Origin of the sequence: Pseudoalteromonas sp. c7(2019) (assembly GCF_011378625.1) — a bacterium.
Classification (GTDB): domain Bacteria; phylum Pseudomonadota; class Gammaproteobacteria; order Enterobacterales; family Alteromonadaceae; genus Pseudoalteromonas; species Pseudoalteromonas arctica.
Genome location: NZ_WTKS01000021.1, coordinates 1 through 55,540 on the forward strand (window position 1 = coordinate 1; position 55,540 = coordinate 55,540).

Sequence of the window (55,540 nt, forward strand, 5' to 3'; positions counted from 1 at the left end):
AGGCTACGATTTAGCAAAATCTCTTGAGTCAGACTTGTGATCAAGAGACAGCTTTATAGCGGCTTTTTATTTTCTGTATTTTCATGCAGTTCGAGTTTTGGTGCACTCATACCTTTGAGTAACCGACCAAATATATCAGCGCCGGTAATAATGCGCTTCACATCACTCCACACTAACACCACGTCGTGATCAATGGCCCCATCAAACGATTTATCTAAAGAATGACTAGCCCGTATTTTTAAAATAACTTCACTCAGGCGCATCGCTTCATCAGCAACAATAATAGGTCTGTGGCAATAATGATAAGGGTCGAACGTCTCTGGTTCAAACAAGGCTGAACGTAAAAAGCCGTCAGCATCTACCACTAATAAAGGCCAACCGTCTTCATTGGTAATGATCACCCAGTTATAACCTGACTTATGTAGTTTTCGTAAAAACTCATTATCAGTCGTTAATGTAAGGTCTGGGAAAATAGGCAAATCAAGCTTAGTAGGCAAAGCAATAATAGAGTCTGGATCAATTACCTCACCCTCTTTGGTTACGCTTATTTCATCTAAGCTAAAAAAGTTAAGCGCGCCTATTCCCTCAACGTGCTGAACATCAGCCTCTTCTGCTTCTATGTGTTTGCGAATAATACCTCTGAGCTCACTTTCAGCAAAGTACGTAATCCCCTCTTTACCTAACCATGCATCGAGAATTAAAGCTGTTGGCTTAGCAACTATATAAAACAGAATCTGATAAAACTTAATTAACGGCGAAAGTAGGCTCGCCATTTTTAGCGCATTACGCGAAAAATAAGCCTGCGGTGTTATTTCACCAATAATAGTAATTGCGATAGTTGAGAATAAAAACGAACTTGCGCCCATTAATACCGAATCAGAAAGTAGTGTAAGTAGTACGTTAATACCTACGTTGCCCCACAAAATAGTCGATAATAAAAAGTTAGAGTCGTTTCGAAGGGCCATCACCTTTATGGCCGCCTCGTTCCCTTTTGCACTTTCCATTTCGAGCTGAAGCCTACTTAGTGAAAAAAACGCTAAGTTTAAGCCCGAAAATATTGCTGACTGTGAAATACACAAAGCAATTGCACACCAAATCATGACTTCAAAGGTCATTGTATTTTCCTGTTAGTAATACCAATCCGCAATAATACTTAATCAATTTGAGGGGTTAAATCTGACGCTAACTACGTTAAAAATTTCTGATATAGAACAACTAAATAACGAAATTTTTGCCTTGTTATCGACACGATTTTCTTCCCTCAAGATAGATCACTTAATTAAGCGAATTGGCATAAGGCTTATAAAAGCAATAAACTGCCTAAACCTAAAAAGGTAACAAACCCAACAATATCGGTAACGGTAGTTAAAATTACCGAACCAGATAACGCAGGATCAATTTTCATTTTGTCTAAAATAGACGGAATAACAACACCTGCTAGTGACGCAGCGACTAAATTCAATAATATGGCTACCGTAATCGTAATACTGAGCATTAAATCGTTAAACCATAAAAAGGTAAGTAGGCCTATTACAAACGCCCATACCAAGCCATTTACAGCGCCAACACGTAGCTCTTTTTTAAGTAACGCATTGCGGTTTGAATCTGTAACCTGTCCAAGCGCTAAACCACGCACAATAACGGTTAATGTTTGACTACCTGCGATCCCGCCCATAGAAGCAACCACTGGCATTAATACAGCTAGTGCTACAACCTGTTCTATAGTTGCGCCAAATAAACCGATGAACCAAGACGCTAAAAAGGCAGTAGCTAAGTTAATACCTAACCATATACCACGGTTTTTAGCACTTTTTCGCACACTTGCGAACAGGTCTTCGTCTTCACGTAAACCACCGGCTTTAGCGGCTGCTTCATCAGCAATTTCTTGTCGTAATTCATAAGCAGAGGCAATGGTTAATCGCCCAAGTAATTTGTTATCAGCATTAACCACTGGCAGTGCCATTTTTTCACTGTGGATCACCACTTCTGCCGCTTCATATAAATCATCATCAGCATGGAGCGATGAAAAGTCATGATTTGCCAATGTCATTAAGTTATCGGTGTCGCTGGCTTTTATTAAATCATTTACCGCAACCTCACCTATTAAACTACCCTTGCGGCTTACTAAATAAATAACTTCACTGTATTGCGGTAAACCTTTATGTAGCAATTTTTTAGCACCACCGGCTGTTAGCTTCTCCGATACTTTTAAAAAGTCAAAACCTAACCAGTGACCAAGTTGTTCTGGCGGGTATTGCTGCGCTAAATCATATTGTTTGGTTTGCGCTTCATCGAGTTGCTTTTTTGCATACTCAACAAATCGCTCTGGTATAACTTCTTCAAGTTCCAGTAGCTCTTCTACATTAACTTCATCAAGAAGCTTAAAAGCCTCAGTGTCTTCTAGTGTTTGCAGCAACCACAAGCAACTATCTTCACTTAAATTAACAAAAATTTCGTGTTGCGTGTCTTCGTCAAGCAACTGCCAAATTTCAAGTCGTTGTTCTTTTGGTATCGCCTCAAAAAGTAATGACAGGTGCTCTGTTGAAAGCGTTAACTGCGCATCTGCTAATAATTTATTTTTGCGTTCTGTTGTATCGCATTGCAATAAATCATTTATGAGCTGTGGAAGTTGGTCTACCGGATACTCAATCATCTTAAAACCTTAAAATTTAAAAGCGCACATTATTTATAGTCTACTTGAACAATAAAAAATTGCAGAAAAAACGTGAACTTATTAAGCATGCGCAAGCTATTTTTGCGCATTGTATGGGCAAACTAAATGCAGTACTAATATTTATTTTAAAAAATTAAAAAAACAGTAAAAGGAATTGTTTTTGAGGGATTAAACAACAAGTAAGCAAACCAAAGGGATTACTTATAATAAAAAAAATCCCATATTAGCTAGGCTAATATGGGCAAAATCACACAATGAATTAGGTGTTTTTTAAATTACGGTTTGTGCTTTAAATTAAAGTCTATCAGTAATATTTCGTACTAAGTCTGAATCTACAAATTGAGTAATAAGTGCAGCGCCCCACGCATAGCCACGCTGTATTGGGTAACCTTTAAAAATCCAGCGTTTACGCACGTGATTAAAGCGCTCTAAATAGTCTTGCTTTTTTTGTGGTAGAGGTTGCTCACCCAATTTATTCCATGCTTTATATACACCTGACATATCAGACCCTCGCATAAAGCGTTGCAACCAGCGCGGAAAACGTGAAAAGCTAATAGTGGACTGAAAATCAATAAAATAAGGTTTACCGTCTGCGCCGCATAAAATATTACCCATATTACGCAAGTCTAAATGCACGATGCCTTTGCGATGCATTTTTGCTACTTGACGCTCAAGCTCACTAAAAAAGTTAACAGGTAGTGTTTTGTCTTCATGAATTAAAGCGCGCAGTGGCGTGCCTTCAATATAGTTATAAGCAACCGCTATCGGCGACAATCTACAAAAGCGGTTAGCAACTGCATCAAGCTCTGCTAAACGGCTCAACCCTTTATACTCTTGATTTACCGATAGTCGCGCAAATGTTTTGCGGATAAACCAGGGGCTTTGGCTAAAATCTTTAACAATTAAATCAAATTCATTATCTTTATATCGATACACAATCGCGTTAGCAAAACGTCCCTTATGGACAACACTTAAGTGATGTTGCATAAAAGTATGTTCTGGATGTTGCTGCTGTAATTGTACTAACAAATTATTTTCAATCATAACAAACCTAACAAGATGATAACTTTAATTGCCTAGGCAACTATATTATCAAAGTTAGATTCTACGCACAATCAGATCAACTAATTAGCACGCTAACTTTCTGTTGAAACAGTATCGCTATTTTATTGATAATCTATTTGTGGGGGGAATTTCGGGTAATGTATCTAGATTATTTATAGCTTTAAATAATAAGTCTATTATTTGATTTTTTTCTGGCTCTGAAAAACCATTTAATGCTTGAGCATAGACTTCGTTTACTACAGGCATTATTTCTGGACAAAGAGCTTTACCTTTTTCACTTAAACACAAAATAGTTGAGCGCTTATCAAGCTCACATTGCGTTTTAATAATGAGTCCTTTTTCTTCAAGTCGGTTTAGTAAGCGGCTCATAGCGCCACGATCATAAACCATATACTCACAAAGTCCTGCAAGCGTATTAACCGACTCTCTCGCAAGTAGTACAACCACAATATATTGCGCAGAAGTTAAGTCCATAGGAAGTAACTTGGCATCAACATGAATGGCTAATCTCGAGCGTAAAAAAGACACTAAACGCCCCAAGTCTTGCTCTGGCGCTAACTCTTCTCGAGTACAACGTTTAATTGATGGCATGTTTTGCATGGTTATTCCACTGTATAGGTATATTTGCATGCTGATAGACCTTAACACATACAAAAAATTCAATAATTTTTATAAAAACTAAGCAGCTAAAACTAAGCCACAAAAATAAAGCCGCTATTAGCGGCTTTTACTGTAAAGCTTTAAACTTTGTTAAATTTTAAACTGGCCAACAAGCTGGCCTAAGTTTTCACCACGCGCAGCTAAATGCTGGCCTACCGAAGAGGTAGTTTTGCTTGAAATAGTTAGTTCATTAACGATTTCTTGAATGGCAAATACATTACGGTTTATTTCTTCTGTAACGCTACTTTGCTCCAGCGCCGCTGTCGCAATTTGCGTACTCATGTCGTTAATTGATCTAACTGAGGTTGTTACCGCACCTAAACTTTCTGAAATAGCACGAGACGATTCTACTGAGCGATTACAACTATTCTGACTCGCTTGCATTGCGGCTACAGCATCCGATACTAAATTATGTAACTCACTCAACATTTCACTAATCTCTAATGTGCTAACTTGAGTACGACTTGCTAAGCTTCTTACCTCATCAGCAACAACAGCAAACCCTCGCCCTTGCTCACCTGCTCGTGCAGCTTCTATTGCAGCATTAAGTGCAAGTAAATTTGTTTGCTCGGCAATTCCACCAATTACGCTTAGTACACTATTAATCTTTTTAGATTGATCACTGAGTGAATCAACTTGTTCTGCGGCTAGGTTTATCTCGCCCATTAGGTTAGACACCTCACTGAGTGAAATATCAACACACTCTTGAGCTTTAGCAACTTCTTGCGTTGCCGCTTGGGTTGACTCTGCCACTTGATTCGTATTTTGAGCCACCTCATGAGAAGTAGCCGACATTTCGGTAATAGCCGTCGCAACAAGGTCTGTTTCATGATTGTGATTAAGTAGTTTGTCTTCAATTAATCGTGTTTGTGTATTTATATCACTAGAGGCTGTTTTTACATCGTGTGTTACATCAACCACATTGGCAATAATGCCATGTAGCTTACTTACAAACATATTAAATGCTTCGCCAAGTTGGCCTATTTCATCGTTAGTATCAATGTCTAAACGTTTGGTTAAATCGCCCTCACCTTTAGCAATGTCGTCAAGGCTTTGCGCCATACGCTGTATTGGTTTTACCATTGTATTTGCGGCAACTAACGCACATATAATAGTTAACACAACCCAAAATAAAGCAATTAGCAATAAGGTCACTACCTTATCATTCATGTGCTCTTGCATTGCTGTTTGATATTTAAGTAGTTCTGCGTCTATATCATCCATATATGCGCCAGTACCAATCATCCAGTTTGTACCTGGGATCATTGCTGCATAGCCCATTTTTTCAACTAAGCCTGTGGTATTTGGTTTTTGAAAATGATAGTTAAAAGCGCCACCGCCTTTTCTAGCTTGATCTAATAAACCCACTATTATTTTTTTACCGTTAGGGTCAGTCATCCCTATTTTGTTTTGCCCTTCAATAGCATCACCTAATAATGCATGAAAAACACTAACGCCATTTGTGTCGTATATAAAAAAGTAACCACCTTGACCAAATGTTAAATCTCTTAAAGCGTTTTTAGCATCTTGCTCAGAGCCATTTGCTATTTGATAGCGCACAATTTTACTGGCAATTTCCACCTCGGTGCTTAGCAACGTTTGTTTGTCACTTATTAGTTTAGTTTGAAATGCTTCAAAATTTTGTTGCTGATTTTTATTCTCTAAATAATAAGAACTCAGCATCAAGCTAATCAAAAGTAGCATTAAGGGCAATATAGCTAATAACAACAGTTTGTTTTTCAAGCTTAAATTACTCATTATTTCTCCGGGGTATATAAATGCATATATAGCGACAATAGCCAAAAATTAAATTACGGCTGTTTACATTGTTTTATTGGGTTTAAAAGCATAGTAAATAAAAACAAATTGGTGGGAGTAAACTCATACTATGCTCAATTAGCAGATATTATAGTCACAAGGAAGGTATTTGGACACTAAAAACACTGAGACCTTCGTATTAATTAATATATAATTTGCCACTCTTTCATTAGAGATTTAAAGTTCTAGCAGCTGCATTGATCTAAACTTAATTTTATAGCGTACTAAGACGACTAATCACCAGCTATGTAATGAGTTAACGCAGGACTCATGTTAGTATTGATTTTAGGTTCATATAAATAATGAACATATAGATATTAAACTTCCATTAACATATAATAACCCTATATTACTAATACCAAACAACTAGAAAATCGGAACGCATCACTTTGAGCCACAGTTATAATCTAATAAAAATGAATTATTAATGAAATATATTTTATACCTTGCACTTTTAGTGTCTGCTCATGCATTCTCAGCACCTGTAAATAATAGTATCGCTTTTTACTACTCAGCGCCGATGCCATTAGCCGAAATGACCTTTTATTCTCGCGTTGTAGTCCAGCCTGATCTTGTGACTGAGCACGAACTTAATTGGTTTAAACAGCGTAATATTGCTGTTTATGCTTATTTAAGTGTTGGTGAGTCGTTTAATCAAAGTGAGTCATCACTTAGCATAAACCCCAACTGGAATAGCCACATTGCGGATTTAACATCAGCACATTGGCAACAATATATTGCAAATAGCGCTGCGGCATTAAAAGCACGTGGCTTTAGCGGCTTATTTTTAGATACCCTTGATAGCTATCAGCTATTAGATGCTACACACAGTAAACCCGATCAACAAGCTGGGTTAGTCACCATAATAAGCTCACTATCTGAGACTTTTGACAAGCACCTTATCCTCAACCGGGGCTTTGAGTTATTGCCTAAACTCGCTAATTTAGCCAAAGACTTAGTTGCTGAGGGTTTGTATAGCCACTTTAATCCGACCGACAATAGCTATAAACTGACCAACAAAAACGACCAAGATTGGCTAAGCGCACAATTAAAAACAGCACAAGACTTAGGCCTCAACGTCCAAGTTATTGATTATGCAAAGCCCGATAATCGCCTCGCTATGGCACAAAATATTATAGACGCCGGTTTTAATCCATGGGTAACCGATGGTCACCTGCAAACATGGGGAACATCATCAATTACACCAGTGCCTAGGCGCATCCTAATTCCGTACAACAGTAACGTAAAGCCACTCATTTACACTACCGTACATTTAAAGCTTGCGACCATGATTGAGTATTTGGGGTATATACCTAATTACATAGATATGGCAAAGCGCGATTTACCTTTAGTTGATCCTAGCTTACATGCTGGTATTATTTCGTGGACCTCAAGTGACGCATTTTACACACAAACACTTAATAATTGGCTTGAAGCTAATTTAGGTGTGGTGCCAGAGCTTATTTTAGGCGAGTTACCACAATCAACTAAATTATTATTAAGCTTAGGTATTGAGTCGTTAAACACACTACCTGAAGGTCCATATCAACAAGATAGCTTTGCACCTTGGCTCAAAGGGGAATCCACAACACCTCCCCCTATTGTTAAACCATACTTACTCAAATTAGCAACTGATGCGACTCCTTTAATTACAATAAAATCATCGGATGACACAATAGTTGTACAAGCTGCTAAAACTAAATATGGTGCAGTAGTAGTTGCTCCTTGGCTAATTGATACATTTCCGATGGAAGGCAGCAAATGGGTTATTGATCCGCGTACACTACTAACTCAGGCTATGGGACTACCACCTATATTAGTGCCAGATACAACCACCGAAAGTGGCAGGCGAATGCTTACGCTGCATATCGATGGAGATGGATTTACAAGTGTTGCCCACTACGCAGGTAAGCCTTATTCAGCAGAAGTAATTCGAGATGAAATAATTAAACACTACAAACTACCATTAACGTCATCAGTGATCCAAGCTGACATTGAAGAAGGCGGTATTCATTCTAAACAAAGTGCCAAACTCGAAGGTATTGCGCGTAGTATTTTTAATCTGCCTTACGTAGAAGTTGCTTCACACACTTATAGTCACCCCTATTTCTGGACTGCACTATCTGGGCGAAAAAAAATAGATGAAGACGACACCGATTACGGTTTTCATCTAGATGTACCTGGCTACAACACAATTAGCCTTAAAAAAGAAATTACAGATTCGATAAAATATATTGATGAAAAGCTCACACCTAAAAATAAAAAAACAGTGATGATACTTTGGTCTGGTGATGCAACTCCTGGCCCTAAAGCGCTTGAACTGGCCCGTGACGCTGGTGTGTTAAATGTCAATGGCGGTAATACTGATGTAAATGCTGATAACCCTAGCCTTACACATATATCACCTATTGGCCGACCTGAGCGTGATTTGCTGTATCAAATTTATGCCCCCATATTAAATGAAAATGTTTACACAAACTTATGGCATGGCCCTTATTACGGCTTTAGACGCTTAACTGAAACATTCGAAATAACAGAAAAACCATATAGGTTAAAGCCTTACACTATTTATTATCACTTTTACTCAGGCGAAGTTCTTGCGGGTTTAGACGCTCTTAAACACAACATAGATTATGTTTTAGCAAGACCAAATACGCCTGTGCATTTAAGCCATTATGCAAAAGTAGCAAAAGATTTTTACTTTTCTGCACTTGCAAAAAACAGTAATAATGAATGGTTATTTAGCTCAAAGTACATTCGTACTCTACGAATACCTACCGATTTTGATGTGCCAAACATAGCTCAAAGTGAAGGTGTATCTGGTGTAACTGAAAAAGGTGACTACATACACGTTATAAATAACATAGCTCGCCTTAGCTTTGATCACAGCCAAAATAGTAAAAAACCTTATTTAGCGTCTGCAAATGTTGTTATTAATAACTGGCAAGTTAACGGGCCTGTTAGTTTTAAAGCGTGGGTACCCGCTTCACTCGATTTAATGAATGCACGCTCTTGCGAATTTGTATCTGGTTTGGGTGAGCGCTTTAAAGGTATTAATCGAGGTAAATTAACACATTTTGAAATACCTACAGGTGACTTTTATGGTTACCTTAACTGCAACGGAGCCGCACTATAATGAATACTAAAAAGCGCCCTCAGTTAATTTCTATAAAAACAATATTAGCGATACTAGCTGTAAGTTGTTTTGCACTTTATGCATTATTTCCTCACACCTTATTTTTTGAAGATGATGCACTTTCGCAAGATTATACCTTTGAAAAATCGTACCTTAATGCAGCGCTCAACACAGAGCCCGACAACGAAAAGCTTCGCGCAAAGTTGGTTGAGCTACATATAGGGCTTAGTGAGTATTCACAAGCCACTAACGAGCTTGAAAAGCTACCTAGAGGTGAGCGCAAAGCGACGCTTGAAATAAAGCTGCTTTACTCATTATGGCTAGCAAGCGGGGCTAGTATTGACGACCGCTTTGAAGAGCTATCTTTAAAAATAGGTGCTCATAAAAATTGGAACGAACAAATACTAACTATTGCAAAAGCAGTTGGGTTAAACGCAAAAGTTGCTCAGTACTATCAAAAAAATAAACAGCCACTCCTTGCAGCCGATTACTGGTTAAGCGCAGGGGAACCTGACAAAGCACTCGCAATTTATAAAATAAATATAAATGCTGACATTGCAGCTAAAGCGATTGAAACTGCACTGGGCGCAAATAACCCGATTCAAGCTTATTCATGGTGGAAAACCTATGGCGACCAAGCCGATGTTAAACGCACCCTTTATTTAGCTAACCTAGCTGGCAACACAGAAGATGCAGCTCAAGCCATTGAAAGCTTATTAAAAGCTGAGCCAAATAACACCGACTACTTAACAAAAGCAATGCACCTGCGTTTAGCAAATGGAAATGCAAAAGGGGCAGAACAATTACTCGCAAAGTTATTACTACAGAGCCCAGATGACAAAGAGCTACATTTATTAAATTGGAAGATAAAGCGCTGGCAAAACAAGCCTAAAGAAGCTCTTCGAGAATTTAAATGGCTAATGTCTAACAAAGCAGTAACTCCTGCGATGCTTACCGACAGTATTAACGATGCCACCGCTTTATATTTATACCAAGATGCTAATGATATATACGAATACAAGGCGCAAAACAGAAGTCTGAAAGGCAATGGTTTTGCTAATTGGATGCAAGCTAACGAATTTATTGGTAACACAAAGCAAGAGTTAAACAATATTGAACGCTTTGAGCAAATAAATGGTAAAAGTGTATTATCACAATACTGGAAAGCAAAAGTGCTTCACGATACTGGTAATTTAAAAGCCTTAAGAGTCTTGTGGCCTACATATAAAGGGCCTAAAAATGAAGAAGATTTACTTTGGATTGCCCGCGCATTTTGGCTAGAAGATGACTTTGCTACAGCTCTGCAAGTGCTAAAAAGTAAACAACAAAGTTCTGATGATGAGTTTTGGAGCGCCAATGTAGACATGGCAATGCGAGTCCAAGACAAAGCTCATGAGCTATATGCATTAGAACAGTTACAAAAAATAAGCCCTTTAAGCGTAGGCGACATGCTGCACTACCAACAATTACGCTTTGAAGGTCGGCCTCAGGAGCTTCTTGATTATTTATGGAAAAGCGAGTCGCAAACTGACCGTCAATTGATTCAAATTGCATTATTAAGTACACAAGTAAATGATGCTAAATCAGTTGCACGTATTCATGCTGAACTTGATAAGCAGCGCTACAATAAAGCCCTCTACCCTGCTTGGTTAATTCTATCAAATTGGTATCAAAACCAAAGTGATTTAAATTCAGCTTATACAACTTTAAACCGCGCCGCTAAATTAAGTGAATATGACTCTGATGTTGTGCTTGCACAAGGTTGGTTAGCGCTGCAAATGCACGACACCGTGATGATTAGCCGCATTTTAGCTCGCTATTCTGAAAGTGATCCTTCCTATGCGTGGACCCAGCTATTAGCAAGCTTATCTATTCACGAGAAGTCATATAACAGTGCTTACTTTTATTTGCGTAAATTGGCCATTGCAGATCCAAGTGACTTAACAACACTGGTTAACTTAGCCGATGTAATGAAACAACTTGGCTACTATGCAAATGCTGCTGAACTTAATCACTATTTACTGCAACACTTACCTAAAGATAAATATGCATACAGAGGCCTAATGTTCCGCTGGGCGGGCGCGATGGCTGTTCCTCATTTAATGCAATTAAACACAATGGAAGAACTTGCCCCCGACACTATTGGTGAACCTCAAACAAACTGGTGGTTAGCGCGCAGGGCTGCACAAAAATTAGAGCCATGGCAAAAGCTACAACTTTATATGACCAACGGCGAATTTAATAAAGCGAAACAGCTTATAGCTGAAGGTTCACTAAGCAAATTAGATGAGCTAAACGCCCTACTCTATTTAAAACAACCCTATGCCACCATGCAACGTTGGTACGAAGAACTCACTGGCGAACCAAATGAATCGCAATTGAGTTTACTCAGAAATGCACGTGCATCCTACTTTAGGGCGCTTGAAATAAACCTATCACCAGAGGCTGGATTAAACAGTAGCCAGTACGATGTAAACGTTTATTTTCCTTATGCTAATGGGCAATGGAAATTAAGTTTAAGTAATCAGCAAAATCTTGATAACAACGGATTACTGTTTGCGATAGAAGATAAGATGACATTTGGTCGTTGGTATTTTGATGCAAAAATAGATTCTCACCAAGGTAGCTTAGTTAGCCGTCAAGGTTTTAGCTTAGACTCTCGTTATCAATGGGATTCGCGTACACAGGTAGGTTTAAAGCTTGAATATAATGTTGAAAACCGCCAATCAGAAGCGCTACTTAGTTATGCTCAGCTAGATAAAGCCACGGCCTATGTTAACTACAATATTGATGGTAGACAAAACGTACAGCTATCAGCAGCAGCGATGTCTTTTTCTCGAAGAAGCGATGGCAGCTCACTAATAAACGGCCAAGAATACAATGCACGTTACCAATACAGCATTTTAAAAGACCGTCCAATTTGGAACGCTTATTTTAGTGCGCAATGGCAAGACTTTGAACGTGTAAATGCATTAATAAATACAGAATCAAGACCTCTAAGAGTTGACCTTCAACCATTTAGACGTTTTGCACTAGGGACCTCATTTGCTTCAACGGGTTCTTTAGAACCTCCTTATTTAGGTGCAAGCCCTTCATGGTTATTTGATATAAGTACTGGCTATCAAACACTTAACGATACAGTAGATGTATCAGTTTCAAGTGGCGCTGGTTGGTCTGTACTGGGCGATGATTTATTTAAATTACAGCTGGGTTACCAAAGTAGTAATAAAGTGGGTAACTCAGATACACAATTACAATTAGGTTATTACGTACATTTTTAATGTTAGGAGAGAGTATGTTTCGTTTAATTATACCGTGTTTGGTATTACTATTATCAGCATGTACCACCAGCAGAGTTGCTGATGATGTAGAGCTTAGCCCTTCAAAAATTGTGGCATTAATGCCACTTGTTAATCATGCTCAAACACCGCTTGCAGGTGAGCGTGCTGAAGATATTTTAGCCAGTATTTGGCAACAAAATAAATTACCAACTCTTATACGCGCACCTCGCGTAAACACCAAAGAGCTTCCACCGCTGGATGATCAATACCGTTTAGACAATGCTATGCAATGGTTAAGCACTCAACAAGCTGACTATGTACTAACAGGCAGCATTGAAGAGTGGCGCTACAAAGCTGGGCTTGACGGCGAACCCGTTGTTGCACTTACATTATCACTCACTGAAAATGGACAAACAACACCGATTTGGACGGGTACTATTGCTAAAAGTGGTTGGGGCCGCGATAGCATTGCAGCAACAGCACAAGATGTGATTGCCGATTTAATTTCTTATATAGAGGTTAGTGAGTGAAAACACATTTCCTTAGACCAAGAGACGTTCCTGAGCTACAAATATGGGCTGAGGTATTTATATTTACCGCGCTTGCTTTAGGGCTGCCTGTATTATTTAACGCAGAGGACCCATTTTGGACTGAGGGAGGGTTTTCGTGGCCTGTACTTGGCCCACTTTTAGTTTCTCTACGTTATGGCTTTTCAAAAGGCTTTATTAGTATTTTATGTTTGCTTGTTGGTCAACTTTTTTTACTTCAAGCAAATATTTTATCACCACAAAGCGACTTCAATATTAACGCCATGATTGGCTACATTATTGTAATTATGATCACTGGCGAATTCAGGGATGTGTGGGAACGTACTAATCAACAACAAAGTATTCAGCTTGAGTACGTAACAGATCGCCTTGAAACATTTACTCGTCAGTATCACTTAATTAATTCATCTCACGATAGAATAGAGCAAATGCTTGCTGGCCATACGTTAAGTTTGCGTGAATCGCTACAAGCAGTAAGAACCTCTATCGGGCTATTAAAAGAAAGAAGGCTTGATAGCGCAGCGCAAAAAATAATCGACCTATTCGTTGAATATGGTTTATTAGAAAGAGCGGGTTTATATAAAGTTGAAAACGACACTGTTTTAGAGCCTCCACTTGCCTCTATTGGCCAAATGGGTCAAATAGCTGAAAATGATCCTCTTATATTAGCGATGATTGAAGAAAAAGAATTAGTATCAGTAAAAGACGCAAAAACTGCGTTAGGTATAAGTAAATACCATATGGCAATCCCACTTATCGACGTAAATAATACAATTTATGGCGCTATTTTAGTTGAAAGAGTACAATTTTTTGCACTTAAAAATACCACTCTTACACTACTTGCTGTTATGGCTGGGCATATTGGCGACCTACTGCGCCATGAAATAACAAACCCAGTAATGACGTATGAAGAGTCTCCATACTTTATTCGCCAAGTTAAACGCGCGAATAAAGAAGCAAAACGATACAACATTCCATCGCAGCTGCTAAAAATAAAAGCCAATAATATTACTGATAAATCGACTCAACTTATGAGTTATTTAAGTGAAGCACGCCGTGGTTTAGACATTTATTTGTATGATAATCAAAATCAGGTATTACTGCTATTAATGCCATTAGCTGATGAACTTGAAAAAGCAGGCTTTATTGCCCGAATGAACACCTGGTGTAAAGAGCGCACGGGTAACACTTTAGCTGAGCTTGATATTGTTATTGAGCAACAACTTGCACTACCAATAAGCTCAGATGATATAAAGAGATTGGTTTCACTTTCATGATTATAATTATTGTAGCGGCTATTTTAGGGTGTATTTGCCAGTACTTTGCACTAATAGAAGTACTGGAAACACCTAATTGGTTTTTAGCTATATTATTGCATGCTATTGCTAGCATCCTTTTTGCTATTGTTAGTTATGTTTTTATACCTAAAAAATACAAAACGACTCCTTATAGCTCTTTGTTACTCATGTTTTTATTATTGTTTACATTACCCGTACTTGGAATTATAGGTGTTGTAGTAGCGCTTACGTTTGCTCTTTGTAAACCTCTCAAAAACGACGAGATAGAAATAGAAGAGCATAAAATACCTGAGCTTCCTTTTGAAGCCAGAGCAATATCAGCAAACCCGACCTATTCTATTGGCGGACTTAAAGCAATTTTGAAGCACGCTAATGAGCCAAATAAACGTTTAAATGCTGTAATGGCAGCTCGTCACATGAGTGACTCACAAGCAATTCCTATTTTAAAGCTAGCACTTAAAGATTTAGAAGATGATATTCGGCTACTCGCCTACTCAACCCTTGATGGTAAAGAAACCAAACTCAACGAAAAAATCAGTTTGTATCAGCAAGAAATAGCCGTTACGACTAAGCAGCCTAAATTGAGCCATTTACAAAAACAGCTAGCCGAACTGTATTGGGAACTTAGCTATTTGGGTTTAGCCCAAGGTGCACTGCGTAAATATGTTTTAGAAAAAGCAGAAGCACTTGCAGAGCAAAGTATTGAGCACGTAAAAACACCTGCAACCTTTATATTTTTAGGCCGTATATCTTTAGCCTTAGACAAATACGAAATAGCCCATGAGTACTTACTTAAAGCAACTGAGTTTGGTATGGCAAGGCGTCATGTTCTCCCTTATAAAGCCGAAGTTGCCTTTTGTATGAACAAGTTTGACGACTGTAAACGCTACTTAAAAGAACTCCCAGAACAACCTAAGGGCAGTGAATTACGTCATTTGCAGGAGTATTGGCATGAGTAATAAAAATGCAGACATTTTACTGCTTTTGGAAGGTACCTACCCTTACGTACGTGGTGGTGTATCTAGTTGGGTTCATCAAATAATTGAAGGGTTACCTCATTATAACTTTGAGCTTGTTTTTATAGGTGGAGCACCAGAGCATTATGGCGAGATTCAATATACTTTACCTGAAAACGTTACCAAGCTGCATGTTCATTATTTAGTGGAAAATGACACTTCTGAAATAAAAGCTAAGCATGGCGTTAAATATAAAAAAGAGCTCTTTGATTTCTGGCAACAACTACAAAATTATTTTAGAGATTGTAACGAGCCTATCCCGACTGAATTGTTAAAATTTGCATTTGAAACTTTGGCTAAAAAAGACGGTATTAACGAAGCCGACTTTTTATATAGTGAATCATCGTGGCAAGTGCTCACCAATTACTATTCAACTTTTTGTGATGAATCCTCTTTTATTGACTTTTTTTGGTCATATCGCAATTTATATAAACCGCTATTTAAAATAGCCGAAATTGCACGTGGACTTCCAAAAGTTAAACTTATTCACTCAATATCTACCGGGTATGCTGGTATTTTAGGATCTGGTGCCAGTGTAATAAGCGATACTCCCTTTTTGTTGACCGAACATGGTATTTACACCAAAGAGAGAAAAATAGATCTTATTCAAGCCAGTTGGATCAAAGAGTCTGAACAAAGCCTAGGTAAAAACTTAAATACCGAGATGGGCTTTATTCGCCGAATGTGGATCAGCTTTTTTGAGCAAATAGGCCGAACAACATATCAAGAAGCAGATAAGATCATTTCGCTATACGACGGTAACAGACAGCGCCAAATAAAAGATGGTGCAGCGCCAGAAAAAGCATTTGTTGTACCTAATGGCATTAAAACAGTGCGCTTTATTGAAGCGCTTGATCAGCGTCCAAAACAGATACCACCGGTTGTTGGGTTAATTGGACGTGTAGTGCCTATAAAAGATATTAAAACCTTTATACGTGCGATTAAAGAAGCGCAATCGATATTACCAGAGGTCGAAGGCTGGATCATCGGCCCTTATGAAGAAGATCCGCAATATTACAAAGAGTGTGAACTACTTGTAGGCAGCCTTGATTTACAAAACAGTGTTAAGTTTTTAGGTATGCAAGATATTACCAAAATTTTGCCTAAGCTCGGAATTGTTGCTTTAACCTCGATTTCCGAAGCGCAGCCTTTAGTACTTTTAGAAGCAATGGCGGCCGGTGTGCCTGTACTTGCTAGTGATGTTGGCTCGTGCCGCGAAATAATCGAAGGCGGAACCGATGAAGATAAAGCATTAGGTAAAGCCGGTGAAGTTGTCTCAATTGCTTCACCTAGCGAAACAGCACAACAAATATCAAACATGCTAACAAATGAGCAAGCTTGGCTTGAGTATCAAAAAAGTGGTTTAGACCGCGTACAAAAATTTTATGACGAGAGCCACATGTTTGCCCGTTACGATAAACTTTATAAGGATACAATGGCATGGCCGGAATAGGTTTTGAGATACGAAAAATTCTCAAAAAAAATACCCTGCTCTCAGTTTTTGAAGCATACGGCTACGCAGGTTTAATAGGCTCAGGCCCCTGGCTGCTCTCTATAGTAGCGTTAATGCTAATTGGTATTTTAAGTTTAGGAATTGTATTACCTAAAGTACTTATTATTCAATTTTTAACGCTTGTTACCTACATGATGGCAGCCTCACTTATTTTAACGGGTGGCTTGCAGTTATTACTAACTCGTTTTATTGCCGATTTGTTTTTTCAAAAAGAAGAGGCAAAAGTACTCCCTAATTTACTTGGTGCGCAACTTTTAACAACAATAGCTGCGTTATTGGTGGGCTTAGCTGTATGGCCTATGCTCCCTATACCCGTTGTTACTAAGATTATAATTTTAGGTGCCTTCGTAAGCTTATGTAATCAGTGGCTTGGCGCTATTTTTCTATCAGGTATGAAAGAATACCGGTTAATTTTAATTACCATGCTAAGTGGTTACGCCTTTATGGTATTGCTTGCATATTTATTAAGAGACTGGCAGTTAGACGGCTTATTTTTTGCGTTTTTTGCTGGCGAAGCACTGCTCTTTTTTAGCTTTTTATTTATGATTATTCGCCGCTACCCAGGTGAAAAACTTATAAGCTTTGACTTTTTAAGCAATAAAAAAGTGTATTACAGCCTATTCTTTTGTGGTCTGTTTTATAACATTGGTGTATGGGCTGATAAAATCATTTTTTGGTATTCTCCAAGCACATCAATTCAAATTATTGGCACATTAAGAGCAAGCCCAATTTATGACTTACCTATATTTTTGGCTTATTTGTCTATTATTCCCGGTATGGCAGTATTTTTAGTAAAAATGGAAACCGACTTTGTAGAAGAGTACGACCGTTTTTACACCGCTATTCGTGGTGGCTCATCTCTTGAAGAGATCTACATATTAAAAGACAGTATGATCCAAACAGCGCGTGCCGGTTTATACGATATATTTAAAATTCAGGGTATTACCGTTGCCTGCTTGTTATTATGGGGTGAGCAAATACTTACCTTTATCGGCATTGATCCAAACTATAAAACGCTTTTATTTATTGATGTAGTCGGTGTAGGGGTACAAGTTATATTTTTATCTATTTTAAATATTTTGTTTTATTTAGATAAACGCTCAACAGTGCTATTTTTAGCGGGGTTATTTTTAGTAATCAATGTTGTTCTAACTTTGTTATCAATTGCTTTTGGGCCGCAGTTTTATGGTTACGGCTTTGCACTCTCAACTATTATTACCTCTGTTGTTGGCTTATTTTGGCTTTCAAAACAATTTGAAGATTTAGAATACGAAACGTTTATGCTGCAATAGCAGGTTACAAAAACTTAACATGAAGGCTGTAAGCTACAGCCTTTATCGTTACGTTAAAAACTCTAATAAACCGCGCTCAAAGCGACTAAGATACTTTGTTTTACGGGGTAATTTAAAATTGTCGCGCCAATGAGTTTGTTCTGATTCATTTTTCTTACAAAGCTCAATAACATCAGGGTGAATATAAGAATTACGCGCTATTGTTGGCGTATTCCCAAGCTTTGAAGACACTTCATCAAGCATTGTTTTTAATGTAATAGCGCCTTTTGCTTCGTACACTTCTTTAAAAGCAATCACACTTGCTCGCCATGTTCTAAAGTGTTTTGCGCTAAATTCTTCACCCATTATATTTTGAATATACTGATTGATTTCAGTAGAGGTAACGTTAGAGCGCTCCCCCTCTTCTATATATTGAAACAAGTGTTGCCCGGGTAAGTCCTGAAGTTCCTTAATAACACTACTCAATGCTTTATCCGTTATATTTACTTCCCTTTCTTTACCTGACTTTGCACGGTATTTTAATCTAATATTTTTACCTGTTAATTCTGCATGCCTTGATCTTAGGGTTGTCGCACCAAAACTTTTATTTTGTTTTACATTACGTTCATTCCCCACCCGTAGAGCACCTAAATCCATTAATCTAACAATGGCTGCTAAAGTACGTTCATAATCGAGCTCATCACCTTGCAATGCTTCCTTTAATTGAGCCCTAAGTAACGGTAGCTTATGTCCAAACACACTACAAGCTTGATACTTTTTAGCATCTTGTTGTTGTGTAAATAATGGATGATACCGGTACTGTTTTCGTCCTTTACTGTCGTAACCTGTTGCTAAAATATGCCCATTTTCTTCAGGGCAAAACCATACACTTTTATAAGCAGGCGGGAACGCGAGTGAATTTAAGCGCTCAATAACGGCCTTCTCTTTAATTATTTTTCCTATTGGGTCAAAATACTGCCAATGTTTGTTTTTTTGCTTTCGGGTAATTCCGGGCAAACTATCATCAACGTAAATCAATTCCATCATTCCTCCTCAAGCATTTAAAAGAGATATTGTTAACTCGCTTAAGCTTATATTTCAAAGCATAGAATGTACCACTTTAAAATAACCTTAAACTGAACGACTTTATTGATATATAATCAAAAATTGAGCAAAAACAAAAATACGATATATATAATGGTTATTATAACTACGCTTATATTCTCCCTTAATTGGGCATGCTGTTTAAAAGGAGCATTCAATGGCTTTTGATTATGGATCGATTGATCTTGGACTAAAAAACCCCTTCAAACTTGAAGGTAAAGTAACAGCTGTAAGAGGACTCATCGAGTCTATAGCGGGTATTAGTTTACTTGTTATTGCTGCGGGCTCAGTAAAAGAAGATACAACCGCTGGATGGATTTTAATGGTGTTTGGCATGCTTATTTTAGCATTCGGCATTCGCTCACTTTCAAGTGGTATTTATGCAACTCTTAAGTATTTTGTAGGCAGAAACCACCCTACTTCACTTGCTTATAACTACAGTAAATCACAAGCATCAACCGCCAAAGAAGAAGAAAAAGAAGTAGCCTACACCGCGCAATCACTCGAAGAAATGCTGGTTGGTCGTAAAAACAGTACGTTTAAAGAGCCTAATGGTTTTTTATCACGTTTACTTCACAGCTTAATCCCTAAGTTATTATTCCTACCTTATCCTATTCGTAATGTTGCTCAGCGCTTATTTGGCTCATGGGTAAGTACCCTTGTTGCACTTATTGCTTATGGCCTTGTGGCATTTGTATCTTTATCGGGTTTTACCGGTGAAGCAGGCGAATTAGCATTTCCTGTTTATAGTGCCATATTAATGTTCTACGTGCTTTTTTCGTGGCGCTCTACGGGTAAACCTATTTCTAGAAACGCTGAAAAAAATATTGAAGCACTTGGTACCGGTGCACTCGCTAAAATTATTTCTTTATCTTTTATCCTACCAATCGCTATTGGCCTTTCTATGTCATGGCTGATGAAAGAACAACACATTAGCAAACAAGAAATAGATGGCTGGATTGAGCAACTACCTAGTCTTCATGCTGGCATGTACTTAATTGCGATTATTGTATTAGCCACTCTGAGCTGCGCAATTGCTTTTATTATGATTAAAGCGCGTTTAAATGCAGTTACCCCTTCTGCTGAAGTATCAGAACTACGTGAAAACTGGCAAGAGTCTGTTCATCCTGACGAAATTTTTATAAACCTTGATAACTTAGTAATGGCTAACCGTCGTTATAAAGAAGTACCTAACAGAGTTTATCGCGAATTAGATCCTAAGCTTCAAGAACAAATTGAAGGTAAAGGCGGTTTTAAAGGTGAAATGATCCAAGAGATTCAACCTAAACTGCACTCAATAGACTTAGGTAAAAACTTTACGCTAGCACGGTTACTTGCTTTAGTAAGTGGTAACTTGCTTTATATTATAGCCTTAGCGTTTACTGTGTTTTTAGCGTATTCGTTTATTAATATTTATCATTACGTTGACGCTGCAAATATTAGTAGCTTTAAACAAGCATTTAATAACCAACATGTTATTCAATTTAGTGAGCTATTAATGACAAGCTTTCACTTATTGCTAATAGGTATACTTATTAAAGCATTTGCGCAATTGCTTACAAATACAGCTCATCTATTTTTTGCTGAAATGCAATTTGAATCACTACTAGTGTACTTTAAATGCGAAGGCACATTTACTGAGTCTAAAATATCAACAGGTACTGGTATTCACGATAGTACTCGCTCAGAAAATACTTTAGTACGCAGTAGCATAACGCCTTGGATTATTGTTTCTCGTGTTGTTTCTACTACGTTTGCAGCAACAGGTATGAAAAATCTTGAACATCCTCGCCATATTATGGAAATGCATAAAGACGAAGGACAATTACAAGCAATCAAAAAAGACGTTATCGCGTTCTTGAAAGACCGTGAATCTATCGCCTCAATCACCAGTGAGCGTGATTTAGGTAATGCGTCACAAATACATCAATTAAACCAGCAAACGCGTGCTATACCTACTCAGCAAGCGATAGCTAAAGATGACGAAGAAGCTGCCGGGTATTTAAGACAAGAAGAAAACTTATCTCCCGAGCCAAAGGGTTAATTAACTTAAACTCTGGATTATTAGTATTAATGCCACCTTGTAAATTAGGTGGCATTTTTTTATCCTTTATTAACCTCTATTCAATACCTTTTAACTTTACTACCTTTTTTATACTCAACAACATGATTAATATTGGATTAGTCCACAAAGCCCTTGCTTTATGTGCCAAAACACAAATAATGAAGTATTAATCACAGGGTAAGAATGAGGACAATGAGCTATATACTAACCACCCAATGTGCTGACGACGTAGGCTTAATAGCTAAAATCACAGGGCTTTGTCATAAAAATAATTTAAATATTACGCGTAACAACGAGTTTGTAGATAAAGACGCACAGCGATTTTTTATGCGCACAGAGCTTACAGGCGAGCCACAAAGCGACTTTTTAGATCAACTACGCGCACTGTTGCCACAAGGCGCTAAACTTGCCCTACATTGCGGTGCAAAAACTAAAGTAGTTTTACTTGCAACTAAAGAAGCCCATTGTTTAGGTGGTATGTTGCTAAAGCAATTTGAACAAACTCTTAATATTGAAGTATTAGCCGTTATTGCTAACTACGCTGATTTAGAGCCTTTAGCAAAAGGGTTTGATGTGCCGTTTCATGTTGTATCGCACGAAGGACTAACTCGTAGCGAGCACGATCAAAAAGTAGGTGATTTAATTGCCAGCTACAACCCTGACATTATTGGCCTTGCCAAATACATGCGTATTTTAAGTCCTGAATTTGTGGGTCGCTTTGAAGGCAAAATAATTAATATTCATCATTCATTTTTACCCGCATTTATTGGTGCTAAACCTTATCATCAAGCATTTGAGCGCGGCGTAAAAATTATTGGTGCTACCGCTCATTTTGTGAATAATGAGCTTGATGAAGGCCCTATTATTTTGCAGGATGTAACAAGCGTTACACATGCTAATACCGCCGGAATGATGGCTAAAATGGGTAAAGATGTAGAGAAAACAGTGTTTTGTAAAGCACTCCAACTTGCATCAGAGCATAAGCTATTTATTAATGGTAATAAAACTGTAGTGTTTTCTTAGCATTGTACCAATTCGCTTAATTAAGTAGTTTATTTTGAGGTAATAAAACAGTGTTGATAACAAGGTATGCATTTTGTTATTAACCTGAATTCTGATTAACTATTCTACACATAAAAATATGCCAGCATTGTTGCTGGCATTTTTTTGCTCATAAAAAAGCAAGTGACTTTTTAAATGTAAATTATGCCTGCTCTATTGGCTCGAGTTTTAATTTAGCGGCAATTAAAACGGCTTGGGTACGATTGTACACGCCGAGTTTTCTAAATATGGCTGTAATGTGTGCTTTTACTGTTGCTTCTGATATGTGCAGTTCATAAGCAATTTGCTTATTAAGTAAACCTTCGTGCAGATATTGCAGCACTCGGTATTGTTGAGGTGTTAATGAGGCAACTTGCGCTGCTATTTCTCTATCTTCACCTTCAATTTCAGCTACTTTGTTTTTTAGCTCTTTTGGTAGCCATGTATCGCCTTCAAGTATTTGGTTAATTGCACTGGCAATATCATCAGACGATGACGATTTAGGAATAAAACCCATAGCGCCGTAACCCATTACTTTAGAAACTATATTAGCGTCTTCACTACCCGAAACAACGGCAATAGGTAAGCTTGGGTATTCTTCTCTAATACGAATAAGACCATATAAATCACCATTACCTGGCATGTGAAGGTCTAGCAGTAATATATCAAGATCCTCTTGCTCGCTTAACACTTGCAGTGTGCTGTCAAAATCGGATGATTCAAAAACCTCTAAACCTTCAAATTTTGCGCTCAATGCGCCCTTTAGTGCTTCACGAAATAACGGATGGTCGTCCGCTATTAAAAACTGACTCATGGTTCACTCCTAATAAATTCGGCTGCCAGTTAGGTATAAAACCATTACTGACAGCCGATATACTACGTTTAGAATCAACTTGTAATCAAGTTTTTAACGCACATTTAACGATTTAATCTGTTCTCGATTAGTTCATCAACTACAGATGGATCTGCAAGCGTTGACGTATCACCGAGTTGTTGGTGCTCATTTGCAGCGATTTTACGTAAAATACGACGCATAATCTTGCCTGAGCGCGTTTTAGGTAAACCCGGTGACCATTGAATCATATCTGGTGATGCTATTGGGCTAAGCTCTTTACGAACCCAGTTACGTACCTCTTTGGTTAACTCATCGCTTACTGTTACACCTTCGTTAGGCGTAATATAAACATAAATACCTTGGCCTTTAATATCATGCGGGTAACCCACTACTGCAGCTTCGGCTACTGCTTCGTGCGCAACTAAAGCACTTTCAATTTCGGCAGTACCTAAGCGATGGCCTGATACGTTAAGTACATCGTCCACACGTCCTGTGATCCAGTAATAACCATCTTCATCACGACGACAACCATCACCTGTAAAGTAAACACCTGGGTAGGCGCTAAAATAAGTTTGTTCAAAACGTTCATGGTCGTTGTAAACAGTTCGCGCTTGTGATGGCCAGCTATCTAAAATAACTAAATTACCGTCCACAGCACCTTCAAGGTTATTCCCCTCAGCATCAAATAATGCTGGCGCAATACCAAAAAATGGATGGGTTGCAGAGCCAGGCTTTGTATCAGTTGCACCCGGTAAAGGCGTAATCATTATGCCACCGGTTTCTGTTTGCCACCACGTATCAACAATCGGACAATTAGATTTACCAATACTCTCGTAATACCACGTCCATGCTTCTGGATTTATTGGCTCACCAACCGAGCCTAAAATACGTAAACTATCGCGATTTGACGAAGCTGTTGGCTCATCACCTTTCGCCATTAGCGCACGAATTGCTGTAGGCGCAGTATATAAAATAGTTACACCGTGTTTATCAACAATTTCGCCCATACGTCCTGCAGTTGGATAAGTTGGTACACCTTCAAATAATACTTGCGTACAACCGTTTACTAATGGCCCGTATGCAATGTAACTGTGACCTGTGATCCAACCTACATCGGCACTACACCAATACACATCGTCTTCTTTTAAATCAAATACGTATTCATGTGTCATTGATGAGTAAACTAAGTAGCCACCAGTAGTATGCACAACCCCCTTCGGCTGACCTGTTGAACCTGATGTATATAAAATAAACAATGGATCTTCAGCGTTCATTGGCTCTGGTTCACACTTTGCTGGTAAATCAGCAACTAGGTCATGCCACCATATATCGTGCTCATTCCAATCAACTTCACCGCCGGTTAATTGGTGCACAATAACGTGCTCAATTGAGGTTACAGATTCTTGCGCTACCGCTTCATCTACATTTGCTTTTAATGGAACACAATTACCTGCTCTGCGCCCTTCATCCGAAGTAATAACAATTTTGGCACCCGAATCTCGAATACGATCTGCAATCGCAGAAGGTGAAAAGCCACCAAATACAACCGAATGAATAGCACCAATACGTGCACAAGCCTGCATTGCATAAACAGCTTGAGGCGTCATAGGCATATAAATCGCTACACGATCACCTTTTTGAACACCTAGCTTTTTTAAACCATTGGCAAACTTAGCCACTTCATCATGCAATTGTTGATAAGTAATATTCTCACTTTGAGATGGGCTGTCACCTTCCCAAATAAGCGCAGTTTTGTCTGCTTTGGTTTTTAAGTGACGATCGATACAATTGTACGAAGCATTAAGGTAGCCATCCTCATACCATTTAATATTTATATGGCCTTTGTCGAATGATGTGTTTTTAACTTTTGTATAAGGGGTAGACCAATCAAGACGTTTGCCATGCTCACGCCAAAAACTTTCTGGGTCATCAATAGATTGCTTGTAAAGCGTATTATATTTATTTTTATCTACAAGAGTCGCATCTTTAATATGCGCAGGAACTGGATAGATACTTTGTGACATCTTAGTCTCCATTTAAATTACTTGCCTTAAGCTTTTATCAAGGATTACTCAGCAGTGCTACATTAAGTATTAGACCTTAGTTGTACACCCCTTCAATTTCCTCATTTGTAGTTTATAATCCTTCTGCTTTCAATTTTTTTACATAAATAATACAACGCGTTAAATGTAAGTAAATACAAACTAATCTGCTCTCAAACCTTAGTCTTATAGACCAATAGGTAATTGAGTAAATATTGCACATATTCAACAGTGTTCTCGTACTCTAATAAAGATATTTTGTTGTACTTACTAAAATGCTTTATTTAACGAATGAAAATAGAAAGTGAATTGAAAGCCAAATTAACAACCCTTTTTATTCGTAAGTAATACTCGTAGCAAGTAATACAAATATCTATGAAAAAAAAGTAATAAATAACAAGTAGCCTATAAAGGACACCACAATGAAATTTACCCCATTAAAAACATTGGCAGCAAGCGCTGTACTATGTGCACTATCAAGTACTGCATACGCGGCAACTGCTGCAAAAATTGGTGATACCGAATTTACTTACGGTGGATACATTAAACTCGACTCTATGTGGAGTGATTATTCAGCGGGTGCGCCTGCAGGCTCAAACGTAGGTCGTGACTTTTACGTACCAAGTACGCTAACAGTTGGCGACGATAACAGCTCAGATGCTGTGTTTGATATGCATGCTCGCGAGTCACGCTTTAACTTTGGCACAGCCACTGTTATGGATAACGGTAAGACCGTTAACACTAAAATTGAGATTGATTTTTTAGCCTCAGCTGCTGGCGGCAATGAACGTGTATCAAACTCTTATGCTCCACGTATTCGCCATGCGTTTGTGACATACGACGGTTGGTTATTTGGTCAAACATGGTCTAACTTTCAAAACGTGGGTGCCCTTGCTGAAACGCTTGATTTTGTAGGCCCAGCTGAAGGCACTATATTTGTTCGCCAATCGCAAATTAAATATACCACTGGCGCATGGTCTTTCTCATTAGAAAACCCAGAAAGTACAATTTCTACTACTAGCGGTATGGTAGTAACTGATGATGCATCATTGCCTGACTTTACAGCTCGTTACACACACAAAGCTGATTGGGGTAACATTGTTGTTGCAGCGCTTGCTCGCCAACTTACCTATAAGGTAGGCAGTGTTGATGCAGATGAAACATCTTTTGGTATTAGTGCGTCGGGTAAAATAAACCTTGGTGAAGACAACCTTAAATTTATGCTTACTCAAGGTAAAGGCTTAGGCCGTTACGTAGGCTTAAACGTTGCTCACGGCGCAGTACTTAATGGCGATGAACTAGATGCCATTGATTCGACTTCTGGTTTTGTTGCTTACCAGCACAAGTGGACAAGCCAATGGCGTTCAACATTCTTATACTCTTTCTTCTCTGCTGATAACAACACTGATTTATTAGCTATTTCTGGTGATCCGACTGAATCAAGCCAAAGCTATAGCGCTAACATTTTATATTCCCCTGTTAAACGCCTAACATTTGGAGCTGAGCTAAAACATGCTGAGCGTGAAACTGAAAGTGGCGTAGATGGCGATTTAGATCGTTTACAATTCTCTGTTAAATACTCTTTTTAATAACTAAAAAGCTAACTACTTTAAAAAAGCGGCCTAGGCCGCTTTTTTATAAGGGATATTAAGTTCTATATAATTCATCAATTCGTACCCATAATCTCTTTATGTGACGCTAAAATCCAACAAAATAGAATAATAATAGGTAAAAACACACAACCTAATTGCAAATCGATATCATTTAGATTAAGTTACGCACTTCTTTTTGAACTAACTGGAAAAACTTATGTCGTCCCCTCAAGTTTTGCGTTTATCTAAATTAAGCTTTGCTACTTCTTTAATTCTATCTGGTTATGCACTTGCTGATGAAGCAACTGTAAAAGATGAACCTCTCGAAAAAATTGCGGTATATGGTCAACATCACAAAAACTACATAACAGAAGAAGCGCAATCAGCTACCAAACTAGGTTTAACAATTAAAGAAACACCACAGTCAATCTCGGTAGTATCACGCGCATTAATGGACGACTTTTCACTAGACGATATAAACTCAGTACTTGAAAGCACCCCCGGCGTAACAGTAGAGCAAATAGAAACAGATCGTACTTACTTTAAAGCTCGTGGCTTTGAAATTACTAACTTTCAAGTTGATGGCTTAGGTATTCCACAAAGCTCTGGATCTATTCAAGGCAGCCTTGATACTTCAATTTATGACCGTGTAGAAATAGTTCGTGGCGCTAATGGCTTAATGACCGGTGCCGGTAATCCTTCTGCAACTGTAAATATGGTTTTAAAGAAACCAACTTACACAACACAAGCAAATGCATCAGCCTCGTATGGCTCATGGAATAAAAAACGTTTAGATTTAGATGTATCTACGCCAATAAATGAAGAACACGCCGTACGTGCTGTATTTACAAAGCAAAAAGCTGATTCATACCTAGATCGCTACGAAACAGATAAAACAATTATTTATTTAGCCTACGAAGGCAAATTAACAGACAGCACATTATTAAGCGTTAACTACGTTAACCAACAAAAAGATGCTGATAGCCCACTTTGGGGGGCACTACCTCTTTATTACACCGACGGCTCACCAACTAACTATGACGAATCAACCAGTACTGCTGCTGATTGGTCTTACTGGGATAACAGTGCAGAGCAAGTATATGTAACGCTTGAACAAAACTTATCAGCAACATGGGTGGCTAGAGCACGCTATGCTCACATCGAAAACAAGCAAAACTCAGAGCTGTTCTACGTATACGGTACCCCTGATAAAGATACTGAACTTGGTTTAACAGGTTATGCTAGCCGTTATGATTACGAAGATAAGCATGACTTATTTGATTTATACGCCAGTGGTAAGTTTGATTTATTTAATCAAGAGCACGACCTATCATTTGGTGTTAGCCAAGCTAAAATGGATTACAACGAGCAGTCTCTTTACGATTACACTACAGGCAATGGTTTTCCAGATATGCCATCACTTAAAACGTGGGATGGTGTAGTACCAAAGGCAACACTTGCTGATGGCGTAAATGGTAGTGATATTACTAACGAGCAAAAATCAGCTTACATATCTACTCGCATTAAATTAAGTGAGCCTTTAAGTGTGCTCGCTGGCGTGCGTTATACCGATTGGGAAACAAAAGGCACAGCCTATGGCGTTGCTCAAACTCGAAGTGACTCTGAGCTAATACCGTACATTGGTACAGTGTACGACTTTAACGAATCTCTATCGGCTTATGCAAGCTATACAGAAACATTTGTACCGCAAAAAGAACTAGACATAAATGCCAATCAACTACCTGCTGTTACTGGCAAAAGTAGCGAAATAGGTGTCAAAGCACAGCTTCTAGACGACCAGTTATTTGTAACGTTTGCTTATTTTGATGCAAAACAAGATGGCCTTGCTGTTGCTATAGCTAACTCATTACCAAGTGATACGCGTTATTATGCAGCTGATGGCATTAGTAGTAATGGTTTTGAAGTAGAGTTAAGTGGTAAATTTACAGATGATTTAAGTGCAAGTATTAGCTTTAGTAATTTAAATATTGATGGTGATGATTTAGTAAAAGATTACACACCAGAAAACCAACTTAAAGTGGCCGCAACCTACCAAGTTCCTTTAGTTGATGGCTTATCATTTGGTGCAAACTATCGCTGGCAGGATTCAACTAGCCGAGTTCAAGTTAAAGATGCTAATGGTATTGCAAGTGTTACTACCAACCAAGATGCATACGGGTTACTTGATTTAATGGCCACTTACAAAATTACAGATAACGTAGGAGTCACTTTCAACGTTAATAACACCACAGGTGAAAAATATTTGCACAGCCTATACTGGGAACAAGGTTACTACGGTGCACCGCGTAACTACGCTCTATCTGTAAATTGGCAGTTATAAATATATTTGATTAATTAAAGGCTGTAGATTTTTGCGGTTAAATTAAAAAACGACACATTTTTAATGTGTCGTTTTTATTTTTATCTAACCTAAACTCTGGTTAAGAGATTTACTAACGTATTGAATCATAGTGGTATTTAAATTTATTTTCTCTAGCCAGAGATTTTCAGTGGAAACAAGGCGAATTTACGCGTCAATAGCTGGCCTATTGTAAGTAAATTCAACGCAGTTAGCGCTGAAAATAGCTGCTCGAGATAGATTTATTATCCAGAGCTCAGGTTATCTACTTTAAGTTTTTAATAACAAAAAAACGCTAATCATTACTGATTAACGCTTTTTAAAGCTCGGGTCAAATCAAGCTTAAAAACTCATTTTGAGGCTGTTAAAGATCAGCGTCATCGCCCAACTTATCTTCACCATCATCTGGTTCAATAGTTGCTTTTAATAAAAGCATTTCGCGTAACTTGCCTTCAATCTCATCTGCAATTTCTGGGTTTTCTTTCAAAAACTTAATTGAGTTAGATTTACCTTGGCCAACCTTGTTGCCACAGTAGCTATACCAAGCACCTGCTTTTTCAACAATTTTATGCTTAACGCCTAGGTCAATTAGCTCGCCTTGCTTAGAAATACCTTCACCATACATGATGATAAATTCAGCTTGTTTAAACGGCGGCGCTACTTTGTTTTTAACAATTTTAACGCGAGTTTCGTTACCAACAACTTCATCGCCTTCTTTAACAGAACCAATACGACGAATATCAATACGTACCGATGCGTAAAACTTAAGTGCATTACCACCCGTTGTTGTTTCTGGGTTACCAAACATAACACCAATTTTCATACGGATTTGGTTAATGAAAATACATAACGTGTTAGAGCGTTTAATGTTACCAGTAAGCTTGCGTAATGCTTGCGACATTAAACGTGCTTGTAAGCCCATGTGCGAGTCGCCCATGTCGCCTTCAATTTCAGCTTTTGGTGTAAGTGCAGCAACCGAGTCAATTACAACAACGTCTACCGCGCTTGAGCGCACTAACATGTCACAAATTTCTAATGCTTGCTCACCGGTATCTGGTTGCGATACAAAAAGCTCATCAATGTTAACACCAAGCTTTTGTGCATAAACTGGATCTAGAGCATGCTCAGCATCAATAAAGGCACATGTTTTGCCTTCTTTTTGTGCTTCTGCGATAACTTGTAAAGTAAGCGTTGTTTTACCAGATGACTCAGGTCCGTATACTTCAACAATACGTCCCATAGGTAAACCACCTATGCCTAAAGCAATATCAATACCTAATGAGCCTGTAGATACAGATTCAATGTTTAACGCTTTGTTATCACCCAATTTCATAATTGAGCCTTTACCAAATTGACGTTCAATTTGTGATAGTGCAGCGTCCAACGCTTTTTGTTTGTTATCGTTCATTTTATTCTCCAAATCCAGCTAATGGAATCAAGTATACTGTATGAAATCACAGTATCAAGCTAATTTTTTTATTTTATCTCATCTATTACACTTTTCAATGCAAATACAATAGCTTGCAGTCTAACTTGAGCCCTATCGCCAGAGAATACTTGTTTAAAGGTCAGTACTTTGTCATTAATTTGTATGCCAAACCACACAAGTCCCACAGGTTTGCCATCAGTTGCCCCGCCAGGTCCTGCAATACCCGATACAGCTATAGATATATTTGCGTTTGTTGCCTTAATTGCACCTAGTGCCATTTCACGTACTGTCTGCTCGCTCACAGCACCAAATTGCGCTAATGTACTGGCACTTACATTTAGTAAGTCTTGCTTTGCTTGGTTGCTGTAAGTCACAAATGCGCGGTCAATATAAGCCGAGCTTCCGGGCGTATCTGTAAGGGCATAACTCACTCCGCCACCAGTACATGACTCAGCACTAGTGATCCATAAGCATTTATCCGTTAAAATAGCGCCTAATTGCGCAGCAAGTGTTTTAATCTCTTGATGTAATTCCATATTCAGCCTTTGGGTAAATACATGTCGTTTGATCTTTATGCACCACACACTATAAAACAACAAACCCCTATGATGCAGCAGTATCTAAAAATAAAATCAGAGCATCGCGATATTTTATTGTTTTATCGTATGGGCGATTTTTACGAACTCTTTTTTGATGACGCTAAACGCGCCGCTCAATTACTCGATATTTCGCAAACACATCGCGGTAAAGCCGGTGGCGATCCTATCCCTATGGCGGGCGTGCCTTATCATGCAGTAGAAAACTACCTAGCACGCTTAGTTCAAATGGGTGAGTCAGTGGCTATCTGCGAACAAGTGGGCGACCCTGCAACTAGTAAAGGTCCTGTCGATCGTAAAGTTGTTCGTATAGTTACACCTGGTACAATTTCTGACGAAGCGCTTTTACAAGAACGACAAGACAACCTTCTTACCAGCGTTTGGCAAAGTAAAAAAGGTCTATACGGTATCGCGTACCTTGATATTAACTCTGGTCGCTTTAACGTTGTAGAGGTTAACACCGACGAAGCCTTTAGCTCAACTATTCAGCGCTTAGCTCCGGCAGAACTTCTGTATAGCGAAAGCTTTGAAAACTTTCATTTAATTGAGCATATAAAAGGTGCCCGCCGCCGCCCAGAGTGGGAGTTCGACTTAGATACGGCCGAGCACTTATTATGCGATCAGTTTGGTACTAAAGATTTAGTAGGTTTTGGTGTTGATAAAGCCCACAGCGCGCTTGTTGCTGCCGGTTGCCTGATGCAATACGTAAAAGATACACAGCGTATTGCACTGCCACATATTCGTGCAATTACACTTGAGCACAACGAACACGCTGTTATTTTAGATGCCGCTACTCGTAAAAATTTAGAACTTACCGTTAATTTATCAGGCGGGTTTGAAAATACACTTGCCCAAGTACTTGATAAAACAGCAACACCTATGGGCTCTCGTTTACTTAAGCGCCGTATTCATACACCTGTACGTAATAAAGACGAGCTAAATTCTCGCTTAAATGCAATTAGCGCTATTTTAGATGTACAACTGTGCGGCGAATTACACGAATCATTAAAAGAGATTGGTGATGTAGAGCGAGTTATTGCACGCCTAGCTTTATGCACAGCTCGCCCGCGCGATTTAACTCGCCTTCGCAGCGCATTACAAGCACTTGCGCCACTACACACTTTGTTAGGTGATGCTAACGATCCTCGTATAGCGGGTATTATCAAGCACTCACCTGAGCTCCCTGATTTACAAGAGTTATTAGAACGTGCAGTGATAGAAAACCCACCGGTACTTATTCGTGACGGTGGCGTTATTGCCCCTGGTTACAACAGCGAACTAGATGAGTGGCGTAACTTAAGTAAAGGTGCAACCGACGTACTTGATCAACTAGAGTTACGTGAACGCGAACGCACGGGTATTAGTACGCTTAAAATTGGCTATAACCGCGTACATGGCTTTTTTATTGAAGTAAGCCGTGCCAATGCTCACTTAGTGCCAGCCGACTACATTCGTCGCCAAACGCTTAAAAATAACGAACGCTATATTATTCCTGAGCTTAAAGAACACGAAGATAAAGTACTTGGTAGCCAATCAAAAGCACTCGCACTTGAAAAGCAACTATACGAAGAGTTGTTTAGATTTATCGCTCCACATATTGAACAGTTGCAAATGATGGCAGCAGCACTGGCCGATTTAGACGTGTTAAATAACTTGGCCGAACGTGCATTTGCACTCAATTATGCAAAACCAGAACTGTGCGATAACGACAATATAAGCATTAAGCAAGGTCGTCACCCTGTTGTTGAACAAGTAATGAAAGAACCGTTTATTGCTAACCCTGTTGAATTAAACAGCCAACGTAAAATGTTGATTATTACGGGTCCAAACATGGGCGGTAAATCAACCTATATGCGCCAAACAGCACTTATTGTACTAATGGCTCACATTGGCAGTTATGTACCTGCAGACAGCGCTAAAATTGGCAATATCGATCGCATATTTACACGTATTGGTGCTAGCGATGATTTAGCATCAGGTCGCTCAACCTTCATGGTAGAAATGACCGAAACAGCCACTATTTTAAATAACGCCACGGCGCAGTCTTTAGTGTTAATGGATGAAATTGGTCGTGGTACAAGTACCTATGATGGGCTCTCGCTTGCGTATGCAACAGCCGATCATTTAGCGTCAAAAATATCAGCTAAAACATTGTTTGCAACGCACTACTTTGAGTTAACAGAACTTGCTGAACAAACAACAGGTCTGGTAAACGTGCACCTTGATGCAATAGAGCATAACGATACAATCGCCTTTATGCATACAGTACTTGATGGCGCAGCAAGTAAGAGCTTTGGCTTACAGGTAGCTGCTCTTGCGGGTGTGCCAAAAGCTGTTATTGCACAAGCAAAGCAAAAACTTAAGTTACTTGAAAATCATCAAAGCGTTACTGCACCAAATACAGAGCAACAAGCCTTTACTTTTAATAATGAAGTTGCACAAAATACACCTTCTGAAGTAGAAGAGCAGTTAAGCGCTATCGACCCTGATAATTTATCGCCACGCCAAGCGCACGATTTATTATATAAACTAAAAGCATTGTTGTAATTTATATCATCTAATTTACAAGCATAAAAAAAGCCGAAGAATAAATTCTTCGGCTTTTTAACACACATAGTCTCTTAAACTATTTAACCAGTTACGAAAACTATTTAACCAGTTACGAAAACTGATTAAACAAGCTATCTGTACTTAAACCTTCTTGTTGCAAAATGTCTTTTAAACGACGTAATGCCTCTACCTGAATTTGTCTTACACGCTCACGTGTTAAGCCTATTTCACGACCTACATCTTCAAGTGTAGATGGCTCGTAGCCAAGTAATCCAAATCGACGTGCTAACACTTCGCGTTGTTTAGGGTTCAATTCACCTAACCAATCTACAATGTGTTTATTAATATCATTATTTTGTACTTCGCCTTCAGGGCCTGCACTTTTTTCATCTGGGATGATATCAAGCAGTACACTGTCGTTTTCACCACCAATCGGCATATCAACCGATGCTATTCTCTCGTTTAAACGTAGCATTTTAGTTACGTCTTCAACGGGTCTGTCTAGGCAAGCTGCAATTTCGTCAGCTGTTGGTTCATGGTCAAGTTTTTGAGTTAATTCACGCGCTGTACGCAGGTAAACATTAAGCTCTTTAACAACATGTATTGGTAGGCGGATGGTGCGAGTTTGATTCATAATGGCACGTTCAATTGTTTGACGTATCCACCATGTAGCGTAAGTAGAAAATCTAAAGCCACGTTCAGGGTCAAATTTTTCAACGGCGCGGATTAAGCCTAAGTTACCTTCTTCAATTAAATCGAGTAGAGCAAGGCCACGGTTATTGTAACGGCGTGCTATTTTAACAACTAAACGTAAGTTACTTTCAATCATACGTTTGCGTGAGGCTTCACAACCTCGAAGTGATTTACGAGAAAAAAACACTTCTTCTTCTGCGCTAAGCAAAGGAGAAAAACCAATTTCGCCTAAATAAAGTTGGGTTGCGTCAAGATTTTTAGTTACTTCTTCTTTTGCAAAGATTTCATCGTCTTCTACTTTTTCTAGCAACGCTGTACTTTCATCAGCATCAATATTATCGAATTTTTCGTCAGTCGTAGTATGTTTGTCAAGTTTTGCTGCGCTAGCCATAAGCCTTCTCCCGAGCAATTATCAATACCTGAAAATTAGGGTAGGTATTTAGCAGGATTGACAGCTTGCCCTCGGTAGCGAATTTCAAAGCGAAGCGCGGTGACCGGAGATTCTGAATTACCAATTTCTGCTATTTTTTGTCCTGCCTTAACCTTCTGCTTTTCTTTAACAAGTAATTTTGAGTTATGTGCATAAGCACTTAGGTAATCATCATTATGTTTCAATATGATTAAACTACCATAACCTCGTAGAGCGTTACCCGCGTACACCACTGTTCCTTGTGCCGCGGCTAAGACTGAAGCCCCTTTGCGATTAGTAATCTGTAAACCTTTATAACCGTTTTCCTTATTAGAAAAGCGTTTGGTAATTTTGCCCTTTGCAGGCCAAAACCACTTAACTTTACTGCTCGACAAACGTTTAGTATTACTAACTTTGTTACTGGCTTGTTTCTGAACATACTCTCGTTGTTTTGGAGGATCAAGCTCTTTCTTTAATATAATGTTATTTTTTTGTGTTTTTTTTGTAGACTTTTTACTCGAATTCGTATATTTTTCATCCCTTTTTATTTTTTTTGGCTTAGGGATTAAGGATATATTTTGTCCAGGAAAAATAGTGTAAGGTGATGGAATTGAATTGTTTTTTGCAAGTAATCTAAAATCTTGACCGGCACTAAAGGCGATAGAATAAAGGGTATCTCCTCTTTGTACTTTATAGTTGCTTCCATTAATGTTAATAGTATGACCTAAATCGTTAACATTATTATTTAGACTGCTAACAGGCGCAGGAACATGGCGAGAAGAGCAACCAGAAAGAAAAACACCAACAAATATAGTCATATACAGTAAAAACTGTTTATTCATTGTATTTTTCTCCCAAATTAGACAATTGATATTTTTAACGCTTAACGCAATAAAAAGTACGCTAGCGCAATTAATACCACTAATCCCCAACCAAGTATTTCAATATATTGACGTAATTTTGCTTCCATTTTAGCCCCGCCCCACTTCATTAAGGCTGAAACTAAAAAGAATCGCGCACCACGTCCAATCGCCGATGCGAGTAAAAATGGCAAAAATGCCATTTGTAAAACACCTGCGCCAATGGTAAATACTTTATATGGTATAGGCGAAAAACCAGCTAAAAACACAACCCAAACACCGTAATCTTTAAACCAATTTAATGCGATATCAAACTTTTCTTGCCAGTGCATTTGTGCAATCAATGGCTCAACAACGGGTTCAAATAGCCAAAACCCAAGCAAGTAACCAACTACTCCACCAACAACCGATGCTATTGTGGCAAAGCTTGCAAAACGCCATGCTTTTTTGGGTTGCGCAAGCGACATAGGTGCAAGCATTACATCGGGCGGTATTGGAAAAAAAACTGACTCTGCAAAGCTCATTGCAGCTAAATAACGTTCCGCATGGCGGTGCTTTGCCCACACTAGGGCCATATCGTATAACTTGGTAAACAACTTCAAAATGAATTCCTATTCAATATCGCCAGGTACTAACGGCACAAATCTAACGGGAGCAATAACATGCTCTTTATAATTATCGCCTTCGCGGATAACCATTACTAATTTTTGATCGCTCTCACCAATGGGCGCTAATAACACGCCTCCATCGGCTAACTGAGCAAGTAAGTCTTGTGGAACTTTAGAGGCCGCAGCAGTCACTATAATACCATCAAAAGGTGCTTGTGATTGCCAGCCTTGCCAACCATCACCATGCTTCATGGTTACATTATATAAATCGAGTTGCTGCAATCGACGCTTTGCCTGCCACTGAAGCGTTTTAATACGCTCTACCGAATAAACTTTTGTAAACGTTTTGGCTAATATTGCAGTTTGATATCCAGAGCCAGTACCAATTTCCAGCACTTTATTGCGCACACCAGCTAAGCGAAGTAGCTCTGTCATGCGCGCTACTATATAAGGCTGGGAAATAGTTTGCCCTTGCCCAATAGGTAGCGCCGTATTTTCATAAGCTTTGTGTTTTAGCACATCGTCTACGAATATGTGTCGCGGAATATCAGCTATAGCACTCAGTACTTGTGTATCTTCAACGCCTTCGCGCTTTAGTAAGTCAGATAGCGCTTTTGCACTGCGGGTATAATTAGCGAGCACGATTAATCTCCAAATCGGCTAACCAGTCTCCTACAGCTTTTAGGCTGTCTTTGGCTGTCATATCAACACTTAATGGCGTAACAGAGGCATAACCGTTATTGATTGCGTAAAAGTCGGTACCCTCACCTGCATCGCTTTCTATGCCCAGCGATCCATACCAATAAATATCTCGACCCCAAGGATCGGTTTGTTTGGTCATGGTTTCTGCTTTATGACGAGCACCTAAACGAGTTACTTGCACCCCTTTTAATTCACTTAATGGAATATCTGGCACATTTATATTTATTATTTGATCTTTTGGAAGCGGATGCGAAGCCAAACCTTTAATAATATTTACGGTAACAGCAGCGGCTGTTTCAAAATGCTCACCTTTATGTGAGCAAAGCGATACCGCAATTGCAGGTAAGCCTAAATGGCGACCTTCAGTTGCAGCTGCAACAGTGCCAGAGTAAAGCGTATCATCGCCTAAATTGGCACCATGGTTAATACCAGCAACAACAAGGTCTGGTTTTTCATCAGCTAACTGATTTACACCTAAATGTACACAATCAGTAGGTGTGCCATTAACCGACATAAAACCATTCTCGAGTGTAGTCGCTCGTAGCGGGTTCATTAGTGTTAAAGAATTACTCGCGCCACTACAGTTGCGATCAGGTGCAACAAGGGTTACCTCTGCAATTTGTATAAGCGCCTGATATAAAACCGCAATGCCTTTAGCATTTACGCCATCATCGTTACTTAACAGTATCTTCATTTATGTCATTATCCTTTTCTTTACGCTCTCGAGGGCTAGCATCTTTATAATCCACCAGCTCACGTAATAATGCAGTTGCAAAACACCCTTTTGGCAAACCAAAACTCAGTTTTAAACTGGTTTCATCTATGGTCTCAACCGTTAAGTTTTGCGGAATTAAACGCAGCATCCTGCGCTCATTTTTAAGACCTAGCTCACCTAAGCCATCGCACCATGTTTGGAAAGGTTCAAGCCATATTTTTTCTTGTTCGGTCAAACCTTTTTCGCTTTTCCCCACCATAGGTGCCGACATCATAATATCGCCAGTGGCTAATCGTTCTATGTTTTCGTCGTTAATTGCATCTTCAAAAAATGCATTACTGCCGCTGAGCATAAATACTTCACGGTGCATTGTTTTAGCTAAACCATGCTCTTTAACACGTAAATTTACTATTTGATTAAACACATGAGAACGCGCTGCTGAAATAATAATGCCGCGCAGTTTTTTATCGCGAATGCGCTCCCCTGCAAACATTTTTTCAGCCATTACTAAGTTATGACCGCCATGCCCAAAGCGCTGTTCGCCAAAATAATTAGGCACACCTGCGCGTACAGCATTAATACGGCATAAAATATCAAGGGGCTTGGTTACATTACGAAGCGTAATAGTAAATCTATTACCTTTGTGGCAGCCCGTGCGTAATTTACGGTCGTGGCGCTGTTGCGACACAATAAAAATACTCTCGCTATTTAAATCGCTAAAATCGATAGGCTTTTTAATCGGTACTTTTACACTAAACCACTGTGAGCACACTCCGTGGCGATCTTTCATGCCGGCGTAACTTACGTCTCGCGGTGAAACACCCGCACGTTGTGCAATTAGCTTTGCAACGTATTGCGTATTTTCGCCTTTTTTAACCACCTGCAAACACACGTGTTCGCCACTGCCGGTAAATTCTATACCTAGGTCTTCATCAACCATAAAGTCTTCAGCAGTGGTTTTAAAATCAGCTTTAGAAAGCGGTGCACCGTATAAATAATTTAAATCGCTCATGCGTTTTTTGTACTCGCAAGCTCTTTACTCATAATAACCACCGCATGGCTAGAAATGCCTTCCCTGCGCCCTTCAAAGCCTAGCTTTTCGGTAGTAGTGGCTTTAACGTTAATTTGGCTAAGGTCACAATTTAAATCGCTGGCTAAATTAGCACGCATAGCTTGAATGTGTGGCAGCATTTTTGGCGCCTGTGCAACAATAGTCACATCGCCATTGCCAATTACATAACCTTGCTCTTTAGCTAAGCTCACCACATGGCGAAGTAAAATACGGCTGTCGATATTTTCATACTCGCTAGCCGTATCGGGAAAGTGCTTACCAATATCACCCATTGCAAGCGAGCCTAAAATAGCATCACATAATGCATGAATAGCGACATCGCCATCTGAGTGCGCTAAAAAGCCTTGTGGATAATCAATTTTTTCACCACAAATAGTTAACGGGCCTTCGCCGCCAAATTTATGTACGTCAAAACCATGGCCAATTCGTATCATAATGCACTCTCGTTTTGTTGTTTATGTAATAAAAACCCAGCCAAGTCTAAATCCTCTGGCGTGGTTATTTTAATATTATCGCTGCGACCTGCTACAAGCTTAACCGGTTTACCCGCCCACTCAATTGCACTGGCTTCATCGGTAATAGTAGCCCCGTTTGCTAATGCGTTTTGCAATGCATTTTTAAGCTCGTCATATTTAAAAAACTGCGGGGTAAGTGCTTGCCATAAATCGTCTCGTGGCACAGTTTGTAGGGCATGAGTGTGGCCGCGTTTTATGGTGTCTTTTACTTTGCTAGCTAAAATACCGCCTTCATCAGCGCGTATACATTCATCAATTAAACGTTCTATATCACTAATATTAACTAGCGGACGCGCAGCATCGTGCACCAACACCCATGTAGGCGGGTTAGGTGCTAAAAAAAGTAAGCTATTAAGTACTGAATCTGCACGCTCTTTACCGCCACTGGCGCGAACAATGCGCTTATCAAGTGTTGGGAGTTCGTCAAAATAGGGGTCGCTGTCGCTAAGGGCAACAACAATAGTGCGTAATTGAGGTAATTGAGAAAGTTTAGCTAAGGTGTGTTCTAAAATGGTTTTACCGGCTAATTGTATATATTGCTTAGGCGCATTGTGCTGCATTCTACTGCCAACGCCCGCAGCAGGTACAATTGCTGCAATAGTCTGTTTATTTGTCATATTGTTTGCCCGGTAAAACACGAATAAATGTTTCGTCCGGTTTAATCATTCCCAATTCGTTGCGTGCACGCTCTTCAATGCCTTCTTGGCCAAGCTTTAAGTCTTCAATATCTGCTTTAAGTACTTTATTACGTTTAATGAGCTTTTCGTTGGTTTCTTGATGCGACGCTACAGCACCTTTTAGCCGTGTGTAGTCTTGTAAACCATTATGACCAAACCATAATCTGTATTGTACAAACAGTGCTAAGCACAGTAAGCCAACTTGAAAAATACGCATTTAACACTCCTTATTTTAAATTCCAAATACCTTAACTTTAATACGCTAAGGGGCGCTTTAAATTGCGCCAATTAATACTACCCGCTAAAAGCATTTCGCGTAGTGATAAAACCCGTGGCATACAACGCTTCGAAAATTGCCACTGATGCCCGCAACATGCAGCGGTTAAACTCACTTTACTTGGCTTTATTAACTGAGCATTTTGCTGCTCTAGCCCATTTCCTAAAAAATCAAACCAACCAAGCTCGTTACAATGCAGCTTATTTTCGCCTAACTGATCGATACTGTCTATTCTAAGACGCACCTGATCGTAGCCATGTAATATAACGGGCACTATAAGCCCCACTTTGGCATACGTTTGATAAAAAAGTTCATTAGCTTGAACATTCACATCGGGTGGGGTCGGTTTTTGCTTTTCAAGCCACGTACCATTTTGCGCGTCCAGCGTAAAAGGCGTGTCACCATTGGCAACTAACGTTGCAGCTCGCTCAATATAATAAGGTAGGCTTTTTAACTGACGGCGCAGTTTATCGGCATTAGGCTCTGCAACTAATCGCTGAACCTCACGCTGATAAAACGCATTGCACAATTGTGCATACAACACTTTTTGTGCATCAGTTTGCCAAATTTCAACTTGCTGCTGAGCACCAAGTAACTGATTTTTAGCGACCAAAAGCTGTACTCAAAAATATTCAGATAAATGTTTTATAACACAGTATTGAATGTTTTTTAAGCGCAGCGCACTAATTAAGCGCTTGGCTTTTCACCTAATTTTGCTTTACCTGATTCTAAAAATTGCACAACCGTATTACGCTTTTTACCAATCAGCAAACTGCCATCAGCTAAAAACATAAAGTTTTGCCAATTGCGTTTAAATACATCAAATGTTGTTTCGATAATATTATCGCGTGCCATACAAAAATAAACAGTGGTGTTAGCTTCCCAATCTAAAAACGTTAAGATTGTTTCTGGTGGTTGCGCATCACCATTTTCCCACGCATCTTGCCAATCTACTTCTTGGCTAAAGCTTTTTTCTTGGCCACACCAATCGGTGTCTTCAAAAAAATCTGGGTGATCAAACTCACGACTTACCATGGTTGTCCAAAGTACGGCTGCGCGCTCATCTCCCATAGGCTTTATTTTTACTGCGTCTTCATCTGATACAGGTAAGTCTTTATGACGAAAAACCCATGCTTTTTTGTAATCATCTAGCGAAATATAGTTCATAGTATTGGCAAATTAGTTAACATTAAAAGTGCAAAGCCAAATTATACAAGAGATCAAAACATGACTACAGCAATAAAACCACTTTCACTCAAACCAGGCATATATCAACACTACAAAGGGCCGCAATACAAAGTTGTTCATGTTGCCACCCACAGCGAAACCGAGGAGCAGCTTGTGATTTATCAAGCACTCTATGGTGAATTTGGTATGTGGGCGCGCCCACTTAGTATGTTTTTAGAAACTGTTGAAAAAGAAGGTGAGGTCATACCGCGTTTTGCCTACCTTGGACCTGCCGTTTAACTATGGCATTATAACAAAATAACTTACTCCTCAGACCAGACAAGGGTACACCGTGCAATTTAATTCAACTGACAATTACATAGCAAGTAGCGCGCTTAAACAAGCTGTAAATGCTGCCATAATGCTCGAAAAACCACTTTTAATTAAAGGCGAACCAGGCACAGGTAAAACCATGCTGGCTGAGGAGTTAGCTAAAAGCCTAGATACCACGCTTATTCAGTGGCATATAAAATCGACCACTAAAGCGCAGCAAGGTTTATACGAGTACGACGCGGTTTCGCGCCTGCGCGACAGCCAATTAGGTGACGAGCGTGTACACAATATTGGCAACTACATCGTTAAAGGTAAGCTTTGGCAGGCATTTACGTATGCAGAGCTTAACGGCAAACGCCCAGTACTATTAATTGATGAAATAGACAAAGCCGACATAGAGTTCCCAAACGACTTACTACTTGAGCTTGATAAAATGGAGTTTCATGTTTACGAAACTAATGAACGCATTGTCGCAAAAGAGCGCCCTATTGTGATCATCACATCAAATAACGAAAAAGAATTACCGGACGCATTTTTACGCCGCTGCTTTTTTCACTATATTGACTTTCCTAGCAGCGACGAAATGCAGCAAATTATTGACGTGCACTACCCTAACGTTAAACAGGATTTAGTACGCCAAGCACTCGAAGTGTTTTTTAATCTGCGTGAAGCTAACGGCCTTAAAAAGAAGCCATCCACCAGCGAATTACTCGACTGGTTAAAGCTTTTAATGGCTGAAGACATAGACGCTAAAACACTGCACGACAAAGCTAAAAAAGGTGGTTTAATGCCAATGTTTGGCGCATTACTTAAAAATGAGCAAGACATAAGCCTAATCGAAAAACTTGCCTTTATGAGCCGCCGTTAAGATGTTGATTGCGTTTTTCTTCAAACTGCGTGAATACCGCTTGCCTGTAAGCCTGCGCGAGCTACTTGATTTAATTAACGCCTTAAAAAAAGGCGTTATATTTGCCGATATAGACGCCTTTTACCATTTAGCACGCACCATAATGGTAAAAGATGAAACGCACTTTGATCGATTCGACAAAGCTTTTAGCGACTACTTTAGCGGTATTGCCGACCTTGATTTACTCGAGAGTTTAAAGCAACAGCACAACTTACCTGAAGATTGGCTACGTAAAGAGTTTGAAAAAAACTTAAGCGATGAAGAAAAAGCTCAGCTAAAAGCTATGGGTGGGCTCGACGAGCTTATGAAAACCCTAAAAGAGCGTTTAGAAGAGCAACAAAAACGCCACGCAGGCGGCAATAAATGGGTGGGCACTGGCGGCACATCACCTTTTGGGGCATACGGCTATAATCCAGAAGGCGTGCGCATAGGTCAAGACAGCAACCGTAATCGCCAAGCGGTAAAAGTGTGGGACAAACGAGAATACAAAAACCTCGACACCGACAGAGAAATTAGTTCGCGCACAGTTAAACTCGCCCTTAAAAAACTACGTAAATTTGCCCGCACTGGCGCAAGCGACACGCTTGATTTAAACGAGACTATTCGCGCTACTGCAAAACAAGGCGGCATGCTTGATGTAAAAATGGCACCCGAACGCCACAATGCCGTAAAAGTACTCATGCTGTTTGATATTGGCGGCTCAATGGATGACTACATTCATACCTGCGAAGAATTATTTAGCGCCGCCCACAGCGAGTTTAAACACCTAGAGTTTTACTACTTTCATAACTGTTTATACGAGCACGTTTGGCAAGACAACGCGCGCCGCCATTCAAACGTGATTGACACCATGACGCTGATTAATAAATTTACCAGCGACTATAAAGTAATATTTGTTGGCGATGCTACTATGGGCCCTTACGAAATAGCTTATGCGGGCGGCTCGGTAGAGCACTACAATGAAGAGCCCGGCAGTGCATGGTTACAACGTGTCACAAACCACTTTGATAAAGTCGCCTGGCTCAACCCACAACCGGTTGAACACTGGCCGTACTATCAATCAATTGGCTTTATAAAAGAGCTAATGAACAATCGCATGTATGCGCTGAGCTTGGATGGAATAAGTAGAGCGATAAAAGAGCTGAGTTAAAATGAGTAATAGGAATATATTAAAACTAGTTTTGTTTGCATCACTTATTATAAATATGGTTTTTGTTACTATCTTTCTAAGTGACTCTAAAAAGGATAAAAGCATTTATTTATTAGCAAGCAATGTTGAAGCTAAATGCTTGAATGACTGGAAATCACAAGACTCTAGGGTGCCTTTTATTAACTCTCATCAAATTTTAGGGCCAGATCCTTTTACTGAATATAACCTTTTAGAGCTGGGAGGTTATGATCAGTCAACATCTTTCACATACGAATTCTCAGCATGTTTTAAAGATAAATTTTCTACAGTAAGAACAATTGCAGAGATGAAATATGCTATTGATTTCATGGGTAAGCAATCAAAAAATGTTGGATTTTATAAATTACCAAATTCTGATGAAATTATTGTTTACTCAAATGAGTAACAATTAGGCTAGATTGGCTAAACTCACAACTCGTCGAGCATTGGCTGCACTATCAATCAATTGGCTTTATAAAAAAGCTAATGAATAATCGCATGTATGCGCTTAGTTTAGATGGGGTCAGTGGAGCGATAAAAGAGCTGAGTTAGATGCGAACTAACGACAGTTCAGTTCCTGCAGCTAACCTTCTAGGCGTGTATCTGAAACTCTGTTGGGTGGCGCCTTCGGCTTAACCAACCTACCTTTTGACGTAGGTCGAATAAGTAGCGAAGCCACGCCATCCGACAAAAATGAAGAATTTACTAGAAACAACCCGACTTACCACGTTAATCGTATGCAAGCTAAACACCTCTCATACTTGTGGTTCTTTAGAAATAGAAGTTTCTTTTATGGTCGTAAATTTAAGTTATCTTTAACTTTTCTAACTCTTCATATATTTTAAAAACTTCTCCTATTATTGAATTACTTTTAGCTCCTAGGAGCTTTGGCATCCTATGAAATAGTGATCCTTTTCGTTTGTAATCTAAGCCAGGATAGTGCGATATAAACTCGTTTTTATTATTAACTACGTAACCACACTTTATTTCTGAGCTCCTCATTTTTGAGACTGCACTGGTATAATAATTAGCTCTCAACTCGTAATTATGAATTGCGTCTTCTAACTCTTCTAAAATACAAAGCAAACGTTTAGTTTTAGTGCCTATTAATATTTCTAAGTATGTACTCATAGAAAAAATATTAGCAGCCTGTGCACTTAGCTGGTGGTATCGGATAGAAACCGCTTCTTCAAGCAGCTTCAACTCATTCTCAAGCTCTTGTATTTCATTAATTATTTCGGGTATTTTTAAATCTTCTTTAGCTTTACGATCCAACTTAGCAAATAGTAAATAAGCCTCATCAGCCATCTCAAGAACAAAATTAGGCAATGATTGTACCTGTTTACTGAGAAACTCTCTAAACTCTTTAACACCTTGATTATGCCTAAATAATATAAATTCTCTTACAGCAACAAGAGCAGCTACAACTGTAGCCATTCCACCAGAAAAGCTTCCAAAGTTTGCTAAAATATTACTAGACACTCCCTTTGCTGATAGAATTATAAATGAGCCATATAAAAGAGTTGCTATTGAAAGCCAAAGAGCGAGCCAAAAGAAGTAATTTATATAAAGTCGACCTACTTTTACTTTTAGATGCTTAAGCATTTAACATTTCCTTTACATAGACATCTAGTAACATAACACAATCTCGGCTTCCCCTTATAAAAGCAAAGTATCAAATCTTGACTTCATACATCATAATTTTTAACTGTCAGCTTCACGCTCTGAGCCGCCATACAAATAATATATACGTCGTCTGACTATAAAACCTTACTTTCTCGTTCATTTTTGTTCAAAGCCCTTTACTCATAAACAAGCTGTACGGATCTAGCTCATAATAACCAAATGGTTCGCATTCTTTAAAACCAAACTGAGTGTAAAGCTTTTGTGCGGGTAAAAATGCTTCAGCAGTGCCGGTCTCTAAACTTAGCTTTTTATAACCTTGCAAGGTCGCTTGCTCAATAATATGCGTGAGTAACTTAGCGGCTATGCCTTGGCGTAAATAGCTGCTTGATGAGCGCATTGATTTAATTTCGCCATGAGTGGCATTGAGCGCTTTTAAAGCGCCAACACCCGCTAAATTATTATCAATCCATAAGCTATAAAAAGTTATGTCGGGCTGAGTGAGTTTGCTCACATCAAGTGCATGCACGCTCTCAACGGGTGAGTGTTTTAGCATATCGTTATGGTGTGCTTGTAGTAGCTTTATAACGTGTGGGTTTGAAAGATCACCTATTCTAATATTCATTTATACCTCATTTAAATTTTAAGCTTTAGGGCTTTAATTAAAACCCTAAAGTAAGTGATTATATTTAGAATGCTAGTTTCCACACTACAAACGCGACAGCAAACCCAACTAAGTACACTAAACCTAACCACGTTAAACTACGTAGTAACACGCTATGCTTAATAGCAGGCTCTGATCGCACAAGGCTAAAGTTGAGCCATGCAAATACAGGCGTTGTAACAAATGAAAGTGTCATAGCAAACGTAAGCATGGGGCCAAGGGCTGATTTAAAAAATAAAATAACGGCCATGCCAGCAAGTGCTTGTAGTATTAACCAAATATTTAGGCTGTGTTTTGATTGCTTAAAGCCAAGTAGTTTATGAGATTCGTTAAGCGTACGGGCGTAGCCATCTAGCACGGTGAGTGTAGTGCCAAACATACATAAAAAGGCGATTGCTGATACAAGCGGCCTTGCCCACTCGCCTATTGTTAATGCGTACATATCAATAAGCTGCTTGGCAAACGCGACACCGCCGAGTTCTATACTACTGGTTTGCCCGTACTGCACTAATACACCTAAGCTAAAAAATACCAAGGCTAAGCCAGCTGTAAGCCAGTAACCTACGTTAAAATCGAACAAGCCTTGGCTTTTAGAAACTGTTTGTTGCGCTTGTTTTTCTTTTAGCCATAAAGAACTTAATGCAGATATTTCGATAGGGGCTGGCATCCAGCCCATTAAAGCCACCATAAAGCTAAGCATGGCAAGTTCATACGGTGAAGGTCCCACATAATCAGCAGGTGCCATTGGGCCGTTACTAAATGCAATGGCAAGGGCAATCAAAGTAGCGAGCGTAAGCAGCCCCATAATGCCTTTGGCAACGTTATCTAGCGCTTTAAAGTGTCCAAGTAGCAATATAACTAAACATACACCCAGCAGCATCCAACAAAGCAAGGTTACTTCAATAACCATGGGTAAGGCGTAATGCAGTAAGCTTGCGGTAAGCAGTAATACGCCGGCGGTATTAACAACAGCGGCAACAATGTTTAAGCCAATAAAACTGTAGAAGTAAAACGGGCCTTTGCTTTTATAGCCCTCCACTAGGCTATTTTTAGTGGCGAGTGTGTATTCCATACCAAAGCGAAAAAACGGGTACTTTAAAACATTAACAACGAGGATAAGCCAAAATAATTGCCAGCCAAATATTGCCCCAGCTTGCGTAGAGGCAACTAGGTGAGATCCGCCAATAGCGGCTGTTGCCATGAGTATTCCAGGCCCAAGCGCACCTAGTCGAGACTTCCATACTGCTTTTGTTGTGTGCATTAATTTCTCAAAATATGTGTGTTGTGTGTTCTTTTTATCAATTTTTATAATTAATAAACTGCAAGAACGCATAACTTACCTAAATTACAGGCAATAAAAAAGAGCCATACGGCTCTTTTTTACAATACTTTGTGACTAAATTTTATTTAAGATCCATCTCTTGGATGATCTCGTGTGCGATTTCAGGTGTAGTGCTAACAGGCTTTTCGTGTAAGTTTGCTTTTATCTGCCCTTTTCGATGTTTTAGTGCTGCATCGAGTTTTTTAGCTGCACTTGCAATGGCAGGGTACATAACTTCGTTTTCCCCTTTTACCGATATGCGCGTGCCTTCATAATTAGTGCTAATTTCAGCTTGGATTTTATGATGTTCTTTAGACAAAATAATTTCGAGTGCAATAAGCGATGGGAAATGGCTCTCGATTTTTGAAAATTTTTCGTTGATGTGCTCTCTAATAGAGTCAGTAACTTCAACATGGTGACCAGAAAGATTAATTTTCATAGGGTATCCTTTTATTTGTTACCTCATAAATAGTATTGGGGGCTATTTAGATTAACACAAGGAAAAAAGAGATATATTTGAGGTTTATTTGCGGTTTTTGGTGATTTAAATCATGCGTTGCGCAAAGTTTATGCAAAGCCCATAGTGCATGGGCTTTCAGACGTCTAGCTGTACTGATTAATCTGTGTACGAACAACAGTAGTCAGCAAAATCAGATACTTTTACTTTAAAGCTTACATTTGCATCAACATTAAACGATTCACCCGCGTTAAATGTTTTCCACTCACTTGCGCCTGGTAATAAAATATCCCATTGGCCAGCTAAAAGCTCCATGCACTCTTTTTGGTTTGTATCAAAAACAAACTCACCTGGTTGCATAAAGCCTAACGTTTTCGCTTCGCCATCACCTAAAATAACGGTACGGCTCGACACTTTTCCGTCAAAATATACATTGGCTTTTTTTACTACACTCACGTTATCGAACTTTGGCATTTTTAGCTCCTGCTATTAATTTAAGATTTTTATTTATAAATTTTATCGCACTACCTTGCCTGATAGCTTACTTTCTTGCAAGGAAAGCTGCATTGATCAAGGTGAAGTTGCTTCATGTAAGGGCATAAAAAAACCCGCAACATGTGCGGGTTTTTCAATTACTTACTTTATTTAATCAAAGCGATTAAAAAAGCTCGTTTGCTTTGCTTACAATGTTTGCCACTGTAAAACCAAAGTGCTCAAACAGCTCGCCTGCAGGTGCTGACTCACCAAAGGTAGTCATACCTACTACTGCGCCGTTTAGGCCTACGTACTTGTACCAGTAGTCAGCAATACCTGCTTCTACTGCTACGCGGCGTGAAACAGATGCCGGTAATACGCTTTCTTTGTATGCTGCGCTTTGATCTTCAAAGGCATCAGTACATGGCATAGATACAACACGTACCTTTTTACCTTGGCTGCGTAGTTCGCTTGCTGAATCTTGTGCTAGTTGCACTTCAGAGCCCGTCGCAATAAAGATAATCTCTGGATTGCCGTCACAGCTAAGGATGTAACCACCCTTTTTAACGTCACTTAATTGCTGTGCGTCACGTGCTTGTTGCTCAAGACCTTGGCGAGTAAAGATAAGCGATGTAGGGCCGTCTTTACGCTCAATAGCTTGTTGCCATGCAATTGCCGACTCAACTTGGTCACATGGACGCCAGTTGTATAAGTTAGGCGTTAAACGCATGCTTGCAATTTGCTCTACTGGTTGGTGAGTTGGACCATCTTCACCTAAACCAATTGAATCGTGCGTGTATACAAAAATGCTTGGTTGCTTCATTAATGCAGCCATACGCACAGCATTTTTTGCATATTCAACAAACATTAAGAACGTAGCACCGTAAGGAATAAAGCCTTTATGAAGGGCAATACCATTCATAATTGCCGACATACCAAACTCACGTACACCGTAATAAATGTAGTTACCGCTTGCATCATCGCGTGTTAAACCTTTAGAGCCATCCCAAATAGTTAAGTTTGAGCCAGCTAAATCGGCTGAGCCACCCATAAATTCTGGTAATAACGGACCAAACGCATTTAATGCATTTTGTGATGCTTTACGAGACGCTGGGTTTGCAGGGTTTGCTTGTAATTGCTCAATGTACGCTTGTGATTTTGCAGCCCAATCGCCAGGCAGTTCGTTATTAATACGACGTTTGTATTCAGTTGCAAGCTCTGGGTATGCTTTTGCGTATGCTGCAAATTTTTCGTCCCAGCTTGATTCAAGCTGCTTGCCTTTTTCTTTGCCATCCCACTGTGCGTAAATATCATCAGGAATTTCGAAAGCATCGCCAGTCCAACCTAAAAATTCGCGAGATGCTTTAATTTCGTCATCACCTAGTGGAGCACCGTGACAATCATGGCTACCTGATTTATTAGGTGAGCCGTAACCAATAATTGTTTTACAACAAATTAGTGAAGGTTTATCGGTAACGCTTTTTGCTTCTGCTATTGCAGCACTTACAGCATCGCTGTCGTGGCCATCAACACCACTAATTACATGCCAACCGTATGCTTTAAAGCGAGCTGGCGTGTCATCTGTAAACCAACCTTCTACTTCGCCATCGATTGAGATGCCGTTGTCATCCCAAAATGCAACAAGTTTACCCAGACCTAATGTGCCTGCAAGTGAACCTGCTTCATGAGAAATACCTTCCATAAGGCAGCCATCGCCCATAAATGCATAGGTAAAGTGATCAACAATATCGTGACCTTCACGGTTAAACTGTGCAGCTAGCGCTTTTTCAGCAATTGCCATACCTACGGCATTTGTGATCCCTTGACCTAATGGACCCGTAGTAGTTTCGATTCCTGGTGCATAGCCATATTCAGGGTGACCTGGTGTTTTAGAATGCATTTGACGGAAGTTTTTAATTTCGTCCAGTGGTAAGTCGTAACCACTTAGGTGCAATAGAGAATAGATAAGCATTGAACCGTGGCCGTTTGAAAGAATAAATCTGTCACGGTCAGCCCACTCTGGATTCGTTGGGTTATGTTTTAGATAATCGCGCCATAATACTTCTGCGATATCAGCCATGCCCATAGGGGCTCCAGGGTGACCAGATTTGGCCTTTTGTACTGCGTCCATTGACAAGACGCGAATAGCATTTGCAAGTTCTTTGCGAGATGGCATGAATTCTCCTACCTTTATGTGTATTTGCGCGGGTATTTATGTGTTTGTTTATGCACCCAAGTAACTTGGGTTCGTTTATACCGACCATTCTTACTTATTGTGGGGGCTGTGTGCAATTAAAAACCCTATAAAAGTGAGGCATTATGAATATTTTTTAAGACCAAAAAGTTATTAGTAATTTTATTTAGACGTCTAGGCGTAAAAACACTATGCAAGGTGTTTTGTTTTCGATAAAATACGCCCCTTAATTTTTTAGCGCTAATACCGACGTTTGTGAAGCGCAATATTTGTGAGCAGAATTACAATGGCAAAACATTTATTTACTTCTGAATCAGTTTCTGAAGGTCATCCGGATAAAATCGCCGATCAAATCTCTGATGCGGTACTTGATGCTATCCTAGAGCAAGACTCTCATGCCCGTGTTGCATGCGAAACTTACGTAAAAACCGGTATGGTTATGGTTGGTGGTGAAATCACTACTAGCGCATGGGTTGATATCGAAGAAATTACACGTAAAACAATTCGTGACATTGGCTACACAAATTCAGACATGGGCTTTGATGCCGATTCATGTGCAATTTTAAACACTATCGGTAAACAGTCTCCAGACATTAACCAAGGTGTTGACCGTACTAGCCCAGAAGAGCAAGGCGCTGGCGACCAAGGCTTAATGTTTGGTTACGCATGTAACGAAACAGAAGTACTAATGCCTGCTCCAATTACTTACTCACACCGTTTAGTACAGCGCCAAGCGCAAGTACGCAAAAGCGGCGAGCTTAACTGGTTACGTCCAGATGCAAAATCTCAAGTTACTTTTGCATACGAAAACGGTAAGCCAGTAGGTATTGATGCTGTTGTACTTTCTACTCAGCACAGCGAAGACATTTCGCAAAAAGATTTAGTAGAAGCTGTGATGGAAACAATCATCAAGCCGGTACTTCCTGCAGAACTTATTACAAGTGCAACTAAGTTTTTCATTAACCCAACAGGTCGCTTTGTAATTGGCGGACCAATGGGTGACTGTGGTTTAACTGGTCGTAAAATTATTGTAGATACATACGGTGGTATGGCTCGTCACGGTGGTGGTGCTTTCTCTGGTAAAGATCCATCAAAAGTTGACCGTTCAGCAGCATACGCTGCACGTTACGTTGCTAAAAACATTGTTGCTGCTGGTCTTGCTGACAAGTGTGAGCTACAAGTTTCTTACGCAATTGGTGTTGCAGAGCCTACTTCTATTAGCGTTGAAACGTTTGGTACAAGCAAGCTAGAAGAAAGCCGTTTAATCGAGCTTATTCGTGAACACTTTGACTTACGTCCTTACGGCTTAATTCAAATGCTTGATTTAGAGCGCCCTATCTACCTTCCTACAGCGGCTTACGGCCACTTTGGTCGTGACGAATTCCCTTGGGAACGTACAGATAAAGCAGACGCACTTCGCGCAGCTGCTGGCCTTTAAGCCAAAATTGTTGTAGTAAATTAAAAACGGCCCTTTTAAGGGCCGTTTTTGCATCTAAAACTTATTCGCTATATTGTTTGTAGCGCGTCTACAAAATAACTATTAAATCGACCTCGAATTCTTTTGTACTTTAGGTATATACTCATTTCATTATAAAAGCTTTAGGGACAGTTAAATGGCCGATAACTTTCGCGTTATATTTGCAGGACTTGCCGATAACGTTGACATAAAAACAGCATGTACAAATTTAGCTGCAAAATTAAAAACGTCAGATGAAAAAGTAGCTCTTTTTTTTAAAGGTAAGCCACTGTTTGCACCAAGCGATAAAGACAAAGCGTTAAAACAGGCTAAGTTACTAGCAAGCTTAGGTATTAAAAGTAAGCTGCAAGCTGTTTCAAATGCAATTCAAAATAGCTCCCCCGCAGCTGCAAATAACAACCAACGTGACGAACGTATTTTTGATGCACTCGATTACATCACTAGCAGCTTAATTCGCCTTGAAGAAAAGCTAGACGAGTTAGAGCAACGCCTTCCTGAAGCTCAATTAAAAGCACCAGACGAAAGTATTGACGAATGGCAAGGTGACGATCTAATGCTAGATGATGATTTAGCGCCTCCTAAAAAACGCAGTAACTTACTTTTATATTCATTGATTGCAACTGCCACCATTTTGCTAGTCGTACTGGCTGTTTTTTTAATTTTTCCCGATTTATTCTCTTTTTAAGAATGGTTAATTAATTTAATGAGCAATAAACGCGCAAAAATAAGAGCGAAAATTCGTAACACCCGTAAAAACTTGTCAAATAATCAGCAAATAATTGCTGCGCAATCGCTAAAAATGAATTTTATTCAACATTTAAAAAGCGAAAAAACAACGAATTCAAAGCATATTGCCATTTACTTGAGTAACGATGGGGAACTAGACACTTCATTGTTAATTAAAGAATTATGGAGTTTAAACCATACCGTTTACCTACCTATAATACACCCATTCAATGGCGCTAATTTACTATTTCAGCGCTATGAGAAAAACTCACCCATGAGAGCAAATCGCTATGGTATCTTGGAGCCTAAGCTGAACTGCTCTCAAATATGCCCATTACCAGTGCTTGATTACCTCCTTATGCCATTAGTTGCATTTGATAAACAAGGTAATCGCCTAGGAATGGGAGGTGGGTTTTACGACCGGACATTGGCACGTTTACACGAACAAAATTGGCAAAAACCACAACTAATTGGCCTTGCACATGAATGCCAAAAAGTTGAGGCTCTACCAATCGAGTCGTGGGATGTACCACTTAAAACCATTATCACCCCAGATAAAACATACTGTTGGTAACAATTAAATTTGATTACTAACCGCATATTTCTGACATACATGAGCACAAAGCAATGACACAAGACGAATTAAAAAAAGCAGCTGCTTGGGCAGCACTCGAGTTTGTAAAAGAAAACACTATTGTAGGTGTGGGTACAGGCTCTACTGTTAATCACTTTATTGATGCCCTTGGTTCAGTAAAGGACACTATTGTAGGCGCTGTATCAAGCTCAGAAGCCTCAACCGCGCGCTTACAAGCGTTAGGTATTGAAGTATTTGAGCTTAATAACGTTGCTGCTTTAGATGTATACGTTGACGGCGCTGACGAAATAAACGATCAAAACGAAATGATTAAAGGTGGCGGCGCAGCCCTTACTCGCGAAAAAATAGTAGCCGCTGTAGCTAAACAATTTGTGTGCATTGTAGATGACACCAAATTAGTAAAAACATTAGGCGACTTCCCGCTTCCAGTAGAAGTTATTCCAATGGCTCGCAGCTACGTTGCACGAGAATTATTAAAGCTTGGTGGTGACCCCGTTTATCGCCAAGGCGTAGTTACCGATAACGGTAACGTTATATTAGATGTATTCAACTTAAAAATTACCAATGCTAAACAACTTGAAGCACAAATAAATTCAATTGTTGGCGTAGTTACCAACGGCCTATTTGCAATGCGTGGTGCTGATAAAGTGATTATCGGTACTAAAAATGGGCCACAAATTAAATAGGATGAGGTTATGAGTAAGGTATCGTTAGCAAAAGACAAAATTAAAATTCTCTTGCTTGAAGGTGTTCACCAAAGCGCTGTTGAAACGCTAAAACGTAACGGTTACAGCAATATCGACTACGTTAAAACATCCTTACCTGAGGACGAATTAAAAGAGCGCATTAAAGATGTTCACTTTGTAGGACTTCGTTCTCGTACTCATATTAGCCAAGCCGTATTAGACTCAGCTGACAAGCTAGTTGCTGTTGGGTGTTTTTGTATTGGTACAAACCAAGTTGATTTAGATGCAGCACGCGAACGCGGTATTGCTGTATTTAACGCACCATTTTCTAATACTCGTTCAGTTGCTGAACTTGTACTTGGTGAAATCCTACTTTTATTACGCGGTATTCCAGAGCGTAATGCAGCGGCTCATCGTGGTGGCTGGTTAAAAACAGCAAATGGTTCGTTTGAAGCACGTGGTAAAACATTAGGTATTATTGGCTACGGTCACATTGGTACTCAGCTAGGTATTATGGCTGAAAATATCGGTATGAACGTTGAATATTACGATATCGAAGATAAGTTATCACTGGGTAATGCAAAGCAAGTTCACAACCTAACTCAGCTATTACAACGCTCTGATATTATTAGTTTACACGTACCAGAAACACCGCAAACTAAAAATCTTATTGGTAGCGCAGAACTTGCTGTTATGAAGCAGGGATCTATTTTGATCAATGCTTCACGCGGAACTGTTGTTGATATTGATGCACTTGCAGAAGCACTAACAGAGAAAAAACTAAGTGGTGCAGCAATCGATGTGTTCCCTACTGAGCCAAAATCTAACGATGAAGAATTTGTATCGCCACTGCGCCAATTCGACAATGTTATTTTAACGCCGCACATTGGTGGTTCTACACAAGAAGCGCAAGAAAACATTGGTATTGAAGTAGCGGGTAAACTGGCTAAATACTCAGATAATGGCTCAACTATTACAGCTGTTAACTTCCCTGAAGTATCGCTGCCTGAGCTTGCTAATCGTAGCCGTTTATTACACGTGCACCACAACCGCCCTGGTGTACTAACGCAAATTAACCAAGCGTTTGCACAGCACGGTATTAACATTGCTGCGCAATACCTACAAACAGACGCATCTATTGGTTATGTAGTTATTGATGTAGATACAGATCAATCTGAAGTAGCACTTAAAGAACTAAGCGCTGTTGAGGGTACAATTAGAGCACGTATTTTACATTAATAAGTACTTTTGATATTAAGAAGGGTCCTTATGGACTAATGCCGATCATTTAAGAATTAGTTAATAGCACTTGAACGATCTTCTAGGT

The 55,540-nt window shown here is 39.3% G+C and carries 48 protein-coding genes; 21 read left to right on the forward strand and 27 right to left on the reverse strand.

Annotated features, from left to right (window positions below):
- Positions 1-53 precede the first annotated feature (53 nt).
- From GQR38_RS18200 to GQR38_RS18220, 5 genes are all read right to left on the reverse strand, one after another.
- Entirely contained in the window at positions 54-1,115 is a 1,062-nt protein-coding gene (locus GQR38_RS18200; RefSeq protein WP_165722853.1) for a CNNM domain-containing protein, read from the reverse strand.
- A gap of 185 nt (positions 1,116-1,300) precedes the next feature.
- On the reverse strand, positions 1,301-2,653 hold the full coding sequence (locus GQR38_RS18205) for a magnesium transporter (protein WP_007584828.1): 1,353 nt from the start codon (positions 2,651-2,653) through the stop codon (positions 1,301-1,303).
- 315 nt (positions 2,654-2,968) lie between these two features.
- Positions 2,969-3,718, reverse strand: coding sequence for a serine/threonine protein kinase (locus GQR38_RS18210; RefSeq protein ID WP_165722854.1), 750 nt, complete (start codon positions 3,716-3,718; stop codon positions 2,969-2,971).
- Between the two features lie 117 nt (positions 3,719-3,835).
- A complete protein-coding gene (locus GQR38_RS18215) occupies positions 3,836-4,369 on the reverse strand; it encodes a MarR family transcriptional regulator (protein WP_231611873.1) in 534 nt (177 codons plus the stop codon).
- A 120-nt stretch (positions 4,370-4,489) separates the two neighbouring features.
- Complete coding sequence (locus GQR38_RS18220) at positions 4,490-6,157, reverse strand: methyl-accepting chemotaxis protein (protein ID WP_010554456.1); 1,668 nt, start codon at positions 6,155-6,157, stop codon at positions 4,490-4,492.
- 487 nt (positions 6,158-6,644) lie between these two features.
- On the opposite strand from GQR38_RS18220, the gene GQR38_RS18225 reads away from it, so the two are divergent.
- From GQR38_RS18225 to pelG, 7 genes are read left to right on the forward strand one after another with little or no spacing between them, the layout of a single operon-like run.
- Positions 6,645-9,353: an endo alpha-1,4 polygalactosaminidase gene (locus GQR38_RS18225; protein WP_165722855.1), complete on the forward strand. Its 2,709-nt coding sequence runs from the start codon at positions 6,645-6,647 to the stop codon at positions 9,351-9,353.
- Complete coding sequence (locus GQR38_RS18230; protein ID WP_165722856.1) at positions 9,353-12,634, forward strand: tetratricopeptide repeat protein; 3,282 nt, start codon at positions 9,353-9,355, stop codon at positions 12,632-12,634. The genes GQR38_RS18225 and GQR38_RS18230 overlap by 1 nt, the downstream gene beginning before the upstream one ends.
- 14 nt (positions 12,635-12,648) lie before the next feature.
- A complete protein-coding gene (locus GQR38_RS18235) occupies positions 12,649-13,164 on the forward strand; it encodes a hypothetical protein (protein ID WP_007584808.1) in 516 nt (171 codons plus the stop codon).
- Positions 13,161-14,459 carry a PelD GGDEF domain-containing protein gene (locus GQR38_RS20715; protein ID WP_007584806.1) on the forward strand — a complete coding sequence of 433 codons (1,299 nt, stop codon included), beginning with the start codon at positions 13,161-13,163 and terminating at the stop codon, positions 14,457-14,459. The genes GQR38_RS18235 and GQR38_RS20715 overlap by 4 nt, the downstream gene beginning before the upstream one ends.
- Positions 14,456-15,439 (forward strand): HEAT repeat domain-containing protein, encoded by a 984-nt coding sequence (locus GQR38_RS18245; protein ID WP_165722857.1) that lies wholly within the window; start codon positions 14,456-14,458, stop codon positions 15,437-15,439. The genes GQR38_RS20715 and GQR38_RS18245 overlap by 4 nt, the downstream gene beginning before the upstream one ends.
- Positions 15,432-16,949, forward strand: a complete 1,518-nt coding sequence (gene pelF / locus GQR38_RS18250; RefSeq protein ID WP_165722858.1) for a GT4 family glycosyltransferase PelF — start codon at positions 15,432-15,434, stop codon at positions 16,947-16,949. Before GQR38_RS18245 ends, pelF begins: the two co-directional genes overlap by 8 nt.
- Positions 16,937-18,301 carry an exopolysaccharide Pel transporter PelG gene (gene pelG / locus GQR38_RS18255; protein WP_165722859.1) on the forward strand — a complete coding sequence of 455 codons (1,365 nt, stop codon included), beginning with the start codon at positions 16,937-16,939 and terminating at the stop codon, positions 18,299-18,301. Before pelF ends, pelG begins: the two co-directional genes overlap by 13 nt.
- A gap of 48 nt (positions 18,302-18,349) precedes the next feature.
- Here pelG and GQR38_RS18260 read toward each other — a convergent pair whose 3' ends face one another.
- Positions 18,350-19,324 carry a DNA topoisomerase IB gene (locus GQR38_RS18260; RefSeq protein ID WP_165722860.1) on the reverse strand — a complete coding sequence of 325 codons (975 nt, stop codon included), beginning with the start codon at positions 19,322-19,324 and terminating at the stop codon, positions 18,350-18,352.
- Between the two features lie 217 nt (positions 19,325-19,541).
- Here GQR38_RS18260 and GQR38_RS18265 point away from each other — a divergent pair, with 217 nt between their 5' ends.
- The gene (locus tag GQR38_RS18265) at positions 19,542-21,428 is read left to right on the forward strand and encodes a hypothetical protein (RefSeq protein ID WP_165722861.1); all 1,887 of its coding nucleotides are present in this window, start codon (positions 19,542-19,544) and stop codon (positions 21,426-21,428) included.
- Positions 21,429-21,641: 213 nt separating this feature from the next.
- Positions 21,642-22,472, forward strand: a complete 831-nt coding sequence (purU, locus tag GQR38_RS18270) for a formyltetrahydrofolate deformylase (RefSeq protein ID WP_165722862.1) — start codon at positions 21,642-21,644, stop codon at positions 22,470-22,472.
- 181 nt (positions 22,473-22,653) lie between these two features.
- Here purU and GQR38_RS18275 read toward each other — a convergent pair whose 3' ends face one another.
- Positions 22,654-23,304: a response regulator transcription factor gene (locus tag GQR38_RS18275; protein WP_007584799.1), complete on the reverse strand. Its 651-nt coding sequence runs from the start codon at positions 23,302-23,304 to the stop codon at positions 22,654-22,656.
- A gap of 104 nt (positions 23,305-23,408) precedes the next feature.
- Entirely contained in the window at positions 23,409-25,349 is a 1,941-nt protein-coding gene (gene acs, locus GQR38_RS18280; protein WP_007584798.1) for an acetate--CoA ligase, read from the reverse strand.
- Positions 25,350-25,789: 440 nt separating this feature from the next.
- Here acs and GQR38_RS18285 point away from each other — a divergent pair, with 440 nt between their 5' ends.
- Entirely contained in the window at positions 25,790-26,956 is a 1,167-nt protein-coding gene (locus GQR38_RS18285) for a DcaP family trimeric outer membrane transporter (protein WP_010554447.1), read from the forward strand.
- A 220-nt stretch (positions 26,957-27,176) separates the two neighbouring features.
- Positions 27,177-29,300 carry a TonB-dependent siderophore receptor gene (locus tag GQR38_RS18290; RefSeq protein ID WP_165722863.1) on the forward strand — a complete coding sequence of 708 codons (2,124 nt, stop codon included), beginning with the start codon at positions 27,177-27,179 and terminating at the stop codon, positions 29,298-29,300.
- A gap of 382 nt (positions 29,301-29,682) precedes the next feature.
- Here the strand turns inward: GQR38_RS18290 and recA are convergent, their stop codons facing one another.
- A complete protein-coding gene (gene recA / locus GQR38_RS18295; protein ID WP_024591486.1) occupies positions 29,683-30,726 on the reverse strand; it encodes a recombinase RecA in 1,044 nt (347 codons plus the stop codon).
- 68 nt (positions 30,727-30,794) lie between these two features.
- Positions 30,795-31,283 carry a nicotinamide-nucleotide amidohydrolase family protein gene (locus tag GQR38_RS18300; protein WP_165722864.1) on the reverse strand — a complete coding sequence of 163 codons (489 nt, stop codon included), beginning with the start codon at positions 31,281-31,283 and terminating at the stop codon, positions 30,795-30,797.
- A gap of 21 nt (positions 31,284-31,304) precedes the next feature.
- Here GQR38_RS18300 and mutS point away from each other — a divergent pair, with 21 nt between their 5' ends.
- Positions 31,305-33,890, forward strand: a complete 2,586-nt coding sequence (gene mutS, locus GQR38_RS18305) for a DNA mismatch repair protein MutS (RefSeq protein WP_007584788.1) — start codon at positions 31,305-31,307, stop codon at positions 33,888-33,890.
- Between the two features lie 112 nt (positions 33,891-34,002).
- Here the strand turns inward: mutS and rpoS are convergent, their stop codons facing one another.
- From rpoS to GQR38_RS18360, 11 genes are all read right to left on the reverse strand, one after another.
- Complete coding sequence (gene rpoS, locus GQR38_RS18310; RefSeq protein WP_010554443.1) at positions 34,003-34,977, reverse strand: RNA polymerase sigma factor RpoS; 975 nt, start codon at positions 34,975-34,977, stop codon at positions 34,003-34,005.
- A 35-nt stretch (positions 34,978-35,012) separates the two neighbouring features.
- Positions 35,013-35,837, reverse strand: coding sequence for a peptidoglycan DD-metalloendopeptidase family protein (locus tag GQR38_RS18315; protein WP_165722865.1), 825 nt, complete (start codon positions 35,835-35,837; stop codon positions 35,013-35,015).
- Positions 35,838-35,878: 41 nt separating this feature from the next.
- Positions 35,879-36,457: a YqaA family protein gene (locus GQR38_RS18320; RefSeq protein ID WP_007584782.1), complete on the reverse strand. Its 579-nt coding sequence runs from the start codon at positions 36,455-36,457 to the stop codon at positions 35,879-35,881.
- A 9-nt stretch (positions 36,458-36,466) separates the two neighbouring features.
- A complete protein-coding gene (locus GQR38_RS18325) occupies positions 36,467-37,105 on the reverse strand; it encodes a protein-L-isoaspartate(D-aspartate) O-methyltransferase (RefSeq protein WP_007584780.1) in 639 nt (212 codons plus the stop codon).
- Entirely contained in the window at positions 37,095-37,859 is a 765-nt protein-coding gene (surE, locus tag GQR38_RS18330) for a 5'/3'-nucleotidase SurE (protein WP_165722866.1), read from the reverse strand. The genes GQR38_RS18325 and surE overlap by 11 nt, the downstream gene beginning before the upstream one ends.
- Positions 37,840-38,892 carry a tRNA pseudouridine(13) synthase TruD gene (locus GQR38_RS18335; protein ID WP_024591481.1) on the reverse strand — a complete coding sequence of 351 codons (1,053 nt, stop codon included), beginning with the start codon at positions 38,890-38,892 and terminating at the stop codon, positions 37,840-37,842. Before GQR38_RS18335 ends, surE begins: the two co-directional genes overlap by 20 nt.
- Positions 38,889-39,386, reverse strand: a complete 498-nt coding sequence (ispF, locus tag GQR38_RS18340) for a 2-C-methyl-D-erythritol 2,4-cyclodiphosphate synthase (RefSeq protein WP_010554441.1) — start codon at positions 39,384-39,386, stop codon at positions 38,889-38,891. The genes GQR38_RS18335 and ispF overlap by 4 nt, the downstream gene beginning before the upstream one ends.
- On the reverse strand, positions 39,383-40,084 hold the full coding sequence (ispD, locus tag GQR38_RS18345) for a 2-C-methyl-D-erythritol 4-phosphate cytidylyltransferase (RefSeq protein WP_165722867.1): 702 nt from the start codon (positions 40,082-40,084) through the stop codon (positions 39,383-39,385). The genes ispF and ispD overlap by 4 nt, the downstream gene beginning before the upstream one ends.
- Positions 40,074-40,361, reverse strand: a complete 288-nt coding sequence (ftsB, locus tag GQR38_RS18350; RefSeq protein WP_007584772.1) for a cell division protein FtsB — start codon at positions 40,359-40,361, stop codon at positions 40,074-40,076. The genes ispD and ftsB overlap by 11 nt, the downstream gene beginning before the upstream one ends.
- A 37-nt stretch (positions 40,362-40,398) precedes the next feature.
- Positions 40,399-41,034 (reverse strand): hypothetical protein, encoded by a 636-nt coding sequence (locus tag GQR38_RS18355; RefSeq protein ID WP_165722868.1) that lies wholly within the window; start codon positions 41,032-41,034, stop codon positions 40,399-40,401.
- Positions 41,035-41,108: 74 nt separating this feature from the next.
- A complete protein-coding gene (locus GQR38_RS18360) occupies positions 41,109-41,588 on the reverse strand; it encodes a DUF2947 domain-containing protein (RefSeq protein WP_165722869.1) in 480 nt (159 codons plus the stop codon).
- Between the two features lie 60 nt (positions 41,589-41,648).
- Between GQR38_RS18360 and GQR38_RS18365 the strand changes: the two genes are divergently transcribed.
- From GQR38_RS18365 to GQR38_RS18380, 4 genes are read left to right on the forward strand one after another with little or no spacing between them, the layout of a single operon-like run.
- Positions 41,649-41,888: a DUF1653 domain-containing protein gene (locus tag GQR38_RS18365; protein WP_010554438.1), complete on the forward strand. Its 240-nt coding sequence runs from the start codon at positions 41,649-41,651 to the stop codon at positions 41,886-41,888.
- A gap of 52 nt (positions 41,889-41,940) precedes the next feature.
- Positions 41,941-42,789 carry a MoxR family ATPase gene (locus GQR38_RS18370; protein ID WP_010554437.1) on the forward strand — a complete coding sequence of 283 codons (849 nt, stop codon included), beginning with the start codon at positions 41,941-41,943 and terminating at the stop codon, positions 42,787-42,789.
- Position 42,790: 1 nt separating this feature from the next.
- On the forward strand, positions 42,791-43,978 hold the full coding sequence (locus GQR38_RS18375) for a VWA domain-containing protein (protein WP_165722870.1): 1,188 nt from the start codon (positions 42,791-42,793) through the stop codon (positions 43,976-43,978).
- A gap of 1 nt (position 43,979) precedes the next feature.
- Positions 43,980-44,402 (forward strand): hypothetical protein, encoded by a 423-nt coding sequence (locus GQR38_RS18380; RefSeq protein WP_165722871.1) that lies wholly within the window; start codon positions 43,980-43,982, stop codon positions 44,400-44,402.
- A 398-nt stretch (positions 44,403-44,800) separates the two neighbouring features.
- Here the strand turns inward: GQR38_RS18380 and GQR38_RS18385 are convergent, their stop codons facing one another.
- The 6 genes from GQR38_RS18385 to tkt form a co-directional block, all read right to left on the reverse strand.
- Positions 44,801-45,601 (reverse strand): hypothetical protein, encoded by an 801-nt coding sequence (locus tag GQR38_RS18385; protein ID WP_165722872.1) that lies wholly within the window; start codon positions 45,599-45,601, stop codon positions 44,801-44,803.
- Between the two features lie 187 nt (positions 45,602-45,788).
- Positions 45,789-46,244, reverse strand: coding sequence for a GNAT family N-acetyltransferase (locus tag GQR38_RS18390; RefSeq protein WP_165722873.1), 456 nt, complete (start codon positions 46,242-46,244; stop codon positions 45,789-45,791).
- A gap of 64 nt (positions 46,245-46,308) precedes the next feature.
- Positions 46,309-47,484 (reverse strand): divalent metal cation transporter, encoded by a 1,176-nt coding sequence (locus GQR38_RS18395; protein ID WP_165722875.1) that lies wholly within the window; start codon positions 47,482-47,484, stop codon positions 46,309-46,311.
- 202 nt (positions 47,485-47,686) lie between these two features.
- Positions 47,687-48,043 carry a ribosome-associated translation inhibitor RaiA gene (raiA, locus tag GQR38_RS18400; protein WP_007584763.1) on the reverse strand — a complete coding sequence of 119 codons (357 nt, stop codon included), beginning with the start codon at positions 48,041-48,043 and terminating at the stop codon, positions 47,687-47,689.
- A gap of 177 nt (positions 48,044-48,220) precedes the next feature.
- Positions 48,221-48,535, reverse strand: a complete 315-nt coding sequence (locus GQR38_RS18405) for a pyrimidine/purine nucleoside phosphorylase (RefSeq protein ID WP_002958974.1) — start codon at positions 48,533-48,535, stop codon at positions 48,221-48,223.
- Positions 48,536-48,719: 184 nt separating this feature from the next.
- Positions 48,720-50,711 (reverse strand): transketolase, encoded by a 1,992-nt coding sequence (gene tkt, locus GQR38_RS18410; protein ID WP_010554422.1) that lies wholly within the window; start codon positions 50,709-50,711, stop codon positions 48,720-48,722.
- 304 nt (positions 50,712-51,015) lie between these two features.
- On the opposite strand from tkt, the gene metK reads away from it, so the two are divergent.
- The 5 genes from metK to serA all read left to right on the forward strand — a co-directional run bounded on the left by metK (position 51,016) and on the right by serA (position 55,452).
- Positions 51,016-52,167 carry a methionine adenosyltransferase gene (metK, locus tag GQR38_RS18415; protein ID WP_007584761.1) on the forward strand — a complete coding sequence of 384 codons (1,152 nt, stop codon included), beginning with the start codon at positions 51,016-51,018 and terminating at the stop codon, positions 52,165-52,167.
- Positions 52,168-52,342: 175 nt separating this feature from the next.
- The gene (locus GQR38_RS18420; RefSeq protein ID WP_101217711.1) at positions 52,343-52,891 is read left to right on the forward strand and encodes a hypothetical protein; all 549 of its coding nucleotides are present in this window, start codon (positions 52,343-52,345) and stop codon (positions 52,889-52,891) included.
- Between the two features lie 18 nt (positions 52,892-52,909).
- Positions 52,910-53,506, forward strand: coding sequence for a 5-formyltetrahydrofolate cyclo-ligase (locus tag GQR38_RS18425; protein WP_010554418.1), 597 nt, complete (start codon positions 52,910-52,912; stop codon positions 53,504-53,506).
- A 53-nt stretch (positions 53,507-53,559) separates the two neighbouring features.
- Positions 53,560-54,213 (forward strand): ribose-5-phosphate isomerase RpiA, encoded by a 654-nt coding sequence (gene rpiA / locus GQR38_RS18430; RefSeq protein ID WP_024591469.1) that lies wholly within the window; start codon positions 53,560-53,562, stop codon positions 54,211-54,213.
- 9 nt (positions 54,214-54,222) lie between these two features.
- Entirely contained in the window at positions 54,223-55,452 is a 1,230-nt protein-coding gene (serA, locus tag GQR38_RS18435) for a phosphoglycerate dehydrogenase (RefSeq protein WP_165722874.1), read from the forward strand.
- Positions 55,453-55,540: the final 88 nt, after the last annotated feature.

Bases quoted from the DNA above. Each gene is read 5' to 3' on its own strand.
- rpiA (WP_024591469.1), top strand. From the start codon at position 53,560: ATGACACAAGACGAATTAAAAAAAGCAGCTGCTTGGGCAGCACTCGAG.
- GQR38_RS18360 (WP_165722869.1), bottom strand. From the start codon at position 41,588: ATGAACTATATTTCGCTAGATGATTACAAAAAAGCATGGGTTTTTCGT.
- recA (WP_024591486.1), bottom strand. From the start codon at position 30,726: ATGAACGATAACAAACAAAAAGCGTTGGACGCTGCACTATCACAAATT.
- GQR38_RS18380 (WP_165722871.1), top strand. From the start codon at position 43,980: ATGAGTAATAGGAATATATTAAAACTAGTTTTGTTTGCATCACTTATT.
- GQR38_RS18210 (WP_165722854.1), bottom strand. From the start codon at position 3,718: ATGATTGAAAATAATTTGTTAGTACAATTACAGCAGCAACATCCAGAA.
- purU (WP_165722862.1), top strand. From the start codon at position 21,642: ATGAGCTATATACTAACCACCCAATGTGCTGACGACGTAGGCTTAATA.
- GQR38_RS18420 (WP_101217711.1), top strand. From the start codon at position 52,343: ATGGCCGATAACTTTCGCGTTATATTTGCAGGACTTGCCGATAACGTT.
- GQR38_RS18405 (WP_002958974.1), bottom strand. From the start codon at position 48,535: ATGCCAAAGTTCGATAACGTGAGTGTAGTAAAAAAAGCCAATGTATAT.
- GQR38_RS18285 (WP_010554447.1), top strand. From the start codon at position 25,790: ATGAAATTTACCCCATTAAAAACATTGGCAGCAAGCGCTGTACTATGT.
- pelG (WP_165722859.1), top strand. From the start codon at position 16,937: ATGGCCGGAATAGGTTTTGAGATACGAAAAATTCTCAAAAAAAATACC.
- pelF (WP_165722858.1), top strand. From the start codon at position 15,432: ATGAGTAATAAAAATGCAGACATTTTACTGCTTTTGGAAGGTACCTAC.
- GQR38_RS18235 (WP_007584808.1), top strand. From the start codon at position 12,649: ATGTTTCGTTTAATTATACCGTGTTTGGTATTACTATTATCAGCATGT.
- GQR38_RS18425 (WP_010554418.1), top strand. From the start codon at position 52,910: ATGAGCAATAAACGCGCAAAAATAAGAGCGAAAATTCGTAACACCCGT.
- tkt (WP_010554422.1), bottom strand. From the start codon at position 50,711: ATGCCATCTCGCAAAGAACTTGCAAATGCTATTCGCGTCTTGTCAATG.
- GQR38_RS18315 (WP_165722865.1), bottom strand. From the start codon at position 35,837: ATGAATAAACAGTTTTTACTGTATATGACTATATTTGTTGGTGTTTTT.
- GQR38_RS18395 (WP_165722875.1), bottom strand. From the start codon at position 47,484: ATGGCAACAGCCGCTATTGGCGGATCTCACCTAGTTGCCTCTACGCAA.
- GQR38_RS18220 (WP_010554456.1), bottom strand. From the start codon at position 6,157: ATGAGTAATTTAAGCTTGAAAAACAAACTGTTGTTATTAGCTATATTG.
- GQR38_RS18375 (WP_165722870.1), top strand. From the start codon at position 42,791: ATGTTGATTGCGTTTTTCTTCAAACTGCGTGAATACCGCTTGCCTGTA.
- metK (WP_007584761.1), top strand. From the start codon at position 51,016: ATGGCAAAACATTTATTTACTTCTGAATCAGTTTCTGAAGGTCATCCG.
- raiA (WP_007584763.1), bottom strand. From the start codon at position 48,043: ATGAAAATTAATCTTTCTGGTCACCATGTTGAAGTTACTGACTCTATT.
- ispD (WP_165722867.1), bottom strand. From the start codon at position 40,084: ATGACAAATAAACAGACTATTGCAGCAATTGTACCTGCTGCGGGCGTT.
- acs (WP_007584798.1), bottom strand. From the start codon at position 25,349: ATGTCACAAAGTATCTATCCAGTTCCTGCGCATATTAAAGATGCGACT.
- surE (WP_165722866.1), bottom strand. From the start codon at position 37,859: ATGAAGATACTGTTAAGTAACGATGATGGCGTAAATGCTAAAGGCATT.
- GQR38_RS18245 (WP_165722857.1), top strand. From the start codon at position 14,456: ATGATTATAATTATTGTAGCGGCTATTTTAGGGTGTATTTGCCAGTAC.
- serA (WP_165722874.1), top strand. From the start codon at position 54,223: ATGAGTAAGGTATCGTTAGCAAAAGACAAAATTAAAATTCTCTTGCTT.
- GQR38_RS18365 (WP_010554438.1), top strand. From the start codon at position 41,649: ATGACTACAGCAATAAAACCACTTTCACTCAAACCAGGCATATATCAA.
- GQR38_RS18390 (WP_165722873.1), bottom strand. From the start codon at position 46,244: ATGAATATTAGAATAGGTGATCTTTCAAACCCACACGTTATAAAGCTA.
- GQR38_RS18275 (WP_007584799.1), bottom strand. From the start codon at position 23,304: ATGAGTCAGTTTTTAATAGCGGACGACCATCCGTTATTTCGTGAAGCA.
- ftsB (WP_007584772.1), bottom strand. From the start codon at position 40,361: ATGCGTATTTTTCAAGTTGGCTTACTGTGCTTAGCACTGTTTGTACAA.
- GQR38_RS18290 (WP_165722863.1), top strand. From the start codon at position 27,177: ATGTCGTCCCCTCAAGTTTTGCGTTTATCTAAATTAAGCTTTGCTACT.
- mutS (WP_007584788.1), top strand. From the start codon at position 31,305: ATGTCGTTTGATCTTTATGCACCACACACTATAAAACAACAAACCCCT.
- rpoS (WP_010554443.1), bottom strand. From the start codon at position 34,977: ATGGCTAGCGCAGCAAAACTTGACAAACATACTACGACTGACGAAAAA.
- GQR38_RS18225 (WP_165722855.1), top strand. From the start codon at position 6,645: ATGAAATATATTTTATACCTTGCACTTTTAGTGTCTGCTCATGCATTC.
- GQR38_RS18300 (WP_165722864.1), bottom strand. From the start codon at position 31,283: ATGGAATTACATCAAGAGATTAAAACACTTGCTGCGCAATTAGGCGCT.
- GQR38_RS18205 (WP_007584828.1), bottom strand. From the start codon at position 2,653: ATGATTGAGTATCCGGTAGACCAACTTCCACAGCTCATAAATGATTTA.
- GQR38_RS18260 (WP_165722860.1), bottom strand. From the start codon at position 19,324: ATGGAATTGATTTACGTTGATGATAGTTTGCCCGGAATTACCCGAAAG.
- GQR38_RS18230 (WP_165722856.1), top strand. From the start codon at position 9,353: ATGAATACTAAAAAGCGCCCTCAGTTAATTTCTATAAAAACAATATTA.
- ispF (WP_010554441.1), bottom strand. From the start codon at position 39,386: ATGATACGAATTGGCCATGGTTTTGACGTACATAAATTTGGCGGCGAA.
- GQR38_RS18335 (WP_024591481.1), bottom strand. From the start codon at position 38,892: ATGAGCGATTTAAATTATTTATACGGTGCACCGCTTTCTAAAGCTGAT.
- GQR38_RS18385 (WP_165722872.1), bottom strand. From the start codon at position 45,601: ATGCTTAAGCATCTAAAAGTAAAAGTAGGTCGACTTTATATAAATTAC.
- GQR38_RS18215 (WP_231611873.1), bottom strand. From the start codon at position 4,369: ATGCAAATATACCTATACAGTGGAATAACCATGCAAAACATGCCATCA.
- GQR38_RS18200 (WP_165722853.1), bottom strand. From the start codon at position 1,115: ATGACCTTTGAAGTCATGATTTGGTGTGCAATTGCTTTGTGTATTTCA.
- GQR38_RS18265 (WP_165722861.1), top strand. From the start codon at position 19,542: ATGGCTTTTGATTATGGATCGATTGATCTTGGACTAAAAAACCCCTTC.